This window comes from Nitrospinota bacterium, assembly GCA_009873635.1.
Classification (GTDB): domain Bacteria; phylum Nitrospinota; class Nitrospinia; order Nitrospinales; family VA-1; genus LS-NOB.
Genome location: WAHY01000001.1, coordinates 52,532 through 99,684, shown reverse-complemented (window position 1 = coordinate 99,684; position 47,153 = coordinate 52,532). Strand labels below are relative to the sequence as shown.

The following is a 47,153-nucleotide window of genomic DNA, read 5'->3' as shown; positions in this document are numbered from 1 at the left end:
AGAAAACTTCGGCAGATCATCGTTTTACCGGTTCCAACCTCTCCAACGATTTTTAAAAATCCGTTGTTTTCTTGTAATCCATAAACAAGGTGAGCTAGTACTTCTTTATGCTTGGGACTCAGATACAAGTATTTAGGGTCTGGAGTCAGATCAAAAGGTTTCTCTGAAAACCCGAAAAAATCTTGATATACGTTCTGGTGTCTGGGCTTTCTGTTATTATCCTTCACCCCGAGAAATTTGAGTGGTCCTGACTTAGAACTCTTTACTTCGTCGTCAGGATTTGCATTACCTTTTTTAACCTCAATAACCGCATCATAGGCCTCGCGCTTTTGTTTATGAGAAAGTGTATCGTAAGCCTCTTGTGCCGCTTCGATCCTGTCTTTGAGGGTAAGTTCATCCGATGAAGAAGCCTTTTCTCCCGAAGAATCAAACTGGCCGATCAGCTTTTGATATGCCAGATCAATTTCTTTCTGGGTAGCCTCAGGTTTGACACCAAGTAACTGGTAATAATCCGGTAATTGAACTTCAGTAATCATATGCGTTTCATCTCACTGGGTTGATAACCAATTTTTAACTTCTGCATGAGTTTAATGAGGCCTTCAAAGGCCACCTCAGCAAACTATTGATTTTTATTGTTTAATTTAATTTGCATTAAAAACTTTGGAAACTTCACACAAATAATATTAACTTCAATAAAAACAAAGCATTAAAAATTATCTCTAATTTCTTCAAATTTGGCCCCAACTGAATGATGGCCTATAACTCCTTAATATACAAATACTTGTTAGAAATGTAAACAAAAATCATCATCCGGGTAGAGGAGGGGATAAATCTCGCTTATACTGGTGGAAAAAATGGAGAAATTTGAGGATAAAAACCTTGGCCGAATCTTTATCAAAAGAACTCAAATGCCCTATCTGTAAAAACACCGCAGAGAAGGATAAAAGCAAAAATCCATTCCTTCCCTTTTGTTCTGAACGATGCCGGACCATCGACCTGGGTAAATGGCTTGATGGCAAATATGTCATCACCAGAGACGAACCCATTCAAGGTTCAGAACAATGAACCCGGACAGATCTGGAGATTTAGCGTTTCTCTGGCCCTACTGAAACCAAGGATAAGCTGGGGAGTCTACTACGCCTTATAGAAAAGGTCTGGTGGTCACGCATCGTTAAGCGGGGCGTTGGCTTTTCTTAAAAAAACTTCAAGAATTTGTTTCTGGTATAACACGACAACAATATCCATCATGCCATCACGATTGAAGTCCGCACCGGTGATCGATCGGGGTTGGGAGCCCACTGCATAATTATAATGTGGATATACAAACGTTCCGTCTCCCCTGCCTGGAATAACTGATATGCTCGCGCCTCTGCGATTGCACACAACTATATCGGGAACTTTGTCGCCAGTGAAGTCACCCGCAACAATATTATGCGGTCCTTTTTCCCCGGCAAAGTCTTCCAGCTTGAGGAACTCTCCTTTTCCATCACCAATATAAATGCTTAGACTGTCTTTCATAGGGCTGGAGGCGATCAGGTCCATCTTTCCATCCAGGTTCATATCATGATGTGCGATGAACGAGGATTGATTGCCACCTGATATTTTTTTTGGCGGCAGGAATGTACCGTCTCCATTGCCTAAAAACAGTTTGATATGTCTCACCTTGACAGCGTTGAGGGCCATGGCAATATCCTGATTGCCATCTTTATTATAATCATCAATGGTGATATATGCGGGTGTTGGACCAGCCTGATAAGATTCGGCAAGTTTAAAAGTGCCGTCCCCGACACCTAGAAGAATCATTAATTTGTTAAAACGTCGGGTAACAGCCAGGTCGATTTTTTCATCATTATTGAAATCCCCTGCTGCAACAGCAATGGGAAGCCTGCCAACCTTCACATCGGTCTTTAGTTTAAACAACCCGTCTTTCTGCCCAAGAATGATAGAAACATTTCCATCACCATAATTGCATAAAGCAATATCAGGGATGCCATCTCCATTAAAGTCCGCCACATCCAGAGCAAACGGCTCACGACCTGTCTCAATGGTTTGCGGGTCTTTGAAAGTTCCGTCTCCAAGTCCTTCCAGAAAATTCAGGGAATTTCCTCCAGAATTGACCACCAGTAAATCTGGGAACTCATCGTTATTCATGTCGCGGGCCAAAACCACTTCTGGTTTTTTTCCTACCATATATGAAACTGGCAGGGAAAATAAGTCTGGTGAGGGCTGGCTTTGCCCGCAACCAAACAGTAAAAGTGCCCCTGACAGGGACATCAGAATTTTTAATCTAAAAAGTACCAACCTGATCATCATGTTTTTTCCAGACTTTGAATAAGAGATTTTCCGTTTATACAGGATGCCTCGAAGCTTGTAAACGAAATTGAAAAGATGCTACAATTTTCAATAAGTTATAGCATATACAATCCTCAAAAAAATGCCCTTCCGCCATTATTTCAATTCCATTTTTTTAATCATCCTTCTATTTCTCACAGGATGTCAGAGTTTTCAATACGACCCATGGCCTGATAACGGTGAAGGTGTCTACCACACAGTACAAAAGGGGCAAACGCTCTACAGCATTGCCACGGCTTATGGTCTGGATGTAGAAGTTCTTCAGCGAGCCAATTTCATAAGAGACCCCAAAAAACTAAAAACTGGAGTCCGACTATGGATACCGGGGGCCCGCAGGGTTCTGTCGGTAAAAGTAAAAGAAAAACCTCGACCCCAAAAAAGTAAAGCGCCCCCCACAGTAAAACCGAGAAAAGGTTTTCTCATCTGGCCGGCAAAGGGAACACTCACATCACGGTTTGGAATGAGAAATGGGCGTAAACACGAGGGCATCGATATTGCCGCTCCCAAAGGGACACCTATACATGCTGCAGCAGCGGGCAAAGTGGTGTTCAGTGGTTGGGGACCCACGGGTTACGGGAAAATGGTCATCATAAAGCACAAACATCATTTAACCACTCTTTACGCACATAACTCCAAACTCATTGCAAAAAAAGGAAGTCATGTTAAGCAGGGACAAAAGGTTGCTTTGATGGGAAGCACCGGCCGGTCCTCTGGATCCCACCTTCATTTTGAAGTACGCAATGACACTCACCCAAAAGATCCTATAAAATACCTGCCTCTTAAAAGATAAGGTTTTCTTTTTTTTCAAATTTTGCTAAAAACCCAATATTGCCACTCAGGCGTAATATGAATTCTCAGGAAGGCACAAATATGGAAACTGTTAAACAAATTATCCGTGATATCCCGGACTTTCCCAAAGAAGGAGTCATCTTTAAAGATATTACACCTCTACTGGGCGACCCTGCGGCATTCTCGAAAACCATAAACACCTTGAAAGATCGTTACGCCGACAAGAGTTTGGATGCTGTCGTTGGTGTTGAAGCACGAGGGTTTGTTTTTGCCTCAGCCCTGGCCTACGCGTTAGGGACCGGAGTGGTCATGATTCGTAAACCGGGGAAATTGCCTTACAAAACTTTTTCGGAAACTTACTCCCTGGAATATGGAACGGATACTGTCGAAGTACATCAGGACGCATTCCGATCAGGACAAAATATCCTTATCATAGATGATGTCCTGGCTACTGGAGGAACACTGGCTGCAACGCTGGATCTAATAAAGAAAAATTTTAACGGTGTGAAGGTTACCGAAGTAGCTTTCATAATAGAACTGGACTTCCTGAAAGGTCGCGATAAGCTTAAAGACACTCCTCTCCACTCTATGATCCATTACTAACCAATGCTACGCTGGCAATGTCAGTTTTTTCCCTGATAAAAAGCTAACTAACTGGTTATTGCTTCGCACCTGTGGAAGGGGATTTCTTTGGACAGGGCTTCGGCTAGTATGCGGGTGTCTTCCAGATAGTCAGGAGAAATCATAAGCTCAATGAGTCCGCGGGAGGCATCAATCGTTCTCACCACAGCTAAATTATCATAGCCTTCAAAAATGCTGACAATGTACGCGATATCTTTTTTATCGACTTTGACCTGCCATTGAATAGAGTCTGTATGCATATTCAGATCTTGATTTCCAAAAAATATATATTGCGTTACAGGCAAGTCTTAATGATTAGTTTTCTCCAGCAGTAACATGATCAGGCTGATGGCAGAAGGGGTAACGCCTGAAATACGACCTGCCTGCCCCAAAGTAACCGGACGAATTTCTTCCAGTTTTTGAATCACTTCATGAGACAGTCCGGATATTCCCTTATACTCAAAACTTTCTGGTATACGGTAATGTTCCAGTTTCTTCTGCCGGGCAACCATCTGATTCTGACGGTTAATGAATCCTTCATACTTCATCCTGATCTCAACCTGCTCTCCTACCAATTGTGGAACCTCTTCACCATCGAAAGCTCTCAGCAATCTATCATGCGACACTTCAGGGCGGCGCAACAACCCTCCCAGGGTGGTGGGATTTCTTAACTCCTGAATACCAAGCCTGGACAACCTTGCAAGCGTTTCAGGATTGGGAGCAACTGGCGTCTCTTCAAGCCTTTTGATCTCCCTGTCTACCGCGCAATATTTTTCCATACACTTTGCAAGCAAGGTTTTATCCACCAGTCCCAGCTCATGCCCCTTTTGCATCAGCCGTTCATCAGCATTATCCTGCCTTAAAATTAAACGGTACTCTGCACGAGAGGTGAACATACGATAGGGTTCCTGTGTGCCTTTAGTCACCAGATCATCAATGAGAACACCAATATAACTATCCATGCGGGTTAACAAAAACGGCTTTCGGTCCTGTGCCTTCAGGGCAGCATTGATTCCTGCCATGATGCCCTGGCCTGCCGCTTCTTCGTAACCAGAAGTGCCATTGATCTGTCCCGCGTGAAAAAGACCGCTGACCCTCTTGGTCTCCAAAGACGGGGTAAGTTGCGTTGGTGGAACATAATCGTATTCTACTGCATAACCCGGCATAACTATTTCCGCCTGCTCAAGGCCCGGGATAGTTCGCACCAGCTTTAACTGTACCTCTTCATCAAGGCTGGTGGAGATGCCATTAGGATAAATCCAGTCCGTATCCAAACTCTCAGGTTCAAGAAAGATATTATGCGAATTCTTATCGGGAAACTTAACAACTTTATCTTCTATAGATGGGCAATAGCGTGGACCTACCCCATCTATCACTCCACTGTATAAAGGTGATAAATGTAAATTATCACGTATGATCTTTGCCGTTCGTTCATTCGTTGCAGTAAGATGGCAAGGAACTTGTTCTCGGTCAATAGCAGGGGTTGAAAACGAAAATGGCCGTGGCACCTCATCTCCAGGCTGGAGAACACATTGGCTGAAATCGATACTATCCCTTTTTAAGCGTGGCGGAGTTCCTGTTTTCAGGCGACCCAGTTCAAACCCGGCCGCAAGAAACGATTGCGACAATTTAGTAGAAGGCTTTTCTCCCACTCTTCCAGCCGGTCTGCTTTTCAGCCCAAGGTGTATGAGTCCGTTTAAAAATGTTCCGGTGGTGATGACCACAGACCTGGACTTGATTTCCATGCCCTTTGCTGTTCGAACACCCTTTACCACTAAATTCTCAATAACCAGTTCATCAACTTCATCAAATATCAAATCAAGGTTTGCGGTATTTTCCAGCACACGGCGCATAGCCATTTTATATTTGTTCTTGTCAGCCTGTGCACGATACCCATGAACTGCTGGACCTTTTGATGAATTCAAAACCCTGTACTGGATTCCAGTCTCATCAATCACCCTGGCCATTTCACCGCCAAGAGCATCTATTTCACGAACAATATGGCCCTTTCCCACTCCTCCAATAGCCGGATTACACGGCATCAAGGCAATTTTATCGGCCTCCAGAGTGATCATTACCGTGGAGCACCCCATACGCGCTGCGGCCAACGCCGCTTCACAACCCGCGTGCCCGCCGCCAATTACAACAACATCAGCAATTTTCATCAGATTTAAACCGGTTTATTGATCGAGCCTTCTATATTACAACAATTCAGGGTAAAAATAGAAGTTTGAGTTTGAGTCTCAGGGAATCATCAGCCCCCTGGGTGGTGGATCCCGTCAAGTGACGAAACGCAGACCGGATCAGTCCAGTTAAAAATGTTACTTTATATAAAGATTTCAAAACGATATTCCAACCCATGGAATAATGTTTTGAATAGAAATACACGTTGCTTTTATATGTTTCTACAATAACTTTTTCCCGGTGTTCCGGCTGATGTGTGCTTCTACCAAGCAGATGCTGAATCTTTGTTTCTTGAAAAAAACAGATTCGTTTCCCATATTTTCTCGCCCTGCGGCAAAAGTCATCTTCTTCGTTATATAAAAAATAATTTTCATCCAGCAATCCAATTTCTTCGAATAACTCACGCCGGGCCACAAAACAACAACCCGAAATCACCAGAGCTTCCTCCACATCCTTCATTTTTTGCAATTCATCACTTGGATTATAAAGACCCAGAATTTTCCATGCCGCGTCATAAGGGGTGTCCTCCCAGAGCCTGGTCGGGCTTGGCTGACCAGATTCGTCAATAATTCCAGGACCAAGAATTGAAAACTCCGAATGCTCCTTTAAAAACCCGCATATTTTTTTGAAACTGTTTTCAATCAGACAAGTATCAGGATTCAAAAAGGCAATAAACTTTCCTGTTGATTCACGGATACCCTGATTATTTGCGGCCGAGAAACCTTTATTAACATCGTTGCATATTAAACGAACATCAGGAAAACTTTCTGAAACAGAAACAGCGGTATCATCTTTAGAAGCATTATCGACCACAATAACTTCAAAGGAGATGTCGTTGGTTTTTTCGTAGATAGATTTTAGACAATCAAAAAGAACATCTCTCGTGTTGAAGCTGACAATGATGATTGAAAGATCAAGACCGGGCGGTTCTTTAAATAAGCGTTCCGTCATTTATATCTCATCCAGGACAGCCTGATAAATTGTTGTCATTGTTTGAGCTGACTGATCCCAGGAAAAACGTTGACGCACCACTTCTCTCCCTGCATCAGCCATAACCTTTGTCCGATCCGGATTTTCAAGTTTTTCAAGGATGGCCCTGTAGAGTGCCGGAATATTTCCCGGAGGAACCAGGGTTCCTGTAGCACCATCTTCAATAAATTCTGGAAGAGCCCCCACCCGGGTCGCTACGATGGGTAGTCCCGCCCCCATCGCCTCTGCCATTGATAAACCAAAACTCTCAATACGAGAAGGGAAAACACCTACAGCACAATTAACAATGAATTTTTGAATTTCATCAATATTCATCCATCCATGAAAAATAACTCGATCCTGTATCCCCAACTCCTTAGCCTGATTACGATAGGAACCAGTCATATTGCCTTCCCCGATCAAATGGAGCCTTACTTCGGGTATTCTGGCAGCAACTTCTCTTAATGCCCGGAGAAGTTCAGAGATACCCTTCTGCTCCTCCATCCGTCCCCATAACACCAGATCCCTGGAACCCTGATTTCTCATTTCCACTTTGAGCCAGCTGGGGTCTATTCCAGGAGGAACCACCAAAACTCTTTTTCCTTTTTTATGTCTTAAACCCTTGAGAACCAGTTTTCTTGAGAATTCACTGAAAGTAATAATTCTTGAAGCGTTGAACGCTGATGAACGCAGCAGGTAGTTATTGATATTTTTTAAAAAATTCAGCGGCCGTAACATCCCTCGAAGCAGACCCGTTTCCGGAATCATATTTGCGTGACTGGTAAACAGGTATCCAGCCCTGAAGTCCCTGGCAATTTCACCGGCAAAAAATGCCTCTTCAGCATTGCCATGTATAATGTCAAACTGCTCCCATTTCATGAGACGCTTCAAAGCCCGCGCAAAGGAAAAGATATCAAAGTTCAATGTTGCGCAATGAAAATGGGTAGCCCAATGAACGGTATACGGAGGGTTGGCTGAAAACTTTTCACCATGACTCTTAGAATAAAGCACATGGACATCATGCCCCATTCTCTGCAAAGCGCAGGCGAGGTGATGAACAGCTATTTGACCACCACCCGCAAACTCAGACCATGGAGAAGAATAAATAGTAAGACAAATTTTCATAGGGGACCAGTAAGCTACCAGTCATAAGGACAAAGCGCCGTAACAATTATGTCAAACTCAAATTAAAATGGGGCTTTATTGGAGAGATCACCACGGGATTTATTGTTTTGGTTTCCAGTTTGCAACCATCATCTGTGCTTGCTCTATTTGTTCCTGAGACATTTTCTTTTCAATCGACTGAATCTGTCTTGTAGCATCCATATGGCCCTGCAAACCAGAAAGATTGTACCACATGTGGGCCAAGACATTACTATTCGATTTTCTATCATAAAACATACCCAAGTAGTTTTGGGCTTCAGGAATCCCTCTTTCTGCATCATTCTTTAAAACTTTTAAGGTAGCGGGCAAATCTTTATTCACCATTTTGTAAATACTTATTTTCTGATTCGATTTTCAATTTCAAAGAACGCTGAAACCATTTCAAGGCTTTATTCGTATCTTCTGGTACTATCTCTCCGGAAGCATACATGAGAGCCAGATTAATTTGCGCATCGACCGCACCTTTTTCAGCGTTGTAGACCAAACGCTTCAAGACTTGCGGAATATTTTTCTTCCTAAAATTAGTCTTTACAATTTTTTTAGTATGAATTTTTGTTTCTGCTGCGGTCTTGTACCATTTCAAAGCCTTCTGTTTATCTTCTGGAACTCCTTGTCCAGTTAAATACATAACAGCCAAGTTAATTTGCGCTTCAATAATATCATTTTCAGCGTCATCGATTAATAACTTCAAGGCTTGAGGATTGTTGTTCCTTGCCCAATTATACAAAATATCTCTAGTTTCATTGTATCCTTGTTTTAAAGCAAGCTGGTACCACTTCAAAGCTTTCTGTTTATCTTCTGGAACTCCTTGTCCAGTTGAATACAACACAGCCAAGTTAAATTGTGCCATTGCATAACCTTGTTCAGCAGCAAGTTGGCACCACATTATAGACTTCTTAATATCTTGTGGAACACCGTCTCCATTTCCATACATCACACTCAAGGTGTATTGGGCCTCAGGAATACCGTTTTCCGCATCAGATTTTAAAATCTCTAAAGCTTTTGAAACATTCTTGTTTGCCAGCTCGTATATATTCTTTTTTGCTTTAAACCCTTGTTTTGCAGCAAGTTCAAACCACTTTGCAGCCTCTTTCTCATTGTGGAATCCCCCTTCTTTATTTGCATATTTCATGGCCAAATTGTATTGGGCTTTAGCAACACCTCTATTTGCATCTGCAAATAAACCTTCCAGTTCTTTAGGGATCTTTATTTTCTCCAGTTTTGACAAATGTTCTGCTGCCTCGTGATATCCTTGTTCTGTAGCGAGTCGGTACCACTTGATAGCTTCTTTGTAATCCTGCGGAACTCCTTTCCCCAGGTCGTACATAAATCCCAAAAAGAGTTGGGCTCTGGAATCACCCTGTTCAGCTGCTAACCTATACCAATTAACCGCCTCTTTATCGTCTTTTGGAACCCCAAACCCCATATCATTCATAAATCCCAAAAAAAATTGAGCTCTGGTATCTCCCTTCTCAGCTAACGGCTGCCATAACTCAAAGGCTGTTTTATAATCCTTATTTTGATACGCCTCCCAACCATTTTGAAAGTCGCGAAAAAACACTCTGGATACAATACTGAAAACAAGTAGAAAAATAAAAGCGGGGATAATTATGCGTTTGGTGACACTCATATGCCAATAAAACAGGACGAGAACTGTTTATGAAAGTGATAATGGGAAAGAAGCTTTATAAAGCATCTTAATTCTGGGAAATCAGATAAGTGCATATTCTAAAGACATCATTGCAATATTAAAATCTGTCCAAGAATTGACCATTAGCTTCATATATTTCAGGAACATGGGTTCCAAAATCAGTGTTTAAAAAACTGTTTTAGATTAGCACTTTAAACTGGAAAATACATCTCAAAACTGCTTATCTAAATATGAAGAAATTATATCTGGAAAGATTGTGGTGAGAGCTACAATATTTTTTTCTTGTTAGGTATAAATTATGGGGTTAAGCTAAAGCTATCCATTATGAAAAAAAACCAATCTAAAATCTGGCACGTTATTTTCCCTATTGCAACGCTACTGTTCTGTCTATTTGCCTCACCTGTGATTGCAGAGGAAGATCTGTTGGATAAGGAAAAATCGGACACCGCAGTTAAAATGCTGGTATTCCCAAAATCTCTCAGGGTGATAGAAAGCCTTGGGAGCATGAAGGCGAACCCCGTTTTTTCTGACCCAAAGATAATTAGAAGAACACTTTTAAAACTCGACCCGGCCAGAATCGCCCCCGCAAAACCAGGAGAACCTTTAACCGGTCCAGTGAATAGAGACAGCCTCAGCCAAATATCCAGCAAATACAATGAAGATGTGATCTTCATTTTCCGCCGAACTTTAGATAAAGGGAAAAGTTCAATCCGTCACCAGGGATTGCTCTATCTGGCCAAGCAGAAAAAAGTACTGGCTTTAAAGGAAAGCAGTGAAAGTGTTTCTGGAAGTTTGCAAGAAATCGACTTGGCTGGACTCAAGGCCCTGGCCCGGGAAGCAAAAAAAGTTCTGCACTCTTACAAATTCGAAAAACGTCAATCAGCGTATTAGTTTTTAAGAATTGAGAAGTTTCACTTCACCAATCACCATTCATAGTTCGAACGAGATGATGGCCCACCTCTGTCCGAGGATGAGAGACTTGCCACAGGCTCCACTGAAAGTTCCATTAAAGCTGAAATACGTTTTTCAATAGGTGGGTGGGTGCTGAACAAACTGGCTAAATCTTTACCGGTCAAAGGGCTGACTATAAACATATGCGCTGTCGCAGGTTCCGCTTCCATAGGAATCTTTTTGGAAAATTGATCCAGTTTAGATAAAGCAGTGGCTAACGGAGCGGGAGTTCCTATCAGCTCAGCCGCAGTCTGGTCGGCTTTATACTCCCGGGTCCTTGAAACTGCCATCTGAACCAGCATTGCTGCAATAGGCGCTAAAATCATCATGATGATCATTAGAGCCGGGTGGCCTCCTCTTTCATCATTTCTTCCTCCACCAAACAACATGCTCCATTGGGCCATATTAGCCAGCATGCTGATGGCACCGGCTAAGGTTGCCGCAATGGTTCCGATCAAAATATCTCTGTTTTTAACATGCCCGAGCTCGTGCGCCAGCACACCTGCCAACTCTTCATGATCGAGAATTTTGACGATTCCATCGGTAACAGCAACCGCCGCATTTTCCGGATTCCTCCCTGTCGCAAAAGCATTAGGCTGGTCAGAAGGTATCCTATATATTTTTGGAACGGGAATTTCAGCCCGATGAGAAAGTTCTCTTACTATATTAAAGATCTCTGGAGAATCGTATTCACCGATCTCCTCAGCCTTGTACATGGAGAGAACCATCTTATCGCTATAAAAGTATGCGCCAAAGTTCATGGCAACGGCAATTACAAAAGCCAGAATCATACCTTCTTGCCCACCAAGAGCCATTCCTCCAAAAACAAGAATTAACGTTAATCCACCTAATAATATTGTTGTTTTTATAGCGCTCACTACTGTACTCCGAACTAAAAATTTTAATCTGTGAATATATTTTTATTTTACCTGTTTTTAATTTGCGTGACTACCATTTAAAGGATTAGAAAACAAAACTCGAAATCAAAAGCCTTTAAAGGTTCAGAAATACCCATCAAAAAATTGCTCAACCAGGGAAAAAAGTATGAGCCCGACTGCCAAATTAATGGCTACTTTCTTCGGTATTGAACAGAAATAAATTTATATATTTTTATCTATTAAGGAATACTAATATGACCACCTCTATGGATCAAACAACTCTTACTCAAAGGGATAGGAAACCTAAACAATATACAAATGATTTTGAAAAGCAATTAATGGTAGAAAACTTAAAAACTGCTGTAGAGATGTACGGAAAAAAACGACTACGAGAAGGTTTTAGATCTGCCAAGAGAAATAATGCTTTCAGGTTTCATAGTTCTCCAGCAACCAACCATTAAAGCGGATATTTCCTGTTATCATCCTATACCTGCATTTCTTCATCCATGAAATAGATCGCTCTCCTCATTAAGGCGGTCCAGCTGATCCGAAGTAAGCACAATATCTCCTGCAGCACAAAACTCCTTCACCTGATCCACTTTACGTGCGCCTACCACAGTGGTGGTGATGTTCATTTGCTGTATCACCCAGGCGAGTGCCACGTTAATGGGGGCTGTCTTTATCTCTTTAGCAATTTCCTGAACCGTTTGGCGCAGACTTTGCGAATTATCTAAAGAATACTGTCTGTACAGGTGATATTCCTTGCGGATGGGTGTCTGTAATGCCTCTTCATCCAATCTACCAGCCAAGAGACCACGGGCACTGGGCGAACACGCCATGAAACCAATACCGGCATTCTCACATTTTCTTAAATGCTCTCCTTCATACTTGCGTTCAAGCAGGTTATAAGGAACTTGATTGACGGTGAACAACGAGGCGTTATCTGACATCAGGTCAATGTCTTTCGCCTTGAAATTTGAAATGCCTACAGTACGAGCCTTGCCGCTCTCTTTGAGCGCAGCCATGATGTCACACATCTTCCGGGTATTCGCAAAGGAGTCTAAATACATTCCCGGCCAGTGAACCAGATATGCATCGACATAATCCCGACCAAGATTTTTCAATGTACCTTCAAGACGCGACTGCCAGGACTCAAGTGTCATTTCAGCATCGGGGGTAATTTTTGAAATTATGAGGACATCATTTTTTCGTGAATCCAAGGCTCTACCGAGACGACGTTCAGATTCCCCGTCGCCATAAGCCTCGGCGGTATCAAACGCCAGGATTCCGCATTCCAGAGCGGTCTTCACCACCCGGTCGGCATCTTGTTCCGAACACACGTCGCCCCACTCTTTGCTGGCGGCAATCTGCATGCAGCCCAGAGTGAGGGCCGTCCACGGGATATCGAGTCCTTCAACTTTTATAGAACGCATCATTTCTCCATTTATTAGCGATGGTTAATTAATTATCATCCTGAAAAATATTTTTTATCGTGCCGGTTGTTACAAATCGCAATTGTCCAAACCCGGCTACAAGCTCAATTGATGAATGCAACACTATTCTATAATTAAAGCAGGGGTGTTTCTACGAAAAGTAGGAAAAATCATAACCAGAGTGTGTGGAGGGAATATGGCTCCTCATTCTTGGAGGAAAATCGAAGTTCAAGCCATTTCCGCACACACCCTGGCCAAATTGAGGGGCTTCCTTTTCTCTCTTACATAGTTGAAGCAGGGCATTCATATTTAAAATTCGGTTTTTCAAGCGATTGGATTGAAGCTGTAAAGCTTCTTGAGTTGGGTATTACGTACGATGCAGCTGAACTGCTGAATTTAAGTCGCCGCACTGTAAATACTCACAGGAACAATATTCTCAAGAAAATGAATTGGAGAAACAATGCTGGAATGACGTTTTATGCAATAAAGAAAAATCTTGTTCATGACCACCCCCCTTCCATTAGAAATTTCATCCATTTTATTACCCTTATTTAGTTCTATCGACTCTATTCATTTTATTAATTGTGACGATAAACTATTCACAAAAATCTATTTACTGGAGGTTTAGAGGTTATGAGGTCCATAAGAGTGAAGAAGGGGGATGTGGTTTTCGCAGAAGGAAGCATCAGCGATGCATTTTACATAATACTGGATGGGCATTTTGAAATATCAAAATTAGACTCTTTAGGAAATAAAAGATTGATCGGCACATTGAGGCCAAATGAATTTTTCGGTGAAATGGGTCTGATTACTGGTGAGTCGCGAACAGCAACTGTAAAAGCATTATCACACGGCGAACTTCTAATATTTTCACATGATGAATTCAATGATCTATTAAACAAGAAACCCAAATTCTTAAGGCCGATTTTAAGGGTCATGGCTAAACGCCTGAGTGATAGTTTGCCTCAGGCTAAATAGAAACACCTGCAACCCTGCGATCACATAATTGACTTTCAGGCATGAGGGATCTGCATGGACTTGGCATCATTTGTTCGAGACATTTCGGATTTTGTCCTGGTTATCATCGCCATTTTTATTGGAGGGTAGTATCAAAAGCTTTGTTGATATTCCAAGGTCATGTGCGATATCCTCTTCCAAAACCATCCTGCCCTTTGTAAAATAGAAAACACACCCACTTTCCTCAATGGTTTAAGGCATGAGACCCGGTATCCTCGTAAAAATCATTGCTCTGATATTCTCGCTGTCGATCTTAATCTCTTGCAGCAAGACCCGAATTTTATACAACTATTCAGATTGGTTTCTTCTCAAATGGTTCGACACCTATTTCGATCTGAACGAACCGCAACGTTCAGAACTGGAAAAGGGAATCGCCCGGTTGCTGGACTGGCACCGAAAATCAGAGTTGGCAGGAATGGCTGAACACCTTACGCAACTGAAATCCAGATATCAACGTGGACTGAAAGGGGAGGATATCGATTGGATTCGCATCGAGCATAAACTATTCTGGAACAAAATAATGGATCACGCTGAGCCGGATCTGGTCGCTTTCCTGTCTACTGTTGAAGAGAGGCAAGTGCGGCAAATGGAACAGGAGTTTATAGAAAAAGAAGATTGGTTGGTCAAGCAGGCCAAAATGACTGCCGATGAGGCTAAAGCCTCCACCCTGAAATGGTTTTATGGACTTTTAGAGAAATGGATGGGAGACCTGGAACCGGACCAGAAAGAACAGATCGCCGGTTGGGTCAAGGCAGACCTTGAGTGGACCGCAATCAAACTTGAAAACCGAAATAAATTTCAAGCCGAGCTGGCCCAACTCTTAAGATCCAAAAATAACTTAAAAGAAAAACTGCATGTCTGGATGCATCAACCCGAAACCCATTGGACTGAAGCCTTTAAAAAACAGCTTGAACGTAAGAAACAGGAATGGAAAGAAATTATTTTAAAGGTCGATGCCATCACCCTGCCTCGTCAGCGGCAGCACGCCGCCGATGAATTACAAAAATACATCGACGATTTTTTAATCCTCAGCCAACAACCTGCCAGCTGAAAGTGAACAAATTATTAAATGATGGAATCATCTTTGAATTAAGTCTTTGACAGACAAAACCCTCACAATTGAACCATTTTCAGTAATAGCAAGATGCCTGACGCGTCTGTTCTTCATAAAGTCATAAGCTGCTAAAGAAGATGTATCACTTGCCAAAGATAATATAGAGGTGGTCATCAAAACTGAAACTTTGGTGGAGTCCCGTGGGAGCTTCTGGGCAATGGCTTTTCGAATCAAGTCATTTTTTGTAATAATTCCAACATAAACTTCATCTTTTTTTACGAGCAGGGAACCAACTCTTGAAGAGTTCATTTTATTGATAACTTGTTCAATCATGCTATCAGAATCGATATAATGTGGAGGTGAGCTCATCAATTTTCCAATAGTTGTATCTTTTATCTTCGCCTCATCTAATTTGATCTCGCCCTGCCAATCTTCAGTAATTGCAGCATTAATTTTGTAAAGTGCTCTGAATAAAAGGACTATACTCCCTGATAGGGAGTTGGTGCCGAAGAGAAGACTCGAACTTCCACGTCCTTGCGGACACATGAACCTGAATCATGCGCGTCTACCAATTCCGCCACTTCGGCATACATCTGGATAAATTTGAAACCGCATTATAGCAAATTCCACCGGAATTAAAACGTCTATTAATCCCGCCCGATTCATGCCTCTTATAATTTGTGGCCTTCGATCTCGGTGTGTTCCAGCTCGGCTTCGGCTTCCTCCTCAGCTTTGATCAGCGACTGCACCGACATATGATCTTTAAAAATGAAGAACAGCCCGCCACCTATCAGCACGATGAATCCCACCGCCCAGGCCACCATGCCAAAACTGACGGCGGCTATTTCGGCTTCTCCCCGGATATCGTGAAGGGCTATCAAAACCCCGGCGTTGAACGAGCCCAGAAAACCCGGTGTGGGCAGAATCGTTATGAGTACGCAAATCATGACGGCTAACAGCAACAGGGACTCCAAACTTTTATCCTGCAGATCATAAGCAAAATATAATGGATAATAGGCCGATACTAATGCGACCCAGGTTAGCACTGAGAAAAAAACGATCTTCGCCAGCGCTCCGGAGTCTTTGATGATTTTGCACCCTAACGCAAACTCTTCGAGCATGAACAGAATTTTCTCCCGCCATTTTTCCGGGATGGGTTTCACCAGCCAGCCGACCCAGCCTTTAACCAGTTTTTCTTTATAAGCCAGTAAAAACATGAAACAGAGCAAACCCATAACGACGATCGCGCTGAACTTTCCGAATCCTGACACCATGGTTTGAACGGACAACCCGGAAAAGGTGAGTTGCGGGTCAAACAAATCTGTATGGAACACAAAGACCCACACGAACAATATCAGCAGGATGACCAGGTCGAACAATCGCTCGACAATGATGGTCGAAAACGATCCCGCGAAAGTGATTCCGTGCTTTTTTCCGACTAAATAGGCGCGGAGGAACTCCCCCGCCCGCGCGGGTAATATGTTTCCCATAAACCCGATCATAAGCGGTGCATAAATTTCTTTAACTGAAATTTGTTTGAACGGTTGAAGCAGAACCTGCCAGCGGTAGGCACGGGTCACATAACTGATCATGGTGAACCCCAATGCGGGCAGGATATAGATGAAGTCAATATCTTTGAAAGAGTCAAGCAGTGCGTCCACTGATACATTGCGCAGGGTGTAATAGAGCGCGACGGCGGCTATGGCGAGTCCGATTAATAGTTGTCGGGTTTTTTTCAATGTTTCAGTATTTCCCTGGCTTTATCAATGTCCTGTTTAATCTGAACGACCAGATCGTCGGCAGACTTGAAAGTTTTTTCGCTGCGAATACGTGCCACGAACTGGACTTCAATTTCATGGTTGTAGATCACCTGGTTGAAGTCAAAGATATGCACTTCCACGCTCAACCGGTCGCGGTTGAAGGTGGGGTTGAACCCGATATTCGCGACCGCATCATGAGCGTTATCTTCATGAACCACGCGAACCGCATACACCCCTGTGCCCGGTATCTGCACCTTGGAAGTGTCTATATTGGCGGTCGGGAACCCAATGGCCTGGCCGGTTTTATAACCGGAAACAACCGGGCCTGTTATGGAATAGTCGCGGCCCAGGAATTGACTGGCCGCCTCCACCTCTCCCGATTCGATCAGTTCCCGCACATGAGAACTGCTCACCGTTTGACCGTTGACCTGGAAAGGATCGACCACATGCACCTTGAACCCAAACTCTTCGCCCATCTTTTTAAGGTAGGGAATGGTTCCCTCCCTGCCACGTCCGAACGCGTAGTCGAATCCGACCACCACCTCCTTCACCCCTATTTTTTCGAAAAGGATATTTTTTGAAAAATCCCGCGGTTGCTGGTCGGCAAATTTTCGGGTGAAGTCGGCGCAAATGACCAGGTTGATTCCAAACGATTCTATCAACTCCATCTTTTTCTTGAAGTGGGTCAATAGGGGAGGGACTTTTTCCGGCGCAATGATTTTCAAGGGGTGCGGTTCGAAGGTGAACGCGATGGAGGTGCCCTCATTCTCCGTGGCGAGCTCCGCCGTTTTGCGGAACAGGGCCTGATGACCCACATGCACTCCATCAAAATTGCCTATCGCTATTACAGGATAGGGAATCGGACCGGTTATATTTTTTGTGCCTCGAATAATTCTCATAAACTCACCCTATACTACCCCAAACCACCTATTATTCAAGGTTCGTGGTGAACTAAAACACGATGCATTTATGCCTGTAATCTGTTAGAATGGTTTTTCTCAGGACAAGATTAGGGAGCACAAGAATGTTTGATATCGGATTTTTTGAACTGATGATAATATTGGGCATCGCCGTTGTGGTGATTGGTCCGCAAAATCTTCCCAAACTCGCAAAAGCCATTGGTAAAGGCTGGGGTGAGTTTCAGAGGACATTCAGCGGCCTGAAACAAGAGGTCATGGATGAGGCGGAAGGTCTCAAGCAAACCGTCAACATGGATTCTTTGGAACAGGATATCAGTGCCGCTACAAAAGTTGATGTGGATGTCAACCTGACAGAAGCCGACCTCGATATCGCAGGCGACCTGAGAAAAAAAGAAACCTAGGCGTCGAGCCAACGAACGATAGCACAAACAAATCCTTTTGGCTCTGCTTGGAGAGTCTTCCCCGCTATCAGCCAAATCAAGAACTCCAATGATCAGTTCTGTATCGTTTCACCCTTTTATTTCTCATTTTCCCCCTGCCTTATTCGTTGCAGGGTTGGCCCTGCTTTTTTTAGCCCGCAAAAAAAATGATGACAAACTAAAAGCCGCGGGTGCGTTCAACCTGAGCCTGGGTCTGTTCGCTTCGGTTGTTGCCGATTTTTCGGGAATGGTCTCCGTGGATATCAACCTTCTCGCGGTTGTAGATGTTGAAGGGCATCAGGGCTATTCGTTTTTGTTTACCATTTTATATGGATTCTCCACGGGCTACGCCTACACCAATACCTTTTCGAGAACCGCTATCGGCTTTTACTCAGCCGGACTCCTGGCAATGGGCACCTGCCTGTTTTCCGGTTACAGCCTGGTCTTCTAGCTTAATGTGTGGAAACCCCGAAACGGTGAACCAGCTCACCTCCAAAGTAGCCCGTGCCGAGAACACAAGCCCCCCCAACGGCAATGATCAATAAATATAAAACCCTGCCCCAGGTTTGATGAAAATATCTGGCAACAATAATGGCTGTAATGTAGACACCTGTAGTGGTGAAGGCGAACAACAAATGACGGGATAAAAAGTCACGGAACTTTTCGGTATTTTCCAGGCTGAGCATGCCAAGAAAGCCGACCAGCAAAACGGGGAACAGGCACCAGAACCCAAAGCGGGTGTTAAACCGGCCCGCGGTTTTTGCCACCTCATCGTTGCGCAGGGATCCATAAATTTCAAAAGCCACTCCACTTGCCAATAACCCTACTGGGAAGTGAACGATCATGGGGTGGAGTTTGGCGAAGAATGTCATGAAGTAATGTTTAGAAAAATAAAGAATCCGCTAACTTTTATTTGATCGAAGCCGGTCGATTTCGGCAAGAATAATTCCCGCCGCTACGGATACGTTGAGGGATTGCAAGGCTCCCTTTCCCGGAATCTGAACCACCTTGTCACATTTTTGTTTGACCCGGTTTGAAAGCCCCTCCTGCTCATTACCCATCACCACTACAGCGGGAAATTTTATCTTTACATCGAAGAGAGTTTCTTTTGCGTCCGTGTCAGCCCCTACTACAAACCATCCCTGTTCCCTGCAGTCTCTCAAGGCGGATGGCAGGTCTGTGCAGCTGAATACCGGGACCTCTTCGAGTCCGCCTTCCGCCATTCGCGCGGCAGAAGATGGGATCGCCTTTTTATCTCCGGGAACGATTAAGCCCTCCACACCAAAATAGGCGCAGGTCCGCAAAATCGCTCCCTGATTATGTGGGTTATCAATATTGTCTAACGCAACGACAAGCCCCTGTTCAGACATTTTGCCTCTGATCAAACGATGAACCGATTCAGGCAAGATCGGTTTGACGACCATGACCACACCTTCATGGTGAACCCCTGACGCTACTTTATTGAGAGACTCCTGATCCAACACGCGGTAGGGAAGTTTATTTTTTCCACAATAAGCTTTGACCTCTTTCAATTCAGAGGATCGTGCACGGCTGAAAAATACACGCAAGAGACTTTCCGGTCTTGCCTTGAACGCGCTCATGCAGGAATTCCATCCGTAGAGGGTATACTCTTCCTGCTTCTTATACTTCTTGCGCACACTATCTGGACGCGTTTTCTTGAAAGTAGTTTTTTTCTGATTCAATGATAGTTCTCTGAAAAAGGGTTCGTTTCATTCGACAAACTCAGCATGACAAGCCAACCCCAGAGGGTTCTATTCGCCACCCGCCGCTGACCGGGGCCCCACGGCGAGTGCCCCCTTTGCAGGGGAGGCCACAGGAAATAGCTGATTGAGCGGCCAGCTTGTTTTGCTCGCCAACCAGAGTCATTGCACATTGCCCCCACGGCGAGTGGTTAGCCGTGTCCACCCATCATGAACGCCTCATTATCTTCGAATCGAGGAGGGGGAAGGTGTTGAACCTGGCTGAAAAATTCTTCTGCCTGATGCATGACTTCTGAAGCAGTTTGGCATTCGAACATTTTTTTTCGAAACTTAGCCGCACCGGGATAACCAAACACCAGCCAGGACGCAAACTTGCGCAAAAAAATGAGGGTGGATCGTATATCGTAGTTTTCCTGCAATCCGGTCAAGTAGCGTTTGAGAAGTTCAAAGTTGGCACGCTCAACTGAAACACCGGCGCATTCCTTAAAAATCCATGGATTTCTTAATGCACCACGACCGATCATCACGGCGTCCACTCCTGATTCCCGCAACCTTTGTTTTGCCTGATCCGCACTGCGGATGTCGCCATTGCCAATGATTGGCAGTTTAGCCCTTTGCTTGACTTCCGCAATGAGATCCCAATCCGCTTTACCTTCATAACCCTGAGCTCGAGTGCGACCATGAATGGCCACCCATTCGCAGCCAGACTGATAAGCGGCCTCGACACATTCGTGAATGGTCAGCTCGTTTTCATTCCACCCTGTTCTCATCTTTACGGTGAGAGGCAGACGGATGCCTTTTTTAATCGTTGTCAGGAAAGATTCCAGATGAACCGGATCACGCATCAACGCCGCCCCGCATCCTTTTTTAATCACTTTTTTTACCGGGCAACCCATATTGATGTCGACAAAATCGGCACCGGTTTCTTCAACAGCACTCACCGCCTTGACAATGTCTTCTGCCGACTCGCCGAAAAGCTGTATTCCCACAATGGTCCCGGGGTTTTTATGGATGCGCATCATTTTCCGGGTCTTTTGAGAATTGAAAAAGAGTCCTTTTGCCGACACCAGTTCTGAAATCAAGACACCGGCTTGCATTTCATCCATCAACTGGCGAAAACAAACATCGGTGATTCCCGCCATCGGTGCCAGCCAATACGAACTTCGGGCGCGTGTTATCAATGATTGTTGCCCCAATGGAGCGTCAGAAAGAAAAGGCGACGGCATTAAGTTCATAAGTTTTCCAACCCTGAACAATAAGAATGAAAATGAGGAGGAGGGGGTGCCTTAAACTCAAAATAACGGTCGAAACATTGAAAACTCAACGTCCAGGCGTGGAGCCCATACTCATAAGTTTCACTTTCTCCTTCACCATAGATCTCGTCATTTAAAATTGGCAGACCATAATTGGATAAATGCACACGAATCTGATTGGTTCTGCCAGACAAGGGAATCACTTTCAAAATTGAATGAGTATCGTTAGAGGCTAACCATTCCACTTGTGTGATTGCAGATTGTGGCTTTAAGATGCCCTCACCCACGCCCCGTTTGGCCCCGGCACGCACCCCTATCGGCTCATTTAAAGTGAACCTTTTCTGTTCGGGTTTTCCTTTTACCAGAGCAAGGTATTCTTTTTTTATCCGTTGCTTCTTGAATTCTTTCATTATAAAACCCGCTGCCTGCTTAGAACGGGCAAACACAATCAATCCTGTGGTCGTTGCGTCCAACCTCTGCACAGGACGCGGGATCTCTTCAGGATACATTTTCCGCAGGACTTCGGTCATGCTGTTTTGAAAATATCTTCCACTCGGATGAACCGGAATGGGTGCCGGCTTATTGAACACACGGATATGCCTGTCTTCATAAACAACCTTCAGCCTGCGGTCTGCCGGAGGTTCCTGACGAACACCCGCATTAGTGATGATGCGGTCTCCCTCACTGAGAACATTTCCCGGCAAAGCTATTTCACCATTTAACAGGATATCACCGTTCAAGATCTGCTCAATCCAGGCTTCCCGTGTTTGATAAGGAAAGCGTGATGAAAAATATTCTTCCACGGCAACACCGTGGTATCGAGGTGGAATGGTGGATTTATAAATTTGTTGAGATGCAGGAGGTTGATAAAGCATTTCCACCGGGCCACGCCCGGAAGAAATTGGCAAAAACTTCTTAAGCCGCATACATACCCCGCTCGCAAAAAAAAGTCATTGCTCATTGCCCCCACGGCGAGTGGTTAGTTCCATTGAGGGTTAACAGGAGCTTTGATCAGGTATTCATAATCTTTGCCCATGGACTTTACGGCACTTGCCCAGATTTCATCTTCATTTTCCTGAAAAATATATTCGCTTTGGGCTTCACAAGTCAACCAGCTTAGCCGAGTCATCTCTCCTGCAAGCTGACCGGCCCCCCAACCCGAATAGCCCAAATAAAACCTGATGTTTTTTTCCGGCTCTTCCAGGCGTGTCATTAAATTATCGAGAAGTTCCCAACTCATCCCCAGGTAGACATCATCACAAATAACATCTAACTCCGGCAAAGGAGTTTTTGAGTGGCACAGATAAAATACTTGAGAGGGAGATACAGGACCGCCAATGTATATTTTACCTGAAGGGGAATCTGGAACTCCCATCTCCGCAAAAATTTCGTTCGCATTTACAGGAGCTGCCCGGTTAATCACCAAACCAAAAGAACCCTGATCATCATGATTGCACAGCAATACCACCGTCCGGGAAAAATTAGGATCCGGCAAAACAGGATTGGCAATCAGGAAATGGCCCTTGCCATATTCTTTATTGGCTTCTGACATAGTGATTCATATCCAAAAATGAATAGAATTGGTCTGGTAAAAATAAAATTTCATGTTCACTAATGCTCGCTAGCTGCACAGCCAGCAATTACAGGTTGAGGGACTGGAGTTTTTTAAAATTAGGACCGATCTTCGCTTCTTCTTTTCCCTCAGTAGAAGAAAAATTATTATCCAATGCGATACTGACCAACTCAGGGAATTTTTTCGACTGAGAAAGGGCCAGAATGCCTTCATCCCCTATTTCGTTCTGAGCCAGATCCAGGTCTTCAATTTTTTCCAACTGGTTCTCATTGGCAAAAATAATAGCCCCCTCATCTTTGAGGTAATTTCTGTAAAGATTAAGAGATTTGACTTTTTTCAACACACTTGAATTAATCAGGGAACGTATTCCCTCGGGCCCTATATCGTTTCCACCAAGTTCCAACCAGTTGACTTTTGAAAATAACTCAGCTTCAGCCAATAACTTGGCTCCCGCATTGCCAATTCGGTTACCCCCCAGATTCAACCTTCGCACTTTTGCCACACGTTCATCCCGGCAAATTACCGTCATTCCATTTTGGCCAACGCAATAACCCTTCAAGCTCAAGTCTTTACCGTCTGGCGAAAGCGTTTCTGAGATTATTTTTTCCATAACTTCCCGGAGTTTTTCGCCCGTGTAACTACATGGTTCTGCAGGTTTATAAATTTCAAAATGAGTGATAGAAGGCATAAGATCTCTTTAAATAAGAATTAATCGTGCAAATCCCAAAAAATTAATGGTGAAATGCCACAAAACAATTAAAAAAATCAACTAATTCGATTTCAAACAGGCTATTATAAGGTTGACATAAAATCAATTATAATTTAAATTTTCCAGTTTCACCCACTAGTCAAATTTAGCTATGGCCTGTGGAGCCACTTAAACGCTTGCCAGCAAAAAAACATTACAATTTGCCTGTGGATACTTATATCTGGTTTGGGAGGCCTTGATAATGAGCCCTTATTCTTCGCCTATATAAACCAACTCAGGTGGTTGAAATTAACCCTTGGTCCTTGAAGTGCGGGAATCTGACCTTTGAAACACAATGCTTCAAGGCTAAATAATTTACTTATTGTTTTAGCGTTATGCTGGTCTGCGGAGATTATCCGCTTAACATATTGGAGAAGTTTTCATGAAATTGGATTTTGACAAAATGGGCGGTCTTGTTCCAGCCATTATTCAGGACGCAGAAACCGGAAAAGTCCTGATGCTTGCTTATATGAACACCATTGCCTGGGAAAAAACTCTGGAAACGGGCAAAGCCTGGTTTTATAGCCGATCACGTGATAAACAATGGATGAAAGGCGAGGAAAGTGGGAACGTGCAAATCGTTAAGGAAGTATTTGTCGATTGCGATGACGACACGGTTCTCCTGAAAGTTGAGCAGGTAGGTAAAGCCGCCTGCCATAAAGGATATACCAGTTGTTTTTTCAGGAAAGTCAATGGTGACGTAAAAATCATTGAAGAGAAAGTTTTCGATCCAGATAAAGTATATAAAAAATAATTTACCTCTAAAATAATTTTTCAGAAAGAAGCCAATCAATGAGTGGTAACGTATTAAAACTAGGAATTCCAAAAGGAAGCTTGGAAGAAGCAACTGTAAAACTTTTCGCAAGAGCCGGTTACAACATCACTATCAAGAGCAGGTCCTATTTTCCCAGCATTGATGATGATGAAATCGAATGCATGTTGATTCGGGCCCAGGAAATTGCCCGTTATGTGACAGATGGGGTGCTGGATGCAGGCCTGACTGGCAAAGACTGGATTCTGGAAAATCGCGCCGATGTTGAAGAAATCGCTCCTCTGGTTTATTCAAAAGTTTCTGCCAGGCCGGTTCGCTGGGTGCTTTGTGTTCCAAATGATTCCTCTGTTCAATCCGTCAAGGACCTGCAAGGCAAACGCATTGCCACCGAAGTGGTGAACCTGACTACCGATTGGTTGAAAGATAAAGGCGTAACAGCGAATGTCGAGTTTTCCTGGGGGGCTACAGAGGTTAAAGCTCCTAAACTGGTAGACGCGATTGTAGAGGTTACAGAAACCGGATCATCTCTTAAAGCTAACAACTTGCGGATTGTAGATACCCTTATGGAATCAACAACCCGATTTATCATGAACAAGCAATCTGCTCAGGACAAGTGGAAAAAAAATAAAGTGGATCGCCTTGTCATGATGTTGCAGGGAGCCATGGCCGCAAATGGACGAGTGGGATTGATGCTGAATGCTCCAAAAAGCAGCCTTGACGCAATTATGAAAACTTTTCCTCCCGGGAAAAAGCCCACCATTTCCGAACTCAGTGACAAGGGTTGGGTAGACGTGAATGTAATTCTGGAAGAAAAGCTTGTGCGAGATATCGTTCCGGATCTTAAAAAAGCCGGCGCAGAAGATATCGTAGAATACCCCTTAAACAAGATCATCCACTAACCGGCCTGCTGCCGGTGGCAGATAGTATGGATTCATAAAACTGCCGGATTTTATATGCAAGATAATACAGAATCGGAAAAACCAGAAGATTTTTCAGACAACGAAGAACACCACGAGGATCAACCAACTCCACCGGAAAACTCTGATACACCTGAGTCCGAATCCGAATTTGAAGATCAGGAAGGAGAAGTTCTTCCTCCAGAGGAGAAAAAAAAGTCTGGTGCGGGAAAATTATTCTTACTCCTCATTTTAGTCCTTGCAGGTTCAGGGGGTTATTTGTATTACAATAAACTCATTCCCCCAGAAATTTTAAACCTCGTTTTCCCAAAATCTGCGCCATCCAAACCCCCTGCATTGATAACCCAAACGCCCTTACCTTTAGAAAAGGAACCAGAGGTTGCTGAAACAACCGAGCCCGTCTTAGACAACAAAGTTTCAGAGCCTGCTGCAACGCCACAAACACCTGTAGATGCAGAGGAAACCCATATCAGTGGCGATACCACAGGGGTTAAGGCATCGATTTCAGGGAACGAATTAGATCAAACAGTAGTTGATGAACCCATAGAGAACGAGCCCCAGGAAATAAACACCCCGGAGGAAACTGATCATGCAGTTGCCGAACAAGAAGTCATTGAAGCGGAAAAAGTGACCGGGGAACCAGCGATGAATCAAGCATCAGAACCTGTCGAGCCATCTCCGCCAACTATAGAAGAAAATGAGGATCAAGAGCCAGAGGAGCCCGTGACAACAGTAGAAACTATTATCCCTGAGCCTTCATTGAAAGAGGAAGTCTCCCAGGTTCAAGAACTTCCGGAACCCAATGAACCCAAACGCAGTAAAGCCGCCCAGAATTACCTGGATTTTATCGAATCTTCTGTGCAAAAGTTAGGTGAGTTGATCAAAGAAGCTTTTCGCCTTGCATGGGATTTTGTCAGCAAATAAACCCACCTTCCTATTTTTTAGAATCTGTACAAGACACTGAAATGAAGCCGGTTTTGTTCACCATCAAGGCCGTTTTCCAGTTCGCTGCGTACATGCGCATACTCCACGCTGAAGTTTGTGCGTAACAGTGGCAACCATGACAGGCGCAGGTGAAAAGACTGGGCATGCTCAACGATACTGTCCGGCACACGGTCCAGGTCGTTATCTGACTGAATATGTGTGGCGGTTGCGGCGAGCCGCCATTGATCATTGAGCCAGTGCTGGTAAGAAAGATAACCCAGATACATCATGTGCAATTTGATATTGCCGTTCGCATCAATGCTTCCATCGTTAAAAGAATTGTTGCTGGCGTAACGCCCAATAGCATTACCTCCGGCCAATCCAAATCGCACCATGTTGCCTCCTTCTGTCTTCAAACGCCCAGAAAAGTAAAGACCGCCACCCATCTCACTATCTTCAACTCCACCTGCTACAGCCCCATCACTTCGAATTTCGCGTAACAAACCTGAAAGGGCAAGAGAACCGCGATCACTGTACCATAATGTCTTGACCACAAGATCCGGAACCCTGTCATCAGCAGGAGTAACCCTTGTGCCTGATGAATTGGTCAATGTGGTTTCAGGGTTTTCCAAAGATAAAAGTAAACTGGTATCTTTATCCAGCTTGTGGGTCCAACGAACCTGCGCCTGACGATTGGAAACATATGCAATCGCATCGGGAATCGTATCGGGCCATGCCAGTAAATTCGCGAAAGTAGATTCCGTTTGACCAATTGTAAAATTTCCAAGTTGCGCATAGCCATGACGCATACGTGGGTTATGGGAGTTATTGACCCTCTCGTTTCCGGCGCTTCCCTTAAAATCTATTTCAATCAGAGTCTTTAAAAAGCCCAGTTCTGTCATCCCGGAGGTTTTAAATCATAAGCGTGTTTCCCTTGCACTGAATAAGAACTGCCCGTTTCCCCCCTGAACCTGTGGGCACACCAGCAGTAGACAGGTCAAACTCCGATACCGCCGGATTGCCCGGCCAATTACTAACTGCTTCTATAAGAATTTGCCCTCCAAAAGAAAACTCGACATCATCTTTTTCAGGCACCAGAAGAACCTTATCTGGTTTAAGCGTTGTTTCACGACTCTTCGGAACACTTTCTTTTAGTTTCAGGCCTTCATCCTTTTTATTGGAATCTGGATCCGTATCCACATTTTTTTGATTTGTCTGCTGCCTTTCCAGAACTTCGATACGGTGCTTTAACTGATATACCAGCTCTCTCATCTGTCTAGCCTCTTCACCTGCTGACAATTCTGCTCCAGAACAAGGAAAGGGTATAAGCGCAAAAAACAGAACAGCCATCAGGAGTGGCATTGACTGAAATATCCCGGGTCTTGGGTTAAAAATTCGACTCATATAATTCAAACTACCGTTGAGCAGGCCTAACGAAATTTACTATGACAACGATTGCATGTCTTAATGATAGATTTGATCATCGACGGATACACATCGCTTTTTTCCTGGCGGGTGGCTTCTCTCAAAGCAATGGCCTGGTTTTTAAGGTTTTGCGCTATTGGCATCCAGATTAAGGTTCTGTGAAATGGATGAAACATCCATCGAAGTGACAGCTATGGAATTTGCGATCTCAGCTATGTTCCCTACCTGCCTGGCCCGTTCCTCATCGAACTGCAACTCATCATAAATGTTATCGAACAACAACATCTTTAAAGAACGCATTTTCGCCCTTAGCGTGGCGCTGCGAACCTTATGGAGAGTTGCTTGACCTTTTGAAACAGGTTCTTTTTCAGTTTGGGAACCCATTGCAATAAATATAAAGAGGAATAACCCACAAGAAAACATTCCATAAGCCGATAACCGCTTGCGGTCAACTATTTGGGTTTTCTTATCAGTAGTGAAGCAGAATCGCATTTCGGGTGAGAGTTAGAAATTAATCTACAAAAAAATACTCGGCAAATTGTAACACGGAAAGGCAAACCATGTGTTCTGCAGAAACCAACGAGAGCGTCGGTTGTTAAACGAGTTTTAAGGGGTATATCTTTGGAATCAGGTTATTATCATGGCAAAGGGACTGGAAATGAACGAGACCTTCCATCTCTTCATCACCAAAATCGTATCGGATCTTGTTCATGAGATAATCCTGCAACAAAGTCACAGGATATCCAGTTTTTCTGGCCTGGGTCCTGGCAATACCTTCAATGTTTTGTATCCCTTCCTGCATGGCATCCATTAAAGCCCTGGCAAGTTCAACATTTATGTTTTCACGAACCGCAATCACCGCATGGACAAATGTCTTTCCGGTGCTGTTAAACCATTCCTCACTCAGGTCATAGACCGTCAAATTTTCTTTTGAAAACCCTAATGCCTGATCACCAATGATCAATGCGGCATCATGAGTACTCAACATTTTTTCAGGATCGGGTTCCTGGCTTTCAGTTTTAACACCTGCCGGGAGCATCTTTGAATAAAGCACCTGAAGTAGAGCTACAGAGGTTCTTGAACGCTCATCCAGTGCCAGAGTACCTATCTCATCAAGCGGTACCCTTGAGACCAGCAAAACGGTTCCTACTTTATTTCTGGATGATATTGAGATGTTGGGCAAAATTCGGTAGCGATCAGCATTCTTCAAGAATTCAATAGCAGGAATCATAGCCACGTCCAACTCACCGCTGGATAATTGATCGGCCAGTCTAGCCGGTGAATCCGTACGGATTTCAAACCCTACAGCCCGCTTTATCAAAGGTTCTAAAATAGGCTGTGAGTTTATGAAGTCATGGATTCCAAAAAGCATGCGAAAAATATTCCTTCCAACAAAAAAAAGGGATGGGGAAACCCTCCCCCATCCCTTTAACTTTAAACTTTATTTCTTACATGAAGAACGGCGCCAATACGAGGGAGACAATGGACATCAATTTGATCAGGATGTTCATGGCCGGACCAGAAGTATCTTTTAACGGGTCGCCAACCGTATCTCCAACTACTGTAGCATGATGAGCCTCGGAACCTTTTCCACCCAGGTTACCCGCTTCTACATATTTTTTTGCGTTATCCCAGGCGCCACCACCGTTAGACATCAGCAAAGCCAGTAGAACACCTGACAAGGTAGCTCCCATTAACATTCCTCCCAAAGCTTCTGCTCCAAGTAAAGAACCAACAATAATTGGCGTGAGAAAAGCCACCACGCCCGGAGCAATCATTTCCTTCAAAGCAGCCTGGGTACTGATATCAATACATCGGGCGCTATCGGGTTTTCCAGTGCCTTCCATCAACCCCGGGATTTCCCGGAACTGTCGGCGGATTTCTTCAACCATTTTCATGGCCGCGTCTCCAACAGAAGTCATAGTAAGAGCCGCTACATAAAAAGGAACCACACCGCCCAGGAATACACCGATGATAACGGAGGTTTTTGTTATATCAATCGCATCAATATGAGCCGCCTGGGTAAATGCCGCAAACAGGGCCAATGCTGTCAAAGCAGCAGAGCCAATCGCGAAACCCTTACCAATGGCCGCAGTGGTGTTACCCACCTGGTCCAGACCGTCTGTAATTTTTCGGGTATCTTCTCCCAGTCCTGCCATTTCAGAGATTCCCCCTGCATTATCCGCAATCGGTCCGTAAGCATCCACCGACATGGTGATACCTACCGTAGCCAGCATACCCACTGCAGCGAGAGCCACTCCATAAAGTCCTGCAAACTCCGCACCGACAAAAATTGCCAAAGCAATGATCAGGATGGGAACAACACAACTCTCCATCGCGACCGCAAGGCCGGTAATCATAACTGTAGCAACACCAGTGTTACTCGATTCTGCAATGCGTACAACCGGTTTGCTCGCCGTATAATATTCAGTAATCAGTCCAATACCGATGCCTGCAAGACAACCGAACAACAAGGCAACAAAAACACCTGATGGCAATCCCATCACTTTAATCAGGAAAAAGGTGGCAAACAACATTGCGCCGGCACTGATGAAAGTACAATTTCGAAGTGCGGCGGATGGGTCCATGCTTCCCAAAGCACTCATTGCCCGGATTCCAATAATAGAGGCCACCAAACCAACCATGGCAACCAGAACCGGCAATGCCATGTATTCAAATTGCATCGTTGCCATTCCAGCACCAATAGCAATGGTAGCGATCATGGAACCACAATAGGATTCAAAAATATCCGCTCCCAAACCTGCCGTATCGCCCACACAGTCTCCGACGTTATCAGCAATAACACCGGGGTTTCTTGGGTCGTCTTCCGGGATTCCCGCTTCCACCTTACCCACAAGGTCAGAGCCGACATCCGCGGTTTTGGTATAAATTCCACCGCCAACACGGGCAAACAAAGCAATGGAGCTGGCCCCCATGGCAAATCCACTGATTACTCCAATTGACTCTCCGCGACCGAACAGGGTGAATAAACCACCAACCCCGACCAAGCCCAGACTGGCCACACAAAGGCCCATTACAGCACCGCCATTGAAGGCTATATTAAGAGCTTTAGGTTGACCACCATCCACGGCGGCCTGGGAAGTCCTTACTCCAGAGGTAGTTGCTGCGTTCATGCCAAAATATCCTGCAAGCATTGAGCATGCGGCACCTACCGCATAAGATATTGCGGTCCAGATCCCTATCCAAAATCCACTTTGCACAGAAATCAAAATCAAAAGCAGTAGGAAAACACCCCCTACAAAATAACCCAGTATCTTATACTCCCTGGAAAGGAAAACCATTGCTCCTTCATGGATGGCATCGGCAATTTCTGTCATTTTTTCATCGCCTGCTGGCTCATCGTCCACACTTTCAAAAAGTTTCCAGGCAATGACAAGTCCGAACAGACCAAACAAGACTGCCAGATAAACAAATTTCTGAGATGCATCAAAAGCGGCCATCACCAGATACAGGACCATGGCAAATCCGATAAAGATCATTTCCCCTTTGTGTTCCGTAAACATTCTTATCAATCCTCCGTTGATTTACTTCGTTTATTTATTTCCTGAAGTGCCGCTTCTATCGTTTGCACCGCTTCTTCCATAATTTCATTGACAAGGCCTGAATCTTCTTCATCAAAAGGGGACAACACATAGTCAACAATGTCGTCCTTATCTTCCGGCCTGCCAATACCCACACGAACCCGCGCAAAATCTCCGGTTCGTACGGACTGAATCGTTGACCTGATTCCCCTCTGTCCACCATCCCCACCCTTGAATTTTTTTTTGATCTTTCCAAGGGGGAGATCAATGTCGTCATGCACCACAACCATGTGGTCTGGGAAAATGTTAAAAGCGGAAAGCAACGACTTGGCCGCCTTTCCGCTTTCGTTCATGTAAGTCATCGGTTTTGCCAAAATAACTTCCAGCCCGCCGATTTCCCCTTTTCCATAACAAGAGAAATATTTATGGCGATCCAACCGAATTTTATATTTATCGGCCAGATTATCCACCACCCAAAAACCCGCGTTATGCCTGGTCAGCTCATAGCGCGGACCGGGATTGCCCAGACCTAAAATCAAGAACACCGTTTACTTTTAACCATCTTCTTTCTTCGCATCAGCTTCTGTTGGTTCAGCAGCTTCAGCAGCTTCACCTTCTTCAGCTTCTGCAGGTTTCTCCTCTCTAACCTTTTCAACTTGAACCGAAACCACTGCATCTTTGGGGTCGTTAATGATTTCTATACCTTCCTCAATATTAAGATCAGATACATGAACAACCTGATTGAGCTCAACCTCGTTCATTTGCACCTCAATTTTTTCAGGTATGTTGGTGGGAAGGCTATCTATCTCAAGGTTACGCAGGATGTGGTTGACCAGCCCACCTTGTTTTTCACCGGGAGAATTACCTATCAGCACAACAGGAACCTTGACACGGATTCTTTTACTAACATCCACTTCAAGGAAGTCCGCATGCAACCATCCTGACCGTAACGGGTGAGATTGAAATTCTTTCAATACAACATTGCGGTTGGAATCACCTTCAATTTTAAGCTCGATCAAAACGTTGCGCCCTTTTGCCTCAATAAGCTTTTTCAATTCCTTAGGGTTAACAACCATACTGATATTATCTTTCAACCCATACATCACCGCAGGCATGGACTCATCAGTTCTGATTTTCCGTGTTGCCGATTTACCGGTTTCTTTTCTTAGTTTTCCCGCTAATACTGACATTCTGTGCTCCAATCAATGTAATGAAAGCTGTAAGCGTTCACGTGTTACGTATAACGCACAAGCCTGATTTTTTTATTCTCGGGTTGAATCGAATAACGAACTGACCGAGGTTTCCTCGTGAATTCTTAAAATAGCTTCTCCCAGTAACGGGGCAACCGACAGCACCTTTATTTTAGAGTTTTTCTCCAACTCGCTCCCCAAGGGAATGCTGTTCGTCGTTACCACTGACTTAAGCGGTGAATTACTGATCCTGCCTCCTGCAGGACCTGAAAGAACCGCATGGGAACAACAGGCATGAACCTCACTGGCGCCCGCGCCCAACAACGCATCCGTTGCCTCCATAAGAGTTCCTGCCGTATCAATCATATCGTCTACAATAAACGCCACCTTGCCCCGAACATCACCAATGATGTTCATGGCTTTGGCTTCGTTCGGTATATCTCTGCGCTTATCAATAATAGCCAGAGATGCATCCAACCTTTTCGCATAGGCTCTGGCTCTCTCAACACCACCCGCATCAGGTGAAATAACAATCAAATTCGGCAATTCAAGAGTCTTAATGTATTCAATCAGAACGTTCATTGCGAACAGATGATCCACAGGAATATTGAAAAAACCTTGTATCTGCCCTGCATGAAGATCAACCGTCAATACCCGATCCGTACCTGCTGTTTCTAACAAATCAGCAACAAGCTTGGATGTAATCGGCACTCTGGGTTCGCATTTACGATCCTGCCGCGCATAACCATAATAGGGGATTACAGCTGTAATCCTTCTGGCTGATGACCGACGCAAGGCATCAATCATGATCAGCAATTCCATCAAATTGGTATTGCCGGGATAACAAGTCGGTTGAACAACAAAAACATCCGCACCACGAACATTTTCTTCGATCCGCACATAAATCTCCTCATCGGAGAAATCCCGAACCACGGTTTGGCCTAAAGCAACTTTGAGATATTGGCAAATATCTTCCGCCAGAGACGGATTAGCCCTGCCAGAAAAAACAAGCAGTTTCCCGTTACCGTTATCCATTCTTTAAAAAATCCCCGAAAAAAATCTGGCTGGGGCGGGAGGACTCGAACCTCCGAATGCAGGAATCAAAATCCTGTGTCTTAGCCACTTGACGACGCCCCAAGTAAAAAAACCCAATCCGTAATTACGTAACAGAGACTCTCTGTTTTTCCAACTCTCCCACTTCAAACATGAAAATGAGAACCTCTAAAACTGATCCCCCCTGGGGCACAAAGGCAAATAAATAATCACCGAATACCCTCAGACTAAAGGTAGAGGTGAACGCTAAATCAACATTTCCTCAGGATATAATTCGGATAAACTGACAACGCTATCAGCTAAAAACAGCCTGAAGTCTCCTCTCTCCAAACGGTCATATGCGTTGTTGGCTGTTTCGGGATTGTCGAAAATACCAAAGACAGTAGAGCCGCTTCCTGAGAGAAGCGCCCCCTTTGCTCCCAAAGCAAGCATCTTCTTTTTTAACTCAGAAAGGCCCGGATGTTCTTGAAATACAACGGTTTCCAAATCATTGGACCACGCTGTCCCCAATTGGGCAAACTCCGACTGCAAAAGAAAATTTTTCAAAATGCTAATATTATTTTCCCTCTTTGTCAACTTCAATTTTAGATTTCCATAAACCGATGCGGTTGATACGGAAAAACCGGGATAAACCATTAAAATATAAAACTTAATGCTGGTTTTAACCGATTCAAGAATTTCCCCGCGACCTCTTCCTATGGCACAAGGAGAATGCAGGAAAAACGGCACATCGGATCCAAGTTCGGAGGCCATTGAAATCAGTTCTTCCCTCTTAAGTTCCAGGCCCCATAAATAATTAAGTCCCAACAGCACTCCGGCAGCATTGCCACTCCCTCCACCCAATCCCGCTCCATGTGGAATATTCTTTTGTAAATGGATCCGCGCGCCCTTGCATTGTTCAGGATAATGAGTCTGCAATATATGAGCGGCCTTTATAGCCAGGTTTTCTTCATCTTTAGGAATATCCGGCAGGTCACAAACCAATTCCAAACCACGTGAAAGACATTCAATTTTCACTTCATCACACCAGTTCACCATTTGAAAAATGGTTTCCAGATCATGAAAACCATCCTCACGCTTACCAAGAATGTGAAGCCCCAAATTGACTTTTGCGGGGGTCTTAAAAGAAATAGCAGATGTTGATGCTGTCATTAACTTTAATTTGAAAGCAGTGGAAGTTGAAACGTATCTACAGGCAACCCTTGATTGATCTCCGGGTTTTTATATTTCACCCGAATGGTTTCTTGTTTTTCCGGGAATGATAAGGTCACAAGAAGGGGGAAATCATGCTTTCCAACTTTGGCGTAATCCTGCCATTCTACTTTATAGATTGTTCTCCCTCCCAATTCACGCTTCATTTCAAGCGGAAGCAAAGTCATGGCAGAAAAATGAAGCGTAATTTTTCCTCCCCGCACTAGATCGGTCAATTGCATTATGTACCTTGTTCTATCTGAGTTGAGCCGCGAATCCAGAACCTCAAGAAGTTCCAGCCTTGGAATATGGCCAACAAATATTCTAAGGTGCTCATAAAAATCCACATGTGTCCCCAGCATTTTTTCCATCAGTGATTCTACTTCTTCCCCGAAAAACAACTTTCCTTTTGCCGGATCCAAAAAAACAGTTTTGCCCTGATGGTGTATAAAGACTCCTAAAGCCTGGTTAAACAAACCGTAGGTATCCACTCTAATTGACCGGTTATTATGGATTAGCAATGTTTGTCGAAAACTTTGCGACGCTCTGGGACTTAGAAAGCTGGTACGTGTGAAAGATTTGAGGTTCTTAATTTTTGCAGCCCGGTCCATTTGCGCTTTTAAGATGTAACCGGTGGAAATGGTATCTTTTAAAAAATGAGGAGCAACCGGTTCAACACGAGGCTGGCACCCCGAACTCAATAACAGGAATATTAAGAGTCTGAAAAAATTAGAGTGGTTTGTCACACGCGTTAACAGGTAGGAGTTCAAAGGGCTTGCTTAATAACTCTGTTGCAAAAGCCTTTTCGCTTTATCAATTTTATTCCTCAGGGTTTGCGGGTCCGGCATTTCTCCGCCGGGATCTTCTTTCTCATTAACGGTAAGAAACAAGCTGTTTTTCCAGGCACCGCTTGCCTCATCATAATTTTCCAGAGAGAACAGAATATCCCCAAGGTGGTCATACAGTACCGGGTCTGGTTCGGTATAGATCAACGCTTTTTGAATTTGAGTTAAGGCCTTTTTCGACTCACCTTTTTTAAAATAGATCCAACCAAGGCTATCCAGGAAGTAGCCATTACGAGGCTGAATGGTCAAGGCCTTTTTTAAATGTTCAAGGGCTTGATCGAGGTCATATCCTTCCAAAGCATATATGTATCCCAAAAAATTATGCGCGTTAGAATGCAATGGGTTGAGTTCAATCGCCTGCCTCATGTTTTCAATAGCGCCCTTGTAGTCACCAGATTTTTCCATCAAAGCCCCCAACTCGAAATAGTAAGAGTCTTTTTTAGGGTTCAAAGCTACAGCCTTGCTCATGGTTACAATGGCCATGTCATTTTCATTTTTGGCCATGTAAGCCAATGCCAGGGAGTGCAGAAGCTGGTCGTTCTCCGGCTCCAATTTGACAGCTTCATTCAGAAGGTCAATTGATTTTTCTGGTATTTTCATCAAACTGTAAAGCCTGGCCGTGTAAAGGAGGATATCCAGCGACTTGGGTTCCAGTTTTCTGAGTTTTTCAAACTCTTCAACAGCTTTATCCAATCGACCATGGGTTTCATAAATCCGGGCCATTAGAACATGCGGGTCCTTGTAATCGAGCTTTGCCAGAACAAGCTGGAATTCATCCAACGCCCTCAAATACAGAGTTTGTTCAAAATAAATTGTCGCGATGCGCATGTGGATATTGGGTTGTTTTTCCAGAGCAGAAGGAATTGCCTCAAAACTTTCACTTGGGTTCTGATCCAGGGTTCCCGAAGAGTGAAGTTTTGAGACCCTGTTTTTTACATACTCATTATCCGGAGTCAGCTTTAACAAGAGTCCATACTCTTTCAAAGCTTCAACAGTTCTTCCCTGGCGTTCGAGCACCCAGGCTAAATGATGCCTGGCCTGGAGCAGATTGGGTTTCAGGGAAACTGCTATATCCAGGCTCTCTTCGGCCTCCTTCAACTTGTTAGCCCGCAAATAAGCCCGGCCCAGATAAAATTGAATCAGGGGATTTTTCGATTCTACCAAGGCTCCTTTTTTATATTCTTCTAAAGCCTGATCATATTTCTCCATCCCTTCCAACAGCGCGCCTTTTAACAAAAGTGCCCGGGCATTTTCAGGAGAGATACGGATTATCTGATCATAATGTTTGATGGCTTCCTCAGCTTGCCCCTTGCTTGCAAAGATATCCCCCAAAATCATCTTGATTTCTTCATTTTCAGGAAAACGGGATAACGCGTTTTGACCAGCTCGCACAGCCTCGTCAAATTGACCTGTGCGCAGCAACAAGCGGACCCATTTTTCATGAAATCGTTCTGCCTCTGGGTCATGCTGGACAACTTCTTTATAATGTAACGCTGCTTCTTCAAGCTGATAGGCTTTCTCTGCTTTCAACGCCAGTAAATAGTGATAATAAGAACGGGGATCACGTGTGTCCAGATTCTGAGATAGCTGCTTTTTCTTTTCGAAAGACTTGACTGCGTATGAAGAAGACAAGTCACTGCTTGTCGAACCCGGTATCTCCTGCATCGTCGAGCAGTTTGACAAAAACATGAGCATGAACAACATTCCCAGAGAATACGAAACCGCTTTGGTGGTTTTACTAATGGTGTTCACTTCAAAAACCTGAGTCTTCATTTATATGACTGTCCTTTAATTGGATTACGTTCCATCCATCAGAGCCTATCAGGCGACCGCCTTAAACACAATACTGTTTACTAAAGAGTCACCCGCACGGCTATTTATTTCCTGAATGATCTTCTTTTTCAGTGGCTCCAAGACCGGCACCCATTCTTGACCATTCACCTTTACATGGAGCACACCCCGGGTCAGATTATCAATTGTAGATATCCCCGCGATTTCCTTTCCAACTACCAGGTTCCAATGATAGGTGATCCATTCCGTTTGGTTGGATTTGGAGAATATCTCTTCTGGCAGAGACTGAAAAAGTACCGACCTGAGTTCAGACCAGTTCCCGCCCGATCTTTGTTTTAGTTTTCTATCCATAAATTAAGACCCGGGGGAAATGGTTTGACCATATATCCTATTTTAGCTATCTTAACTGCCAAGTTAAAGTTATTTCTACTTTTCACTTCAGACGTTAGGTTTGTATAAGTATGATACTTTACCTGAAGCCTTCGTGCCAAAATGGTTAAACTTATTGGTTGGTAATACCTCTACTCGGCCGGTAGAGGTAAACGTCTTCTATAAATGCAGAAGGGTTATCTAAGCTGATTAAAACCAATTGTTTTTATTCATTAGGAACCATGAATAACCATAAAGAAGAACTACCTGACATCACCTTACGTTTATCCCAACTGGAGGAACGGATTAATCAGTTAGAAATTTGTTCAAAAATTACTTCTCTTATTAATTCCGAATTAAACCTTGCCAATCTTCTTGATACCATTATGAGTGCTACCAAAGAAGTTATGTCTGCTGATGCCTGTAGTCTGCTACTGATTGAGGAAGAGACCGATGAATTGGTGTTTCAAATTGCATTAAGCGAAGTTGGTGAAGAGATCAAGTCCATGATCAGCCTAAAAATGGGTGAGGGTATTGCCGGCACAGTAGCTAAGACAGGTGAGACAGTTATTATCAAAGATGCCTACAAGGATCCAAAATTTAATCCGAGTTTTGATAAAAAAACCGGTTTCAAAACCGGTTCCATTTTATGCTCACCCCTTAAAGCTAAAGGCAAAATTATTGGCGTCTGCCAGGTTATTCACGGAAAAAAAAAGGGGCAGGTATTTCACCATAGCGATCTGGAGCTTTTTCTGCTTCTATGCGACAGTGCCGCGCTGGCAATTCATAACGCCCGTATACATCAAGTGCTCATGGAAAACCAGCGAATGGAAAAAGACATGGAGTTTGCACAATCGGTTCAGGAAAGTTTTCTACCAACCACCACACCTCAACACATAAACTTCACCTTTGCCGCTCAAACCCATGCTGCGCAGATTGTTGGCGGTGATTATTACGATTTTATTCCATTTGAAAATGAACTTCTCGGTATTGTTTTGGGGGACGTTTCTGGAAAAGGTGTACCCGCAGCACTGCAAATGGCACGATTGATGAGTGATTTTCGTTACATCTCCCAGCTCGACCCGCAACCAGAAAAGGTTCTCACAGAAATCAATAACACTCTCTGCAAAAGATCTTATCGTGGCATGTTCACCACAGCAGTGTTCTGTCTACTCAATATGAAAACTAGAAAAATAATTATTGCTAATGGTGGCCACATGTCGCTTCTACTAAAAAACAATGGTTCTATTAAGGAAATTGGATCTGCCAGCGGAACACCCTTAGGGATCCTTCCCAACATGCAATACAATCAGGTAGGATACACTCTCAAATGTGGCGATGAAATCCTGATATTTTCTGATGGCGTGACCGAACCTAAAAACAAGCATCAGGAGGAGTTTGGAATAGACAGATTAAAAGAGCTGTTTGCCAACAACACAGCTAAGCCAGAAGAATTCCTACAAAATCTGAAAACATCCATAAAACAGTTCATTGGTGATGCGCCTCAGCATGATGACCTCACCTCTTTGACGTTCAAAGCTTTGTAATAAAAAGTGGTTAGATGTTATCACTTTAACCGGCTAAAATTGTCACTCTTGATTTACCTATCTCCCTCATTTCCTCAAGGCTCAGCCTTGCCTACCTGACCGACGGGTGATATGATTGAATTAACAAGAGTTTTATTAACATAGGGTATTATTATTTAGAGAGGGACAATGTCCCAACCCATTAAACTCTCTATTCCAAGCAATCCAAAATACTTGGGATTAATTCGTAAGGTTTTGGAGGAACTTTTTCAAAATCATGAGGTTCCTGATGAAACTGCCCGGCGTTTAATCCTTTGCGTGGATGAGGCTTGTGCAAATGTTATCAAACACAGTTACGAAGGTTCCTGCGATGAACCTATTGAGGCCACCTTCACTATTGAGAGAGATGATTTTAAGGTCCAGATCCGCGACTACGGCAAACAATGCAATATCAACCAAATCAAACCGCGTGAACTGGATGATATGAAACCGGGTGGACTAGGCACTCATTTCATAAATGAAATTATGGATGAGGTCAGCTACTGCACCAACCGGGCCAAAGGCACTTTGCTGACCATGATAAAAAAATTAAAAACCGAACTGACATCGACTCACGACAAGGGTAAGAGCTAAACATGAACATAGACTTAAAACTGGATAAAGTCGGTGAAAAGGTTATTGTATCGGTAAACGGGGATATTAATATAAGCTCTTCTGTCTAAAGGAAAGCTTGCCGAAGCAGAACAAAACTATCTTAAAGTATTAATCATTGATGACAAGCATGCCCTGACTCATTATCGACTTGGGCAACTACACTTTAAAAGAGAAAAATTTACTACAGGTATAGAGCACCTGAAACAATCCATTGATCTGGAAGATGAGAACCCGGCCTATTTGGAAACATTGGGAGCTGAGTATGAACGCTTAGGAAAAAATCTTGAAGCGTTAAATTATTTTGAAATAGTTTCAGTTCTGGAACCAAACCGGTTGGAAGTTTATATCAAGTTGGGGAAACTTTACAAAAAGGAAAAAATGTATCAGGAAGCCCTTTCCCTTTACTGGGTTGCTCTGGCAATGAAAAATGATGACCCTTATTTCCACAGAAGCATCCTGGATATATATAAAGTTTTGTCAGATCAGGAAATTAAAAAACTAAAAACTCTGGAAGGGCAAAGTTCTTTTGCCCGGGATCCCTAGTGCGTTCTCCCATCTTATTGACCGGGGCAACCAGCCTGCTGTTATACGCATTTCTGACCAAGCTTTCTTACCAATTCAACTGGGGTGAAGGATATTCAGAACGACCTATTCTTATCTATCTCGCGGTTTATTTTTCACTGTTTGCGCTTTACTGCCTGACCTGGTTTTTTGTGCTCAAAAAATCCAATAGCCAGAAAATTTTTTGGCAGGTCATTTTGTTTGGTCTGCTGTTTCGTGCCATCATCCTGCCCTCTCAACAGATTCAGGAAGATGATGTCTACCGCTATTTATGGGATGGAAAAGTTTTCGCGAGTGGAATCAATCCATATGAATACGCTCCTTCTGAGGTAAACAACTTCAAGGCGTTAAGAATACAGAACCCCGAATACTATTATGAAATTTATGTAGAACGCAACGAACGCGAGCTGGAACAGTTGGACGTTTTGAAATGGGAGTCTCCCAAGTCCTTACAATATCTTGAAAGGGTGAACCACCCGGATGTTCCAACAATCTACCCACCCATGGCCCAATTTGTTTTCCGCCTGATACACCATGTAAAACCGGACAGCATTGTGGCTTTGCGGGCAGGGTTTTTATTTTTCGATGTCCTGACTTTGGTGTTCATAGTTGGCATCCTTTCCCTGTTAGGGCTTGATAAATCCCATTGCCTGATTTATTTCTGGAGCCCCCTGATTATCAAGGAAACATTTAACTCAACTCATCTGGACATTATTGGGATATCCCTGCTCACCGGTTCGATTTATTTTCTGCTTTGCCATCGTCATACTTTAGCAACGCTTTTCCTCGCCTTTGGATTTTTGGGAAAACTTTATCCCATAATTTTGTTACCGCTATACCTTAAATCCTGCCATGAAAAAATGGCGACGCTGGGTAAGAACCCCTGGCTGGCTCCATTCGGAAACATAATGCTTTTTGCTGGTGTGATTGTATTAGGCTATTTGCCCTTTACGGGAATCGGACTAAAAATGTTTGAAGGGCTCAAGGCTTTCACCCTTTACTGGCAAAGCAACGATAGCATTTTTGCCGTTCTGGTTTTCATCTTTAAAAGCTTGTCAGGGGAAATGGCAAACGAAGTAATATTATCCAATTCCCTACCCGTTTTTTTAAGTAAGGTTACTGTAAGCTTTGTATTAATGGGAGTGTTAATCCGGTTGCTTTTTAAAGGATCGTCTCTTGTTGAACAACCTGTAGAATTTGTCCGCGGGCTGTTCTGGCTCATGGCCCTGGTCTTCCTTTTGAGTCCTGTTCAAAATCCCTGGTATCTTTGCTGGGTGGTGCCGTTTTTATGTGTGTTTCCAGAGCGTTCATGGATTATTTTGACAGGCCTGGTAGGCCTGTATTACCTTGACTTTTATTTTGATTATCAAGAGATTCCGTCATTTAGCCGGTTTACCCCCTGGGTTGAGTACCTACCATTTTATTATTTACTGATCCAGGAATTTAGAAACAACCGACAAGAATCAAAAGAGCATTTAAATGATAACAGCTAGTTCAAGAACCCGATATTTTGCAAAATCAATATTTTCTTGTTAGGATCGGTTCAACCAGTTATGTTTAGAGTTCTAGAAATTTAATTGATCAAGGTGAGAAATGGCTAATATTACAGAAGCAAAACTTAAAGAACTGCTTCACGATAAAACCGCGAAACATTTAACCAATTTGAATTTTTCCGGTTTGGACCTCACGGGCCTTGATTTTAGTGGTATGACGATTGCCTCCACCGATTTCAGCAACACCTCGCTGAGAAAAGCTAAATTTACCAAAACTTTTTTGGCTAAATGCAACTTCAGAAAAGCAGATATGGCAGAAGCTGATTTTAGTGAAGCAGATTTAAAAGATGCTGATTTATGCCTCACCAACCTTGAAAACACATCATTTAGCAGAGCAAAAATGGGCGGGGCTAAACTCATCAGAGCAAAATGCAAAAAAGCCAGCATGAGCTTTGCATCGCTGGTTGGCTGTGATTTAAGAGAAGCCGATCTGAATGCCGTTTCATTTCATGGCGCAGATCTCTCTAAAGCAGACCTGACTTCTGCTGACACCAAAGACGCCAGCTTCAAAAATGCAAAAATGGAAGGTGTAAAAGGATACAAAGGGTAAAACTGGCCGCTCTGCATACCACAATCAACCCCTATCTAACCAACTCCATAAAAGAAGTAACTTTATCTTCTTTTTCAAAACGGTTGTCACGGTCCAGCAGGATTGGGTGAATACCAACGCTTTCTGCTCCAGCTACATCAGTACGAATTTCATCTCCTATATGGCAGGCTTCATGTGGCTCAACTCCGCATATCCTTAATGCTTCCTTAAAAATTTTTTTATCGGGTTTTGCCGAACCGACCACTGCGGAGGGTAGGATAAAATCAAAGTATTGGGCAAGGCCAATATTTTCCAGGGTTGAGTTCAACCTTGAATCCCAGTTAGAAATGATCCCCAGCATCACTCCCTTTTTTTTCAGAGTTTCCAGAATATTGGATTCAATAACATCTTCATAAACCCGCCAATTCGATTTTTCCCGAAACGCTTCAAAAATAAGATCAAAATATTCATCAAACCGTTCAACACCTCCAAGCGGTTGAAACACTTCATAAACCAGTGTGCGCCAAAAATTCTTTTCCGCTTCGGCTCCAGTCTGATTACCCAGAGACTCAATTCCCCCCATCTTATTCCATTGCCTGCGGAAACCTTCATTTAAAACCTGTGCTGAACCCGAATAGCCGAAAGGACGTGCGTGCCGGGCATAGACATCCCCGACGGATGGGTGAACGCGAATCAGGGTTCCCCCAACATCAAAAAAAACCGCTTTAAAAGAAAATAAAGGCAAAGAAATTCTCCCGCATAAAACTCGAGTTTAATATTAACTACCTTTTAGATGGAAGAAAAGACAGGAAAGGTTTTTATTTATCCAGGGGTTTTGCGGCTCATGAACGTAAGCGCTGCCTACAAAGGCTCTCTTTAAAGAGTGAGCCGCACCCATTGGGGATATAAATACTGGCGGCGTAGTAACCGGCAATTGGAATATTTTTTCAGTCGGGTTGATCCTTGCCAGCCCAACCCGATTATTGCAGTTGGGTTCAGCATCAGGCTGGTGACTCGCGCCTAGTGGTCGGCTTGAAAAAAACTGAGCACACCCATTAATGCTATGGCAGTACCGGTGCCAAAATACATCATCAACCCAACTCCTGAGTCACCAAATAATTCCAGCCAATAAATTCGGTTTGAAACGAAACCCCAGTAAAAAATAAAAAAATAGGACAAGATCAATCCCGTTTTATGTTTTCCATAAAGCAGACAAAAAAGACACGACAAAAAAATAAACGTGATTTGACCAAACGAAATGAAAAATACCTTGCCAGATAGAAACTCAATAATCTCTTGCATAACATTCACCAGATTTAATCCTTTAAAAATTATCTCCCCAATGCTTTAACAATCCCTGAAGAGGGATAAAACCGGATTCCTCAATCTTGGGAACCATAGCTAAAAAGCAAAAAAGGTACCAATTGCAGCTAAATTTCAGGAGGAATCAGGCTGGGCTTTATAAATCCTTAAGTTTAAAGGGGTTTTTAAGCTCAAAATGTTCAAACAAAGACTATCGGAAAACCTTGATTTTATCTAATAGTTACAAAAAATATAAAAGTTGTCGAAATTTCATACATGAGAGCCCGGTATTGCAGGCTCTTATTCTCTGGGGAGACAATATTGATCGGTATAGGATTGATAGCGGCTCAAGGCTTCCTGGTAATCTTCCCGGGTGTCTATTTCAAAACATCCTTCCTGCTCAACATTCCATGGATGCAGGGTGGTGTTTCGGGCAAACTCTGTAAACGGAATTTCCCAAAGTACAGGTTCGTAGGTGGATTCATTGTTTTCATAAAGAGAAACAAACCGGGGAACATCTTCATGACTCAGCATGAAAAAACCAATAGCTTCTCCTCCAAAACCAAAATCGGATTTCTCTTCTTTGGTCAACTCTCGTTTCGTTATGAAAGCATGAATGGATCCGGAAGGATTTAACAATACTTTTGCGCATTCAGCATTGTCAATATCTGCGGGAACCAATGCAAATGAAGAACGAGGAGCTTTTCGTACATAACTCAACAAGGCCTCGGGCGGATATAAAACATCCCCGTCAAGTATCAATGTTTCTTCGTTGCAAAGCCTGAGCCCCATTACCATCGACAAGGTGTTGCCGGTGGTGCGGTATACCGGGTTATCTATAAAGTTTATCTCCAGGTCCAGGTTGAGATCCTGCACATAGGATTTCAGCGCGGGCGCATTATGGCCAAGAACGAGATGGGTTCTTTTAATGCCCAGAGTCTTCAGGCATTTCAAGTGACGCGAGAGCAATGTCTCTTCACCAAAAGGAAGAAGCGCTTTATGGGCGAGGTCCTGCCTATCCAAACGTGAGCCGTAACCGGCAAGTAAGATGATTGCTTCCAAATCAAATACCCGGTTGCTTATTTACTGAAGGCCCAGAAATGGGACATCGGCTTATCTGTGCAGTAACGGCGATATTTAAGCAGGGTGTCCAAACCATCTGCGGTGCGCTCTACATTGCTCGGCTCATCGGGGAAATCCCCCCACCCCTGCTCATTCTTGATATCCATCAACCATCGCACCCCTTTGGCGATAACCGGAGTATATTTTTCTTTATTCTCAAAGGTATCAGAAACCAGCATCAGGTTACGGCAGGCATCCATTGTATGGTCGGTATTTTCATTATCCCAACTACCATTCTCAGCCTGTTCAGCCACTAAAGAGTCGGCAGCTTCCAAACACATTTTTCCGGCATATTCGATTTTATCCATGAAGTAAGCGGGAACAAGAGTGTACTGCATCAAATGCGCGGTGGTTTCGATCCCGGCAGGATGAAACGTGTCATCTTTCCAGAGTCCTGAATCAGTTTGCCAGTTTTTGATAAACTCGAAACCTCTAACGCGGGCTTTATTGATGCGTTCGTCACCGGTTTTATCCTGAGTGACCTGGTAAATAGTTAGAAAGCATGTAACGGAACATGTCGTATCAAGATGAGACCATTCAGGGTCGGACCAATGCCCGTCTTCTTCCTGCATGGATAAAACATATTCCAGCGTTTTATCAACGGTCGCCTGGATTTCCGGGTCCTTGATCACCATATTACCCCGGCAGAGTTTGAGCCCAACAAAAGTGGTGATCCACATTGAGGTTTTTTCGGTGTGAGATTCTTTTGACCAGCCGCCATCCGGATTTTGCACTTTGATGCATTCCTGAAACTCTTTTGGGTTTTCCTCAGTCAGTTCCATATGCAGGATGCAGCGCAAAACATGTTCCAGCACTTCCATATCCTGCTCCCCTTCAAGCAGACTCCATTCACCTTTTTTAGATACCAGATAATCCCACTCACTTTGGATCAATGAATCCAGTTCTTCCTTGTTGATCGTCGTCATAGTTTCCTAATTGTCATGAATTTTATACTTCCCACCCCGGATGGGGATTATATTCATGCCATCAAATCGGGTCAACTGGAAACCCGGGAAACCGCGACAATTTTCGCTAAAAAGAGGTGTCGATGGTTAAAATTTAGCGGGTTACTTTACAACCTGGGTATACTTTTTGGAGATCCAGCCTTTCTTGTCTGTTTGATACTCGATCTGGTACCAGTCTTTACTTTCCTGGAAAACAGGTACGACTGAATTTTTTGGTATCTGGACCAGTACTTTGGAACGGGCATCCGGTTCTGCCCGAACTCTCAGGGGTGTTTTTTTGGTCGTGATTCGCACCCGCATTGTCGTTGCCTGAACAGGAGGAGCTGCTTTCTCGCGTTTCATTTCCATTTCAGGATCCACAGCAACCTTCTCGACAGGAGGCTCTAGTTTGGCAGGCAGTTTCTCGGCAGGAGGTTCTGCAGGTGCCTCTTCCACCAAAGGGTCTTCGACTTCTTCAGCAACTTCAGGTTGCTCCGTCTCAGCCACAATTTCTATCGACTCTTTCAGGACAGGCGGTAAGGATGGAACCTTCTCCATCGGTTCGGGAAGAACAACCTCCTGTTTAGGCACAATAGTCGTTTGTGCAGGTTCGGGCAGCATTTCATTCTGCATTTCTGGAATTTCTCCCAAAGGAGATTCTTTAGGCTTCATTTCAGCAATCAGACGTCGTGCTTCATCGGAGTTCTTTGGGTTGTCAGGATATTTTTGCACAAACTCTTCATAAGCTTCCAGTGTATTGGCGCTTTTGACCTGTTCATAAATACGATCCTGAAGGGTTTCGATTCTCAATGCCACTTTCTCTTTCCCGGGAGCGTCATCGGTGAGTTTTTTAACCCTTTCGAGATGCTCGATCGCTTTTTCAAGGTCCTTGTTTTCTTCCTGAATCGTGACCTGGAACAACAATGCTCTTTTTAAATTACCCTTGATTTTAAGGTCAAACGGCTCCAGGGCAAGGGCGGTTTCAAAAGCCTGTATGGAAGGAAGCAACTGGTCGCTGGAATAGAGCGCCATGCCCAGATTATTATATCCCCTGAATGACCTGGGGTTGTTTTTCAGGAACCGTTGCCAGAGCTCGATCGAGTTTTCCAGTTGGTTATTTTTAAGCCGTGTCACGGCACGGTTATAGAGTTCCAGTTCAGATTTCACCAGGTGCTCGGGAGGCATTTCAAAATAGGGGTTTATGGTGTCCGGACCGCTGGCGCATCCACCTATTCCGAGCAGGAGAACAATAGATAATACAAGGAATTTAGGCGAGTGGAACATAATGTGAATATTACTCTTTTTTATAATTACGTCAATAATTCTTGACTTGTGGAAAATATTAAATAATCTAGAGGGGTCACGACCACTGGGGGCGTTTTTTAACTGAGAGTCCTGAAAAAGGACGACCCTTTGAACCTGATCTGGGTCATGCCAGCGAAGGGAAGTGAGCCATCTTTTTTCGAGATACGCTGCATTTCCCGAA

Annotated in this window: 52 protein-coding genes, 2 tRNA genes, 1 pseudogene and 1 riboswitch; of the genes and pseudogenes, 17 read left to right on the top strand and 38 right to left on the bottom strand. The window is 43.8% G+C overall.

Going from position 1 to position 47,153, the window contains the following annotated elements; genetic code table 11:
- A partial coding sequence (locus tag F3741_00565) for a DnaJ domain-containing protein (protein ID MZG29294.1) occupies positions 1–536 on the bottom strand: 536 nt, incomplete at its 3' end.
- Between the two features lie 343 nt (positions 537–879).
- On the opposite strand from F3741_00565, the gene F3741_00560 reads away from it, so the two are divergent.
- Entirely contained in the window at positions 880–1,065 is a 186-nt protein-coding gene (locus tag F3741_00560) for a DNA gyrase inhibitor YacG (protein MZG29293.1), read from the top strand.
- A gap of 96 nt (positions 1,066–1,161) precedes the next feature.
- Here F3741_00560 and F3741_00555 read toward each other — a convergent pair whose 3' ends face one another.
- Positions 1,162–2,313, bottom strand: coding sequence for a VCBS repeat-containing protein (locus F3741_00555; GenBank protein ID MZG29292.1), 1,152 nt, complete (start codon positions 2,311–2,313; stop codon positions 1,162–1,164).
- A 121-nt stretch (positions 2,314–2,434) separates the two neighbouring features.
- Here F3741_00555 and F3741_00550 point away from each other — a divergent pair, with 121 nt between their 5' ends.
- Entirely contained in the window at positions 2,435–3,142 is a 708-nt protein-coding gene (locus tag F3741_00550; protein MZG29291.1) for a peptidoglycan DD-metalloendopeptidase family protein, read from the top strand.
- 80 nt (positions 3,143–3,222) lie between these two features.
- Positions 3,223–3,744: an adenine phosphoribosyltransferase gene (locus F3741_00545; protein MZG29290.1), complete on the top strand. Its 522-nt coding sequence runs from the start codon at positions 3,223–3,225 to the stop codon at positions 3,742–3,744.
- Positions 3,745–3,791: 47 nt separating this feature from the next.
- Here F3741_00545 and F3741_00540 read toward each other — a convergent pair whose 3' ends face one another.
- The 6 genes from F3741_00540 to F3741_00515 form a co-directional block, all read right to left on the bottom strand.
- The gene (locus F3741_00540; GenBank protein ID MZG29289.1) at positions 3,792–4,022 is read right to left on the bottom strand and encodes a DUF4911 domain-containing protein; all 231 of its coding nucleotides are present in this window, start codon (positions 4,020–4,022) and stop codon (positions 3,792–3,794) included.
- 48 nt (positions 4,023–4,070) lie between these two features.
- The gene (mnmG, locus tag F3741_00535) at positions 4,071–5,927 is read right to left on the bottom strand and encodes a tRNA uridine-5-carboxymethylaminomethyl(34) synthesis enzyme MnmG (GenBank protein ID MZG29288.1); all 1,857 of its coding nucleotides are present in this window, start codon (positions 5,925–5,927) and stop codon (positions 4,071–4,073) included.
- 46 nt (positions 5,928–5,973) lie between these two features.
- Positions 5,974–6,897, bottom strand: a complete 924-nt coding sequence (locus tag F3741_00530) for a glycosyltransferase family 2 protein (protein ID MZG29287.1) — start codon at positions 6,895–6,897, stop codon at positions 5,974–5,976.
- Positions 6,898–8,040, bottom strand: a complete 1,143-nt coding sequence (locus F3741_00525; GenBank protein ID MZG29286.1) for a glycosyltransferase family 4 protein — start codon at positions 8,038–8,040, stop codon at positions 6,898–6,900.
- A gap of 99 nt (positions 8,041–8,139) precedes the next feature.
- Complete coding sequence (locus tag F3741_00520) at positions 8,140–8,403, bottom strand: hypothetical protein (protein ID MZG29285.1); 264 nt, start codon at positions 8,401–8,403, stop codon at positions 8,140–8,142.
- Complete coding sequence (locus F3741_00515; GenBank protein MZG29284.1) at positions 8,393–9,709, bottom strand: sel1 repeat family protein; 1,317 nt, start codon at positions 9,707–9,709, stop codon at positions 8,393–8,395. Before F3741_00515 ends, F3741_00520 begins: the two co-directional genes overlap by 11 nt.
- A 345-nt stretch (positions 9,710–10,054) precedes the next feature.
- On the opposite strand from F3741_00515, the gene F3741_00510 reads away from it, so the two are divergent.
- Complete coding sequence (locus F3741_00510) at positions 10,055–10,621, top strand: hypothetical protein (protein MZG29283.1); 567 nt, start codon at positions 10,055–10,057, stop codon at positions 10,619–10,621.
- Between the two features lie 32 nt (positions 10,622–10,653).
- Here the strand turns inward: F3741_00510 and htpX are convergent, their stop codons facing one another.
- A complete protein-coding gene (gene htpX, locus F3741_00505) occupies positions 10,654–11,559 on the bottom strand; it encodes a zinc metalloprotease HtpX (protein MZG29282.1) in 906 nt (301 codons plus the stop codon).
- Positions 11,560–12,059: 500 nt separating this feature from the next.
- Positions 12,060–12,992, bottom strand: a complete 933-nt coding sequence (locus tag F3741_00500) for an aldo/keto reductase (protein MZG29281.1) — start codon at positions 12,990–12,992, stop codon at positions 12,060–12,062.
- 183 nt (positions 12,993–13,175) lie between these two features.
- Between F3741_00500 and F3741_00495 the strand changes: the two genes are divergently transcribed.
- The 3 genes from F3741_00495 to F3741_00485 all read left to right on the top strand — a co-directional run bounded on the left by F3741_00495 (position 13,176) and on the right by F3741_00485 (position 15,060).
- Positions 13,176–13,547: a response regulator transcription factor gene (locus tag F3741_00495; GenBank protein MZG29280.1), complete on the top strand. Its 372-nt coding sequence runs from the start codon at positions 13,176–13,178 to the stop codon at positions 13,545–13,547.
- Positions 13,548–13,625: 78 nt separating this feature from the next.
- Positions 13,626–13,970, top strand: a complete 345-nt coding sequence (locus F3741_00490; GenBank protein ID MZG29279.1) for a cyclic nucleotide-binding domain-containing protein — start codon at positions 13,626–13,628, stop codon at positions 13,968–13,970.
- A gap of 238 nt (positions 13,971–14,208) precedes the next feature.
- Entirely contained in the window at positions 14,209–15,060 is an 852-nt protein-coding gene (locus F3741_00485; GenBank protein ID MZG29278.1) for a hypothetical protein, read from the top strand.
- 225 nt (positions 15,061–15,285) lie between these two features.
- Here F3741_00485 and F3741_00480 read toward each other — a convergent pair.
- The 4 genes and pseudogenes from F3741_00480 to F3741_00465 all read right to left on the bottom strand — a co-directional run bounded on the left by F3741_00480 (position 15,286) and on the right by F3741_00465 (position 17,722).
- Positions 15,286–15,609, bottom strand: a pseudogene (locus tag F3741_00480) (CBS domain-containing protein).
- Positions 15,564–15,650 (bottom strand) — tRNA-Leu (locus F3741_00475). The pseudogene F3741_00480 and the gene F3741_00475 overlap by 46 nt, the downstream one beginning before the upstream one ends.
- An 84-nt stretch (positions 15,651–15,734) precedes the next feature.
- Complete coding sequence (locus F3741_00470) at positions 15,735–16,802, bottom strand: flippase-like domain-containing protein (protein MZG29277.1); 1,068 nt, start codon at positions 16,800–16,802, stop codon at positions 15,735–15,737.
- Positions 16,799–17,722: a bifunctional riboflavin kinase/FAD synthetase gene (locus tag F3741_00465; GenBank protein MZG29276.1), complete on the bottom strand. Its 924-nt coding sequence runs from the start codon at positions 17,720–17,722 to the stop codon at positions 16,799–16,801. The genes F3741_00470 and F3741_00465 overlap by 4 nt, the downstream gene beginning before the upstream one ends.
- Positions 17,723–17,847: 125 nt before the next feature.
- Between F3741_00465 and F3741_00460 the strand changes: the two genes are divergently transcribed.
- Both F3741_00460 and F3741_00455 read left to right on the top strand, forming a co-directional pair.
- Complete coding sequence (locus F3741_00460) at positions 17,848–18,144, top strand: hypothetical protein (GenBank protein MZG29275.1); 297 nt, start codon at positions 17,848–17,850, stop codon at positions 18,142–18,144.
- A gap of 88 nt (positions 18,145–18,232) precedes the next feature.
- Positions 18,233–18,613, top strand: a complete 381-nt coding sequence (locus F3741_00455; GenBank protein MZG29274.1) for a hypothetical protein — start codon at positions 18,233–18,235, stop codon at positions 18,611–18,613.
- Position 18,614: 1 nt separating this feature from the next.
- Here the strand turns inward: F3741_00455 and F3741_00450 are convergent, their stop codons facing one another.
- The 6 genes from F3741_00450 to F3741_00425 all read right to left on the bottom strand — a co-directional run bounded on the left by F3741_00450 (position 18,615) and on the right by F3741_00425 (position 23,397).
- Positions 18,615–19,034: a DUF2231 domain-containing protein gene (locus F3741_00450; protein MZG29273.1), complete on the bottom strand. Its 420-nt coding sequence runs from the start codon at positions 19,032–19,034 to the stop codon at positions 18,615–18,617.
- Between the two features lie 30 nt (positions 19,035–19,064).
- Complete coding sequence (gene rlmB, locus F3741_00445) at positions 19,065–19,763, bottom strand: 23S rRNA (guanosine(2251)-2'-O)-methyltransferase RlmB (protein MZG29272.1); 699 nt, start codon at positions 19,761–19,763, stop codon at positions 19,065–19,067.
- 311 nt (positions 19,764–20,074) lie between these two features.
- Positions 20,075–21,118, bottom strand: a complete 1,044-nt coding sequence (dusB, locus tag F3741_00440) for a tRNA dihydrouridine synthase DusB (protein ID MZG29271.1) — start codon at positions 21,116–21,118, stop codon at positions 20,075–20,077.
- Complete coding sequence (locus F3741_00435) at positions 21,115–22,017, bottom strand: RluA family pseudouridine synthase (GenBank protein MZG29270.1); 903 nt, start codon at positions 22,015–22,017, stop codon at positions 21,115–21,117. Before F3741_00435 ends, dusB begins: the two co-directional genes overlap by 4 nt.
- A 98-nt stretch (positions 22,018–22,115) precedes the next feature.
- A complete protein-coding gene (locus F3741_00430) occupies positions 22,116–22,688 on the bottom strand; it encodes a YqgE/AlgH family protein (protein MZG29269.1) in 573 nt (190 codons plus the stop codon).
- Between the two features lie 88 nt (positions 22,689–22,776).
- A complete protein-coding gene (locus tag F3741_00425) occupies positions 22,777–23,397 on the bottom strand; it encodes a hypothetical protein (protein MZG29268.1) in 621 nt (206 codons plus the stop codon).
- A gap of 442 nt (positions 23,398–23,839) precedes the next feature.
- On the opposite strand from F3741_00425, the gene hisI reads away from it, so the two are divergent.
- From hisI to F3741_00410, 3 genes are read left to right on the top strand one after another with little or no spacing between them, the layout of a single operon-like run.
- Positions 23,840–24,211, top strand: coding sequence for a phosphoribosyl-AMP cyclohydrolase (gene hisI, locus F3741_00420; GenBank protein ID MZG29267.1), 372 nt, complete (start codon positions 23,840–23,842; stop codon positions 24,209–24,211).
- 38 nt (positions 24,212–24,249) lie between these two features.
- On the top strand, positions 24,250–25,128 hold the full coding sequence (locus F3741_00415) for an ATP phosphoribosyltransferase (GenBank protein ID MZG29266.1): 879 nt from the start codon (positions 24,250–24,252) through the stop codon (positions 25,126–25,128).
- Positions 25,129–25,182: 54 nt separating this feature from the next.
- Positions 25,183–26,070, top strand: coding sequence for a hypothetical protein (locus F3741_00410; GenBank protein MZG29265.1), 888 nt, complete (start codon positions 25,183–25,185; stop codon positions 26,068–26,070).
- 17 nt (positions 26,071–26,087) lie between these two features.
- Here the strand turns inward: F3741_00410 and F3741_00405 are convergent, their stop codons facing one another.
- The 13 genes from F3741_00405 to F3741_00345 form a co-directional block, all read right to left on the bottom strand.
- Entirely contained in the window at positions 26,088–26,972 is an 885-nt protein-coding gene (locus F3741_00405; GenBank protein ID MZG29264.1) for a hypothetical protein, read from the bottom strand.
- Positions 26,973–26,982: 10 nt separating this feature from the next.
- Positions 26,983–27,474 (bottom strand): hypothetical protein, encoded by a 492-nt coding sequence (locus F3741_00400; protein MZG29263.1) that lies wholly within the window; start codon positions 27,472–27,474, stop codon positions 26,983–26,985.
- Positions 27,475–27,500: 26 nt separating this feature from the next.
- Entirely contained in the window at positions 27,501–27,671 is a 171-nt protein-coding gene (locus F3741_00395) for a hypothetical protein (GenBank protein ID MZG29262.1), read from the bottom strand.
- 419 nt (positions 27,672–28,090) lie between these two features.
- Positions 28,091–28,867, bottom strand: coding sequence for a menaquinone biosynthesis protein (locus F3741_00390; GenBank protein MZG29261.1), 777 nt, complete (start codon positions 28,865–28,867; stop codon positions 28,091–28,093).
- Between the two features lie 76 nt (positions 28,868–28,943).
- Positions 28,944–31,019 (bottom strand): sodium-translocating pyrophosphatase, encoded by a 2,076-nt coding sequence (locus tag F3741_00385; GenBank protein ID MZG29260.1) that lies wholly within the window; start codon positions 31,017–31,019, stop codon positions 28,944–28,946.
- 5 nt (positions 31,020–31,024) lie between these two features.
- Positions 31,025–31,582 (bottom strand): aminoacyl-tRNA hydrolase, encoded by a 558-nt coding sequence (locus F3741_00380; GenBank protein ID MZG29259.1) that lies wholly within the window; start codon positions 31,580–31,582, stop codon positions 31,025–31,027.
- A 9-nt stretch (positions 31,583–31,591) separates the two neighbouring features.
- Entirely contained in the window at positions 31,592–32,227 is a 636-nt protein-coding gene (locus F3741_00375; GenBank protein MZG29258.1) for a 50S ribosomal protein L25, read from the bottom strand.
- A 72-nt stretch (positions 32,228–32,299) separates the two neighbouring features.
- Positions 32,300–33,262 (bottom strand): ribose-phosphate pyrophosphokinase, encoded by a 963-nt coding sequence (locus tag F3741_00370; protein MZG29257.1) that lies wholly within the window; start codon positions 33,260–33,262, stop codon positions 32,300–32,302.
- A gap of 26 nt (positions 33,263–33,288) precedes the next feature.
- Positions 33,289–33,364 (bottom strand) — tRNA-Gln (locus F3741_00365).
- Between the two features lie 162 nt (positions 33,365–33,526).
- Entirely contained in the window at positions 33,527–34,432 is a 906-nt protein-coding gene (gene ispE, locus F3741_00360; protein ID MZG29256.1) for a 4-(cytidine 5'-diphospho)-2-C-methyl-D-erythritol kinase, read from the bottom strand.
- A 5-nt stretch (positions 34,433–34,437) separates the two neighbouring features.
- The gene (locus F3741_00355; protein ID MZG29255.1) at positions 34,438–35,241 is read right to left on the bottom strand and encodes a DUF4292 domain-containing protein; all 804 of its coding nucleotides are present in this window, start codon (positions 35,239–35,241) and stop codon (positions 34,438–34,440) included.
- A 9-nt stretch (positions 35,242–35,250) separates the two neighbouring features.
- Positions 35,251–37,089 carry a tetratricopeptide repeat protein gene (locus tag F3741_00350; protein ID MZG29254.1) on the bottom strand — a complete coding sequence of 613 codons (1,839 nt, stop codon included), beginning with the start codon at positions 37,087–37,089 and terminating at the stop codon, positions 35,251–35,253.
- A 48-nt stretch (positions 37,090–37,137) separates the two neighbouring features.
- Positions 37,138–37,458: a DUF721 domain-containing protein gene (locus tag F3741_00345; protein ID MZG29253.1), complete on the bottom strand. Its 321-nt coding sequence runs from the start codon at positions 37,456–37,458 to the stop codon at positions 37,138–37,140.
- A gap of 260 nt (positions 37,459–37,718) precedes the next feature.
- On the opposite strand from F3741_00345, the gene F3741_00340 reads away from it, so the two are divergent.
- The 5 genes from F3741_00340 to F3741_00320 all read left to right on the top strand — a co-directional run bounded on the left by F3741_00340 (position 37,719) and on the right by F3741_00320 (position 42,320).
- The gene (locus F3741_00340; GenBank protein ID MZG29252.1) at positions 37,719–39,023 is read left to right on the top strand and encodes a SpoIIE family protein phosphatase; all 1,305 of its coding nucleotides are present in this window, start codon (positions 37,719–37,721) and stop codon (positions 39,021–39,023) included.
- A gap of 168 nt (positions 39,024–39,191) precedes the next feature.
- On the top strand, positions 39,192–39,635 hold the full coding sequence (locus tag F3741_00335; protein MZG29251.1) for an ATP-binding protein: 444 nt from the start codon (positions 39,192–39,194) through the stop codon (positions 39,633–39,635).
- An 81-nt stretch (positions 39,636–39,716) separates the two neighbouring features.
- Entirely contained in the window at positions 39,717–40,199 is a 483-nt protein-coding gene (locus F3741_00330; protein ID MZG29250.1) for a hypothetical protein, read from the top strand.
- Complete coding sequence (locus F3741_00325; GenBank protein ID MZG29249.1) at positions 40,199–41,710, top strand: hypothetical protein; 1,512 nt, start codon at positions 40,199–40,201, stop codon at positions 41,708–41,710. Before F3741_00330 ends, F3741_00325 begins: the two co-directional genes overlap by 1 nt.
- Positions 41,711–41,810: 100 nt before the next feature.
- Entirely contained in the window at positions 41,811–42,320 is a 510-nt protein-coding gene (locus F3741_00320) for a pentapeptide repeat-containing protein (GenBank protein MZG29248.1), read from the top strand.
- A 31-nt stretch (positions 42,321–42,351) separates the two neighbouring features.
- On the opposite strand, the gene F3741_00315 is transcribed toward F3741_00320, so the two are convergent.
- The 5 genes from F3741_00315 to F3741_00295 form a co-directional block, all read right to left on the bottom strand.
- Positions 42,352–43,044: an HAD-IA family hydrolase gene (locus F3741_00315; GenBank protein ID MZG29247.1), complete on the bottom strand. Its 693-nt coding sequence runs from the start codon at positions 43,042–43,044 to the stop codon at positions 42,352–42,354.
- Positions 43,045–43,319: 275 nt separating this feature from the next.
- The gene (locus F3741_00310; GenBank protein MZG29246.1) at positions 43,320–43,601 is read right to left on the bottom strand and encodes a hypothetical protein; all 282 of its coding nucleotides are present in this window, start codon (positions 43,599–43,601) and stop codon (positions 43,320–43,322) included.
- A gap of 300 nt (positions 43,602–43,901) precedes the next feature.
- A complete protein-coding gene (locus tag F3741_00305) occupies positions 43,902–44,663 on the bottom strand; it encodes an NTP transferase domain-containing protein (protein ID MZG29245.1) in 762 nt (253 codons plus the stop codon).
- 17 nt (positions 44,664–44,680) lie between these two features.
- The gene (locus tag F3741_00300; GenBank protein MZG29244.1) at positions 44,681–45,649 is read right to left on the bottom strand and encodes a terpene cyclase/mutase family protein; all 969 of its coding nucleotides are present in this window, start codon (positions 45,647–45,649) and stop codon (positions 44,681–44,683) included.
- Positions 45,650–45,790: 141 nt separating this feature from the next.
- Positions 45,791–46,951 (bottom strand): SH3 domain-containing protein, encoded by a 1,161-nt coding sequence (locus tag F3741_00295; protein MZG29243.1) that lies wholly within the window; start codon positions 46,949–46,951, stop codon positions 45,791–45,793.
- A 77-nt stretch (positions 46,952–47,028) separates the two neighbouring features.
- A riboswitch (TPP riboswitch) is annotated at positions 47,029–47,130 on the top strand.
- Positions 47,131–47,153: the final 23 nt, after the last annotated feature.

Coding starts and splice junctions, on each gene's coding strand:
- F3741_00555 (MZG29292.1), bottom strand. CDS start 2,313: ATGATGATCAGGTTGGTACTTTTTAGATTAAAAATTCTGATGTCCCTG.
- F3741_00550 (MZG29291.1), top strand. CDS start 2,435: ATGCCCTTCCGCCATTATTTCAATTCCATTTTTTTAATCATCCTTCTA.
- F3741_00545 (MZG29290.1), top strand. CDS start 3,223: ATGGAAACTGTTAAACAAATTATCCGTGATATCCCGGACTTTCCCAAA.
- F3741_00540 (MZG29289.1), bottom strand. CDS start 4,022: ATGCATACAGACTCTATTCAATGGCAGGTCAAAGTCGATAAAAAAGAT.
- mnmG (MZG29288.1), bottom strand. CDS start 5,927: ATGAAAATTGCTGATGTTGTTGTAATTGGCGGCGGGCACGCGGGTTGT.
- F3741_00530 (MZG29287.1), bottom strand. CDS start 6,897: ATGACGGAACGCTTATTTAAAGAACCGCCCGGTCTTGATCTTTCAATC.
- F3741_00525 (MZG29286.1), bottom strand. CDS start 8,040: ATGAAAATTTGTCTTACTATTTATTCTTCTCCATGGTCTGAGTTTGCG.
- F3741_00520 (MZG29285.1), bottom strand. CDS start 8,403: ATGGTGAATAAAGATTTGCCCGCTACCTTAAAAGTTTTAAAGAATGAT.
- F3741_00515 (MZG29284.1), bottom strand. CDS start 9,709: ATGAGTGTCACCAAACGCATAATTATCCCCGCTTTTATTTTTCTACTT.
- F3741_00510 (MZG29283.1), top strand. CDS start 10,055: ATGAAAAAAAACCAATCTAAAATCTGGCACGTTATTTTCCCTATTGCA.
- F3741_00500 (MZG29281.1), bottom strand. CDS start 12,992: ATGCGTTCTATAAAAGTTGAAGGACTCGATATCCCGTGGACGGCCCTC.
- F3741_00490 (MZG29279.1), top strand. CDS start 13,626: ATGAGGTCCATAAGAGTGAAGAAGGGGGATGTGGTTTTCGCAGAAGGA.
- F3741_00485 (MZG29278.1), top strand. CDS start 14,209: ATGAGACCCGGTATCCTCGTAAAAATCATTGCTCTGATATTCTCGCTG.
- F3741_00465 (MZG29276.1), bottom strand. CDS start 17,722: ATGAGAATTATTCGAGGCACAAAAAATATAACCGGTCCGATTCCCTAT.
- F3741_00460 (MZG29275.1), top strand. CDS start 17,848: ATGTTTGATATCGGATTTTTTGAACTGATGATAATATTGGGCATCGCC.
- F3741_00455 (MZG29274.1), top strand. CDS start 18,233: ATGATCAGTTCTGTATCGTTTCACCCTTTTATTTCTCATTTTCCCCCT.
- F3741_00450 (MZG29273.1), bottom strand. CDS start 19,034: ATGACATTCTTCGCCAAACTCCACCCCATGATCGTTCACTTCCCAGTA.
- rlmB (MZG29272.1), bottom strand. CDS start 19,763: ATGAGCGCGTTCAAGGCAAGACCGGAAAGTCTCTTGCGTGTATTTTTC.
- dusB (MZG29271.1), bottom strand. CDS start 21,118: ATGAACTTAATGCCGTCGCCTTTTCTTTCTGACGCTCCATTGGGGCAA.
- F3741_00430 (MZG29269.1), bottom strand. CDS start 22,688: ATGTCAGAAGCCAATAAAGAATATGGCAAGGGCCATTTCCTGATTGCC.
- F3741_00425 (MZG29268.1), bottom strand. CDS start 23,397: ATGCCTTCTATCACTCATTTTGAAATTTATAAACCTGCAGAACCATGT.
- hisI (MZG29267.1), top strand. CDS start 23,840: ATGAAATTGGATTTTGACAAAATGGGCGGTCTTGTTCCAGCCATTATT.
- F3741_00415 (MZG29266.1), top strand. CDS start 24,250: ATGAGTGGTAACGTATTAAAACTAGGAATTCCAAAAGGAAGCTTGGAA.
- F3741_00410 (MZG29265.1), top strand. CDS start 25,183: ATGCAAGATAATACAGAATCGGAAAAACCAGAAGATTTTTCAGACAAC.
- F3741_00405 (MZG29264.1), bottom strand. CDS start 26,972: ATGACAGAACTGGGCTTTTTAAAGACTCTGATTGAAATAGATTTTAAG.
- F3741_00400 (MZG29263.1), bottom strand. CDS start 27,474: ATGAGTCGAATTTTTAACCCAAGACCCGGGATATTTCAGTCAATGCCA.
- F3741_00395 (MZG29262.1), bottom strand. CDS start 27,671: ATGTTTCATCCATTTCACAGAACCTTAATCTGGATGCCAATAGCGCAA.
- F3741_00390 (MZG29261.1), bottom strand. CDS start 28,867: ATGCTTTTTGGAATCCATGACTTCATAAACTCACAGCCTATTTTAGAA.
- F3741_00385 (MZG29260.1), bottom strand. CDS start 31,019: ATGTTTACGGAACACAAAGGGGAAATGATCTTTATCGGATTTGCCATG.
- F3741_00375 (MZG29258.1), bottom strand. CDS start 32,227: ATGTCAGTATTAGCGGGAAAACTAAGAAAAGAAACCGGTAAATCGGCA.
- F3741_00370 (MZG29257.1), bottom strand. CDS start 33,262: ATGGATAACGGTAACGGGAAACTGCTTGTTTTTTCTGGCAGGGCTAAT.
- ispE (MZG29256.1), bottom strand. CDS start 34,432: ATGACAGCATCAACATCTGCTATTTCTTTTAAGACCCCCGCAAAAGTC.
- F3741_00350 (MZG29254.1), bottom strand. CDS start 37,089: ATGAAGACTCAGGTTTTTGAAGTGAACACCATTAGTAAAACCACCAAA.
- F3741_00345 (MZG29253.1), bottom strand. CDS start 37,458: ATGGATAGAAAACTAAAACAAAGATCGGGCGGGAACTGGTCTGAACTC.
- F3741_00340 (MZG29252.1), top strand. CDS start 37,719: ATGAATAACCATAAAGAAGAACTACCTGACATCACCTTACGTTTATCC.
- F3741_00335 (MZG29251.1), top strand. CDS start 39,192: ATGTCCCAACCCATTAAACTCTCTATTCCAAGCAATCCAAAATACTTG.
- F3741_00320 (MZG29248.1), top strand. CDS start 41,811: ATGGCTAATATTACAGAAGCAAAACTTAAAGAACTGCTTCACGATAAA.
- F3741_00310 (MZG29246.1), bottom strand. CDS start 43,601: ATGCAAGAGATTATTGAGTTTCTATCTGGCAAGGTATTTTTCATTTCG.
- F3741_00300 (MZG29244.1), bottom strand. CDS start 45,649: ATGACGACGATCAACAAGGAAGAACTGGATTCATTGATCCAAAGTGAG.
- F3741_00295 (MZG29243.1), bottom strand. CDS start 46,951: ATGTTCCACTCGCCTAAATTCCTTGTATTATCTATTGTTCTCCTGCTC.